44 protein-coding genes (1 of these 44 running past the window's edge) are annotated in these 57671 nt (G+C 53.1%); 6 read left to right on the forward strand and 38 right to left on the reverse strand.

The features are described from left to right. The 5 genes from TU92_RS19975 to chaB all read right to left on the reverse strand — a co-directional run. Positions 1-486 (reverse strand): ABC transporter permease (locus TU92_RS19975; RefSeq protein ID WP_136627595.1); only part of this gene is annotated, 486 nt, incomplete at its 3' end. Further along, the gene (locus TU92_RS19980) at positions 486-2054 is read right to left on the reverse strand and encodes an ABC transporter substrate-binding protein (protein WP_112168912.1); all 1569 of its coding nucleotides are present in this window, start codon (positions 2052-2054) and stop codon (positions 486-488) included. The genes TU92_RS19980 and TU92_RS19975, both read right to left, overlap by 1 nt. Before the next feature lie 285 nt (positions 2055-2339). Further along, on the reverse strand, positions 2340-4505 hold the full coding sequence (locus TU92_RS19985) for a TonB-dependent receptor (RefSeq protein ID WP_244207720.1): 2166 nt from the start codon (positions 4503-4505) through the stop codon (positions 2340-2342). Between the two features lie 339 nt (positions 4506-4844). Then, positions 4845-5534 carry a gamma-glutamylcyclotransferase gene (locus TU92_RS19990; protein ID WP_112168914.1) on the reverse strand — a complete coding sequence of 230 codons (690 nt, stop codon included), beginning with the start codon at positions 5532-5534 and terminating at the stop codon, positions 4845-4847. Between the two features lie 337 nt (positions 5535-5871). After that, positions 5872-6105 carry a putative cation transport regulator ChaB gene (gene chaB / locus TU92_RS19995; RefSeq protein ID WP_112168915.1) on the reverse strand — a complete coding sequence of 78 codons (234 nt, stop codon included), beginning with the start codon at positions 6103-6105 and terminating at the stop codon, positions 5872-5874. Between the two features lie 474 nt (positions 6106-6579). Between chaB and chaA the strand changes: the two genes are divergently transcribed. Further along, complete coding sequence (chaA, locus tag TU92_RS20000) at positions 6580-7680, forward strand: sodium-potassium/proton antiporter ChaA (protein ID WP_112168916.1); 1101 nt, start codon at positions 6580-6582, stop codon at positions 7678-7680. A gap of 85 nt (positions 7681-7765) precedes the next feature. Here the strand turns inward: chaA and phoH are convergent, their stop codons facing one another. Together phoH and TU92_RS20015 are read right to left on the reverse strand one after the other, a co-directional pair. Further along, positions 7766-8554 carry a phosphate starvation-inducible protein PhoH gene (phoH, locus tag TU92_RS20005; protein WP_112168917.1) on the reverse strand — a complete coding sequence of 263 codons (789 nt, stop codon included), beginning with the start codon at positions 8552-8554 and terminating at the stop codon, positions 7766-7768. A 683-nt stretch (positions 8555-9237) separates the two neighbouring features. Then, positions 9238-10509: a chloride channel protein gene (locus TU92_RS20015; RefSeq protein WP_112168919.1), complete on the reverse strand. Its 1272-nt coding sequence runs from the start codon at positions 10507-10509 to the stop codon at positions 9238-9240. Between the two features lie 373 nt (positions 10510-10882). Between TU92_RS20015 and TU92_RS20020 the strand changes: the two genes are divergently transcribed. Then, positions 10883-11197, forward strand: a complete 315-nt coding sequence (locus tag TU92_RS20020; RefSeq protein WP_112168920.1) for a type II toxin-antitoxin system RelE/ParE family toxin — start codon at positions 10883-10885, stop codon at positions 11195-11197. A gap of 53 nt (positions 11198-11250) precedes the next feature. Next, a complete protein-coding gene (locus tag TU92_RS20025; protein ID WP_112168921.1) occupies positions 11251-11580 on the forward strand; it encodes a HigA family addiction module antitoxin in 330 nt (109 codons plus the stop codon). A 34-nt stretch (positions 11581-11614) separates the two neighbouring features. On the opposite strand, the gene efeB is transcribed toward TU92_RS20025, so the two are convergent. The 4 genes from efeB to putP form a co-directional block, all read right to left on the reverse strand. Continuing rightward, on the reverse strand, positions 11615-12922 hold the full coding sequence (efeB, locus tag TU92_RS20030) for an iron uptake transporter deferrochelatase/peroxidase subunit (RefSeq protein ID WP_112168968.1): 1308 nt from the start codon (positions 12920-12922) through the stop codon (positions 11615-11617). A 131-nt stretch (positions 12923-13053) separates the two neighbouring features. Continuing rightward, positions 13054-14193, reverse strand: coding sequence for an iron uptake system protein EfeO (gene efeO / locus TU92_RS20035; RefSeq protein ID WP_112168922.1), 1140 nt, complete (start codon positions 14191-14193; stop codon positions 13054-13056). A gap of 45 nt (positions 14194-14238) precedes the next feature. Further along, the gene (efeU, locus tag TU92_RS20040; protein WP_112168923.1) at positions 14239-15090 is read right to left on the reverse strand and encodes an iron uptake transporter permease EfeU; all 852 of its coding nucleotides are present in this window, start codon (positions 15088-15090) and stop codon (positions 14239-14241) included. A 260-nt stretch (positions 15091-15350) separates the two neighbouring features. Then, positions 15351-16835 (reverse strand): sodium/proline symporter PutP, encoded by a 1485-nt coding sequence (gene putP, locus TU92_RS20045; protein ID WP_112168924.1) that lies wholly within the window; start codon positions 16833-16835, stop codon positions 15351-15353. Between the two features lie 536 nt (positions 16836-17371). Between putP and putA the strand changes: the two genes are divergently transcribed. Both putA and phoA read left to right on the forward strand, forming a co-directional pair. Then, a complete protein-coding gene (gene putA / locus TU92_RS20050) occupies positions 17372-21346 on the forward strand; it encodes a trifunctional transcriptional regulator/proline dehydrogenase/L-glutamate gamma-semialdehyde dehydrogenase (protein ID WP_112168925.1) in 3975 nt (1324 codons plus the stop codon). Between the two features lie 244 nt (positions 21347-21590). Then, positions 21591-23015: an alkaline phosphatase gene (phoA, locus tag TU92_RS20055; RefSeq protein WP_112168926.1), complete on the forward strand. Its 1425-nt coding sequence runs from the start codon at positions 21591-21593 to the stop codon at positions 23013-23015. A 263-nt stretch (positions 23016-23278) separates the two neighbouring features. Here phoA and TU92_RS20060 read toward each other — a convergent pair whose 3' ends face one another. The 18 genes from TU92_RS20060 to TU92_RS20145 all read right to left on the reverse strand — a co-directional run bounded on the left by TU92_RS20060 (position 23279) and on the right by TU92_RS20145 (position 44637). Beyond that, the gene (locus TU92_RS20060; protein WP_112168927.1) at positions 23279-24169 is read right to left on the reverse strand and encodes a LysR family transcriptional regulator; all 891 of its coding nucleotides are present in this window, start codon (positions 24167-24169) and stop codon (positions 23279-23281) included. An 8-nt stretch (positions 24170-24177) separates the two neighbouring features. Beyond that, complete coding sequence (locus TU92_RS20065) at positions 24178-24999, reverse strand: M55 family metallopeptidase (RefSeq protein WP_112168928.1); 822 nt, start codon at positions 24997-24999, stop codon at positions 24178-24180. Next, complete coding sequence (locus TU92_RS20070; RefSeq protein ID WP_112168929.1) at positions 24996-26081, reverse strand: P1 family peptidase; 1086 nt, start codon at positions 26079-26081, stop codon at positions 24996-24998. Before TU92_RS20070 ends, TU92_RS20065 begins: the two co-directional genes overlap by 4 nt. Positions 26082-26114: 33 nt before the next feature. After that, positions 26115-27026: an ABC transporter permease subunit gene (locus TU92_RS20075; RefSeq protein ID WP_112168930.1), complete on the reverse strand. Its 912-nt coding sequence runs from the start codon at positions 27024-27026 to the stop codon at positions 26115-26117. A 9-nt stretch (positions 27027-27035) separates the two neighbouring features. Beyond that, positions 27036-27956 (reverse strand): ABC transporter permease subunit, encoded by a 921-nt coding sequence (locus TU92_RS20080; protein ID WP_112168931.1) that lies wholly within the window; start codon positions 27954-27956, stop codon positions 27036-27038. A 159-nt stretch (positions 27957-28115) separates the two neighbouring features. Further along, entirely contained in the window at positions 28116-29660 is a 1545-nt protein-coding gene (locus TU92_RS20085; protein WP_112168932.1) for a glutathione ABC transporter substrate-binding protein, read from the reverse strand. Between the two features lie 45 nt (positions 29661-29705). Beyond that, positions 29706-31589 carry an ABC transporter ATP-binding protein gene (locus TU92_RS20090; protein ID WP_112168933.1) on the reverse strand — a complete coding sequence of 628 codons (1884 nt, stop codon included), beginning with the start codon at positions 31587-31589 and terminating at the stop codon, positions 29706-29708. Positions 31590-31636: 47 nt separating this feature from the next. Next, on the reverse strand, positions 31637-32602 hold the full coding sequence (gene dgcA / locus TU92_RS20095) for an N-acetyl-D-Glu racemase DgcA (RefSeq protein WP_112168934.1): 966 nt from the start codon (positions 32600-32602) through the stop codon (positions 31637-31639). After that, a complete protein-coding gene (gene dgcN / locus TU92_RS20100) occupies positions 32602-33612 on the reverse strand; it encodes an N-acetyltransferase DgcN (RefSeq protein WP_112168935.1) in 1011 nt (336 codons plus the stop codon). The genes dgcA and dgcN overlap by 1 nt, the downstream gene beginning before the upstream one ends. 283 nt (positions 33613-33895) lie before the next feature. After that, complete coding sequence (locus TU92_RS20105; protein ID WP_112168936.1) at positions 33896-34963, reverse strand: porin; 1068 nt, start codon at positions 34961-34963, stop codon at positions 33896-33898. Between the two features lie 776 nt (positions 34964-35739). Beyond that, entirely contained in the window at positions 35740-37452 is a 1713-nt protein-coding gene (locus TU92_RS20110) for an ABC transporter ATP-binding protein (RefSeq protein ID WP_112168937.1), read from the reverse strand. 116 nt (positions 37453-37568) lie between these two features. Further along, a complete protein-coding gene (locus TU92_RS20115; RefSeq protein ID WP_112168938.1) occupies positions 37569-37874 on the reverse strand; it encodes a hypothetical protein in 306 nt (101 codons plus the stop codon). Positions 37875-37879: 5 nt separating this feature from the next. Beyond that, positions 37880-38413 (reverse strand): hypothetical protein, encoded by a 534-nt coding sequence (locus TU92_RS20120; protein ID WP_112168939.1) that lies wholly within the window; start codon positions 38411-38413, stop codon positions 37880-37882. Positions 38414-38573: 160 nt separating this feature from the next. Continuing rightward, positions 38574-39311 carry a fimbria/pilus periplasmic chaperone gene (locus TU92_RS20125; RefSeq protein ID WP_112168940.1) on the reverse strand — a complete coding sequence of 246 codons (738 nt, stop codon included), beginning with the start codon at positions 39309-39311 and terminating at the stop codon, positions 38574-38576. Next, complete coding sequence (stbD, locus tag TU92_RS20130; protein WP_112168941.1) at positions 39277-40599, reverse strand: fimbrial usher protein StbD; 1323 nt, start codon at positions 40597-40599, stop codon at positions 39277-39279. The genes TU92_RS20125 and stbD overlap by 35 nt, the downstream gene beginning before the upstream one ends. Before the next feature lie 98 nt (positions 40600-40697). Next, entirely contained in the window at positions 40698-43259 is a 2562-nt protein-coding gene (locus TU92_RS20135; RefSeq protein ID WP_112168942.1) for a fimbrial outer membrane usher protein, read from the reverse strand. Further along, complete coding sequence (locus tag TU92_RS20140) at positions 43237-43992, reverse strand: fimbria/pilus periplasmic chaperone (RefSeq protein ID WP_112168943.1); 756 nt, start codon at positions 43990-43992, stop codon at positions 43237-43239. The genes TU92_RS20135 and TU92_RS20140 overlap by 23 nt, the downstream gene beginning before the upstream one ends. A 105-nt stretch (positions 43993-44097) precedes the next feature. Next, positions 44098-44637, reverse strand: a complete 540-nt coding sequence (locus TU92_RS20145; RefSeq protein ID WP_112168969.1) for a fimbrial protein — start codon at positions 44635-44637, stop codon at positions 44098-44100. A gap of 584 nt (positions 44638-45221) precedes the next feature. On the opposite strand from TU92_RS20145, the gene TU92_RS20150 reads away from it, so the two are divergent. After that, positions 45222-45926, forward strand: a complete 705-nt coding sequence (locus TU92_RS20150) for a DUF2461 domain-containing protein (protein ID WP_112168944.1) — start codon at positions 45222-45224, stop codon at positions 45924-45926. 36 nt (positions 45927-45962) lie between these two features. On the opposite strand, the gene TU92_RS20155 is transcribed toward TU92_RS20150, so the two are convergent. The 9 genes from TU92_RS20155 to TU92_RS20195 all read right to left on the reverse strand — a co-directional run. Then, a complete protein-coding gene (locus TU92_RS20155) occupies positions 45963-47498 on the reverse strand; it encodes an EAL domain-containing protein (RefSeq protein ID WP_112168945.1) in 1536 nt (511 codons plus the stop codon). A 35-nt stretch (positions 47499-47533) separates the two neighbouring features. Continuing rightward, on the reverse strand, positions 47534-48184 hold the full coding sequence (locus tag TU92_RS20160) for a helix-turn-helix domain-containing protein (protein ID WP_136627596.1): 651 nt from the start codon (positions 48182-48184) through the stop codon (positions 47534-47536). Positions 48185-48699: 515 nt separating this feature from the next. Then, on the reverse strand, positions 48700-49563 hold the full coding sequence (locus TU92_RS20165) for a D-amino-acid transaminase (RefSeq protein WP_112168947.1): 864 nt from the start codon (positions 49561-49563) through the stop codon (positions 48700-48702). 166 nt (positions 49564-49729) lie between these two features. Continuing rightward, entirely contained in the window at positions 49730-49969 is a 240-nt protein-coding gene (locus TU92_RS20170; protein WP_112168948.1) for a hypothetical protein, read from the reverse strand. Positions 49970-50064: 95 nt separating this feature from the next. Continuing rightward, positions 50065-50745, reverse strand: a complete 681-nt coding sequence (gene narI / locus TU92_RS20175) for a respiratory nitrate reductase subunit gamma (protein WP_112168949.1) — start codon at positions 50743-50745, stop codon at positions 50065-50067. Further along, positions 50742-51464 carry a nitrate reductase molybdenum cofactor assembly chaperone gene (gene narJ, locus TU92_RS20180; protein ID WP_112168950.1) on the reverse strand — a complete coding sequence of 241 codons (723 nt, stop codon included), beginning with the start codon at positions 51462-51464 and terminating at the stop codon, positions 50742-50744. The genes narI and narJ overlap by 4 nt, the downstream gene beginning before the upstream one ends. Next, entirely contained in the window at positions 51464-52999 is a 1536-nt protein-coding gene (narH, locus tag TU92_RS20185; RefSeq protein WP_112168951.1) for a nitrate reductase subunit beta, read from the reverse strand. Before narH ends, narJ begins: the two co-directional genes overlap by 1 nt. After that, the gene (locus TU92_RS20190; RefSeq protein ID WP_112168952.1) at positions 52996-56772 is read right to left on the reverse strand and encodes a nitrate reductase subunit alpha; all 3777 of its coding nucleotides are present in this window, start codon (positions 56770-56772) and stop codon (positions 52996-52998) included. The genes narH and TU92_RS20190 overlap by 4 nt, the downstream gene beginning before the upstream one ends. A gap of 330 nt (positions 56773-57102) precedes the next feature. Beyond that, positions 57103-57671: the 3' portion of a chloride channel protein gene (locus TU92_RS20195; RefSeq protein ID WP_248291971.1), read on the reverse strand. It continues 856 nt past the right edge of the window; 569 of the gene's 1425 nt are visible here — the last part of the coding sequence; the start codon falls outside the window, past its right edge; the stop codon is at positions 57103-57105.

Consider the following 57671-nt stretch of genomic DNA (forward strand, 5'->3'; position numbering starts at 1 on the left):
CCAGAAGATCGGCACAGAATATCCGAGCAGGGAAACCAGCCGCGCGATGTTATCCAGCCAGCTGCCCGGCTTCCATACCGCCAGCAAGGCCAGCAGGATGCCCATGCTACCGCCGAGCAAAATCGCACAGGTCGCCAGTTCCACCGTTGCCGGGAAGGTGCGCATCAGATCGCTGGCCACCGGCTGCGCGGTAATACGGGAAATACCCATATCGCCGTGCGCGAGGTGATCAAGATAACGGGCGAACTGCACCGGCACCGACTGGTCGAGCCCTAAATCGCGGCGCACCTGGGCATACGTGGCTTCGCTGGCGTGATCGCCTGCGACCTGCAACGTCGGGTCGATCGGCGCCAGATGAGAAAGAGTAAAGGTGAACGCCAGCAGGCCGAGTAACGTCAGCGCCAGCGAAATTACACCGGTCAGCAGACGGCCTGACCAGCGCCAACCCTGCCGGACGAATCCGGCGGGTGTTGAACTGTCTGTCATTACTTAGTGACCTTGCTGTAGAAAACCATGTCAGGGTTGATGCCCTGCACGTACCCTTTGACGTTGTCACGCACGGCGATCAGGCTCTTAGCCTGCAGACCGATGACGAACGGTGAATTCTTCTGCACTTCCAGCTGCAACTGACGATAATCCGCCACGCGTTTGGCCTGGTCCGGTTCCGCAATCGCGGCCAGCGTCAGTTTGTTCAGAGCAGGAATTGACCAGTTTGCACGCCACGCCAGCGTTTTACTGCCGTCTTCCGGGTTGAACGCAAATGCCGAGGCGTTAGTGTTCGGGTCAAAGTAATCCGGTCCCCATGAGGACATGTACGCATCGTAGTCGTGAGATTTGATTTTGGTGGAGATCTGCTGGCTTAAGCCCGGATCCAGTTTCACCGTCACGCCGCCCTGCGCGAAGCTGGCCTGCAAGGCCTGCGCAATGTCCAGATACGGCGGCTGATTAGACGTTGATAGCGTAAAGCTGACGTTAGTCAGACCGGCCTTCGCCAGAATCGCTTTGGCTTTCGCCGGGTCATAGGTATAAGGCGTGTCATTGAGCGCGCCGAGGTAACCTTCCGGCAGGAATGACTGGTGCACCTGGAACTGATTTTTCATCAGATCATGAGCAATGTGGTTGTAATCGAACAGGTAACGCGCGGCTTGCCAGAAGGCAGGATTTCCCAGTGCCGGAGAAGCTTTGGCGTTGAACTGCATGAAATACAGCGACGCATAAGGGATCGCCAGCGGTTTCACGCCTTTCTTGCCTTCGAGCGCGGCCATCTGGTCAGAACCCAGGTTACGCGCCATATCGGCATCACCCTGCTCGATCAGCAGACGGCGGGCAGCCGGGTCGGGCACGTTTTTAATCAGAATAGTTTTCAGCTTTGGCGCGCCTTCCGGCGACGTCGGGTTAGCGGCCAGAATCACCACTTCATGCGGAATGTAGTTGCGGATCTGGTACGGGCCGGAACCGGCTGAATGGTTGCTCAGCCACTGGTGGCCAAGGTCATCACCGGCGGCATTGGCTTTCACCAGTTTGCTGTCGACGATGGAAGAGACCGGTGCAGACAGCAGGCTCAGCACGAACGACGGGCTGACGTCTGCGGTCCAGCTGATTTTAACGTGCTGGTCATCGATTTTGGTCAGGAAAGTGTCGACGTTTTTGTCGTTCCAGCCCAGCTGCGTCAGGATAAATGACGGTTCGAGGTTCAGCTTCACCACGCGCGACAGTGAGAAGATCACGTCGTCGGCGGTCAGCGGGTTGCCGCTGGCAAAGGTCGCTTTCGGTGAGAGCGTAAACGTCAGGCTGCGGTTGTCTTTCGCCGCTTCCCATGAGGTCGCCAGCGTCGGTTTCAGATCGATCGGATTATTCGCATCAGACTGCACCAGACGCTGATAAAGATTGTTGAAAGCCTGAACCGTCGTCAGCTCAAAACCCTGAGCCGGGTCGAAGCTGGACGTATCATCAATAGACTGTGCGATAACCAGCGTGTCAGGCGGTGTGGCAGCCTGAACAGAGAAAGTAGCCGCAATAGCCGTAAACAGGACGGACGGTAATAAAGCTTTCATCAAGACAGACTCTCCAAGGTAGCGAAATTGCTAAAATTTTATCGAGTGTAAAGTTTCTTCAAGCTACCAGAAAGTCTGATAAATACTATCGTTATGCTAATTTTGCATAACGTTATCTGATTGGTTATTAAAGCGCCGGAATGCGGGCTGGCGGGGCATTGTTACTGTACAAAGTGGTGTTCCTCCCCTTGCTGAGAGGAAGGTCGGGAGGAGTATTACAGACCACTTTTCAGTTGCCATTGATACCCGCCCCAACCCTCCCCTTTGCAGGAGAGGGAGTTTCAATCAGAAGTCGTAGGTGGCGGAAAGCTTGAACTCACGCGGGTCGCCCTGCGTCAGATAGCCGCCGGTTGCCGATGCCCAATACTTCTCATTGGTGACGTTTTCCAGATTGGCGCGCCAGGTCAGCGTGCTCTGCCCGACTGGCATCGCGTAACGCATGCCGAGATCCAGACGCGTCCAGCCATCCACTTTCAGCTTATTGGCTTCGTCCGCGTACTGCGAACCGGAACGGATCACTTTGCCCGTTGCCGTCACACCGCTGCCGCCCGGAATATCCCACTCCCCACCGACCACCCACTGATAACGCGGAACGCCAACAGCGTCATTGCCGTCATAAGTACCGCTCTGGGTTTTCGTCATTTCAGGATCCATCCACGTCACACTGCTGTTGACGCGAACGCCCAGCACCGGCTCACCGAACACGTTCAGCTCGACGCCGCGGTTACGCACTTCGCCGTAGTTGCCGTAGGTGTAACCATCGCCGGTAGCGCGGTACATGCCGATCGGTTTTTTGATTTCGTACAGCGCCAGCGATCCTGCCACGCGCCCAAAGTCGGCTTTCACGCCCACTTCATTTTGCTTCGAGGTTTCGATGCCAGAGACCTGACCGCCATTGGAGACAATCGCGCCGTTGTAGGTCGTTCCGGAGGTTTCACCGGCCTGCAACGCTTCGATGTGGTTGGCGTAGAAGGAATAATGTTCCCACGGCTTCACCACCAGGCCGAACGCCGGGGTGACTTTCATTTCGTCGAACGAGGTATTTTCAGAACCGTCATAGTTATAGTTTTTCACTTCAACATTCTGACGGCGCAGACCGGCGATAAATTGCAGACGGTCGTCGAGCACGGAGAGGGTGTCTGACAGCGAAACGCCGTAAGAACGGGTGCGGTTGCGCACCAGCGGATCGCTCATATCGCCGCCGCTGTAGAGATTGGTCAGCGGCTCGCTGTAATCCACCGGATTGTAAATGTTGGTTTTGATCGACGCCGCGGTCATGGTGTACGCGGTTTTGTATTTGCGGTACAGCGAGGACATACCGAGGTTCACGTTGTGGCTGACAACGCCAGTGTCGAATTTGCCACGAACGCCCGCCTGCGACGAGAAGCTGTCGGCAAAATACGGCACCGACATGCGGCTCATCGTGGCGTTACCGTCGTTATCCTGCAACGTCGGCGAACTGTATTTGCCGAATTCATGCGTATGGTTGGCACCGGCGGCGGCGTAAACGGTCCAGTTATCCGCCACGTCATACTCGCCCTTCAGCATGCCGAATTCGTTTTCCATATCGGTCGAGGCGTACTGCTGACCGTAGTTGCCGGTCGCCGACGGCGCATCAGGGATTTTGGTGGCTTTCCCCAGATACACCACCGGGCGTCCGCCGTGCACGCTGGTTTTGCTCATGCCAAAATCAAGGGATGAACGCAAGCGTTCGCCGCGATAATCCAGCCCGACAGAGCCGAGCGTCAGGCGACGTTTTTCATCATCAATGGCGCTTTCCCCTTCACGGTGAACGGCATTGACGCGCACGCCCCATTGATTGTTATCACCAAAACGACGGCCAACGTCTACGGCACCGCCAACCTGAGAAGCCGACGTGTAATCCACCGACACGCGGTTAATCGCTGTGTCAGTCGCACGTTTCGGTTCGATATTAACGTTACCGCCAACGCCGGTTCCGCCCGGCGGCACGCCGTTAAGGAAGGCGCTGGAACCTTTAAGCAACTCCACGCGATCGGCAAATTCCGTTGGCAACAGCTGACGCGGCAGCACGCCGTACAATCCGCCGTAAGAGATATCATCGCCTGACAATTCGAAACCGCGAATAACAAACGTCTCAGAATAGTTGCCATAGCCGTAACCGGTTTGCACGGCGGCGTCGTTGTTAAGCACATCACCCAGTGTACGGGTTTGCTGATCCTGCATCAGTTTGTCGGTGAAGCTGACCACGTTGAACGGAACGTTCATCGCGTCCTGCTCGCCCAGGATCCCTAAACGTGCGCCGTTGGCGATTTGGCCGTCGAGATACGCGGGCACTGCGTCATTGCCACCGGGCGTGAAGGTTTGCGGTGTTGCGCTGACAGTAATGGTATCGCCGTCTTTTGCCGGAGTGGTCTGAGGCGTGGCGGCGAGCGCGGGGAGCGCCAACATTCCCAGTGCGGCCGAAATCACTGCCGGTAGCCTCTTTCTTTTGAAAACCGGCGGACGCGTTGAAACGGGAGAGTGAAAAACTTCACTTTCAGTGTGCATGAGAGTTCCCTGAAAAAGTTCAAATGGTAATAGTAATAATTATCAAAACGATTTGAATTATGCGGATCAGGACACCAATTGCAACAGACTTTTCTGCAATAAAAGCAAGGTAAACAGGATGTTAATGGGGGTAATCGTTCGGAAGTATAAATCGTCGCAAAACGCTGTCGGGTAACAGGCTGAATTCAGGGGAATAAATGTGGCAGAACGGGAGACTGGCCGCTAAGCAGAACGCGCAGCCAGTTAACAGAGAGGATAATTTTAGCTCAGGCCGGGAACATCGAAACCGGGAGAAACAGAAAGCAGCATCCGCACCTGCTTAACCAGCTCGCTCATGCAGTCATCGCGCATCCCGTAACTTTCCAGCTCTTTTTCGAGAGCAAACAGGTACTGCGCGTTAGTGCCGAGCGGTCCGCTGGCCTGTGCGATCAGCGGCGCGATAATCTGATAATCAGTATCGGCTTCGTACTGTGAATGCGAAGGATCCATAATGAACACCAGCGCGGTGACTTTACGCCCGTCGTCGAGATCCAGTTCGCACCACGTCGGGCGATAGCAGCCGGTCAGCATTTCGCGCTTCCACAGCAGCTCAAGCTCTTCGTGCAACTTATCTTCCGGCAGGCGGAAAGCCAGACCGGTGGTTTGTCCACCGTCGCGCAGCGCCAGCATACGACCAGGCTGCGCATGTGTACCGCGTCCTGAGGTCAGACGAAGACAGAAAGCACGGTGGTAACCGCGCAGAGTCGCAGGCCGGGCCTCTTCAGAGTCGAAGACCGGGTTCCACATCAGCGAACCGTAACCAAAAATCCACACGGGACTGTTGTCAGGGCGTCGCGCCAGCGTGCAATCGAGTGAGGCGGCGCGTTGTTCGGAGGTTAATAACATCGATTCGTCGATGCTGCCGAATGCTGTTTTACAATCTGCGTTTCGCAGAAAATCTCGAGTTAACATTCATTCCCTCCTTTAATACGGCGTACTTTTGAACATGCCATGCTGTTGACGCTGTGTTCTCCGTTATCGCGATGAGTGATTAGGTGTGCAGGCGTATCGTTGGATAGGGTCTGGGAATTTTCGTATACCCCTGCTCTTTGAAACCTTATTCGTTTCTCTCGTTGCAATCAAGGTTGAGAGCGATCACAAAACGAAAATAAAGTGATTATTTTATGAACATTGCATGAATGTTGAATTTTAAGGGAGATAATTGAGATAAATGGGGGAAAACGGTGTGTCATTCGGGTTAACCACGCAATGGTCGTGACGGGCGTCAGTTCACGCCCGTCCCGATTGCTTAAGATTTCTTAGGATGCCACTTGTCGTCATCCCCTTTGCTATAACTGTGTTTTACCGCCGCCCAGGCCACTTTATGCGCGGTTTCCTCGCGGGTGTCGTCGCCCTGCCGGTCTTTTGCTTTGGCATATTCATCCCACGCGCTGTTGAAAGCTTCTTTATAGATATCCTGTGCATGGACAGGCAGCACGTTGCGGACAGATTCAGGCAACGCAGAACGATTTTCGTAAGGCATCCCCGGCTCCTTTTACAAGATGTTATGGGTGAACAGTAAGTCTGGCTGCTACCCTCAAAGGATCAAGTCAGAATCGTCCCGTTCTTACGCTTAATCGAAACAAAAACAGCGTAATTTGCCTTCACTGTTATGTGGGCATGAGGTTAATTTACATAAATTGACGCATAAGCACCATAAGACAAATAGTTATAATTAAGACATTGAAATACAGTGACTTTAATTTTTAACAATCAACATTAACTGCAAGTGAAAACCCTAATAAATCGCATTGGCTGCTGACAAATGGTGAACATAGCGTGTTTTTATCGTTAAGCCTGATAAATTTCTGTTAATAGATTAATTTATCTACTATACTTAACAGGTTACACCATTACGCACCCGTGCGTTTTTACTGATAACCGGCGGACAGGCGGTTGTTTTTTTCGCGGATCTGGCTTTGCTGGTTCGTGCATGCTTATAAGGAGAAAAATCATCATGGTGTCGTCTCAGGAACATCCAAAAATCAAAACCCGCCATCAGGAATATTCCCTGATTTTTCCCATTGCCGCACTGATCGTCCTCGTCATGTGGGGCAACAGCAGTAATTTCGCTTCCGTCGTCGGTATCAATTTAATCGCGCTGGTGGGTATCCTCGCCAGTGCCTTCAGCGTTGTCCGTCATGCGGACGTGCTGGCACACCGTCTCGGCGAACCTTACGGCTCGCTCATCCTCAGCCTTTCAGTGGTCATCCTCGAAGTCAGTCTAATTTCGGCCCTGATGGCGACGGGCGATGCCGCACCCGCGCTGATGCGTGACACTCTCTTCTCGATCATTATGATCGTCACTGCCGGTCTGGTAGGCGTTGCCCTGCTGCTCGGTGGCCGTAAATTTGCGACACAGTATGTGAATCTTGGTGGTATCAAGCAGTACCTGATGGCGATTTTCCCGCTGGCTGTCATTGTACTTGTCCTGCCTGCGGCGCTGCCCGGCGGTAACTTTACCACCACGCAGGCGCTGTTTGTGGCCGTGATTTCCGCTGCAATGTACGGCGTCTTCCTGCTGATCCAGACCAAGACGCACCAGAGCCTGTTTATCTACGAGCATGAAGACGAAGACGAAGAAAGTGGCCACGGAAAGCCCTCTTCGAAAAGTAATCTGACGCACACCCTGTGGCTTATCGTGCATCTGGTGCTGGTTATTGCGGTAACCAAGTTCAACGCTAACCCGCTGGAAAGCCTGCTGACCGAGCTGAATGCGCCCGCACAGTTCACCGGTTTCCTGGTTGCATTGCTGATTTTGTCTCCTGAAGGTTTAGGTGCGCTGAGAGCCGTACTGAAGAATCAGGTACAGCGTGCCATGAATTTATTCTTCGGCTCAGTGCTGGCGACGATTTCACTGACCGTTCCGGCGGTAACCGTGATTGCCACCCTGACCGGACAGGACCTGATTTTCGGCCTCGATCCGGCCAACATTGTGGTGATGCTGTCGGTGCTGATTCTGTGCCAAATCTCATTCTCGACTGGCCGTACTAATGTCCTGAACGGTACCGCCCATTTGGCCTTATTCTGTGCGTATATGATGATTATTATGCTTTAAATAAAGCGCATCACATTTATAAAAGCCCTAACAAGAAAGGCCGCTCATCACGAGCGGCCTTTTTATTGCAATCAGTTTGAGTTAATTACGAGTAGGCATTCAGCGTTTTCTGACACAGCTCAGAGCGCACGCAGTCCTGTTTATCAAACTTAATGATGCCGACCATCTCGTCTTCTTCGAAGCGGGATAATGCATCGCTGAGACCCGATACTACGCCACGCGGTAAATCGCACTGGGTAATATCACCGTTAACAATAACCGTCACATTTTCACCGAGACGGGTCAGGAACATTTTCATCTGACTGGCGGTGACATTCTGGGCTTCATCCAGAATAACCACGGCATTTTCGAAAGTACGTCCACGCATGTAGGCGAAAGGCGCAATTTCCACTTTCCCAATTTCCGGCCGCAAACAATATTGCAGGAATGAAGAACCCAGGCGACGTAATAAAATGTCGTAGACCGGACGGAAATAAGGCGCAAACTTCTCAGATATATCGCCTGGCAGGAAACCGAGATCTTCATCGGCCTGCAATACCGGACGTGTCACAATAATCCTGTCGATTTCTTTGTGAATTAATGCCTCTGCCGCTTTCGCAGCGCTGATAAATGTTTTGCCGCAACCCGCTTCACCGGTGGCAAAAATTAACTGCTTATTCTCTATGGCTGATAAGTAATGACCCTGAGCTTCGGTACGTGCTTCGATGACAGAGTGGTCGCGGGTATCCCGTGCCATTCCAATCGATTCCAAACCGCCCATCTGTACTAATGATGTCACAGATTCTTCCTCGCGCTGGCGGTGACTGCGTGAGTCGCTACGAATGACTCGTTTTGCTTCACGGCGAGCTTTGATCACTGCTTTCTGTCTTCCCATAGTGGCACCTTACAGTTTGATTCACTTAACGCTAAGGCGGTTGCCCGCACGGTTATGTTTCACTCACAAATGAGGTTTTGGTCTCCTTTTAGACCAATTGAAGCCAATGAATAACGTGAAGAGGAAAATCGACCGGAGTGATAATAAAATAATCGCCCGGCTGTTTTCTTTTCACGTGGAGGCATTGTCACGCGTTTCGATATTAACGTCGAAAATGACAAACCGCTGACCCGAACAATCACGTTGCCAGAATTAAAGCCAGTGCATTTCGCCGAAGTGTTTAAGAGCCTCCCGGATTTAGGAGAAGAAGAGTCAGTTAAAGAACAGGGTTGTTGTGTGGATGGGAACGTCTTTGTAAAAAGATAAGAATAAACTGAAAATGAGGTGGTAAATAATAAAGTGTCGGAAGCTTTGCCCTCGTTTGCATTTATGCGACAACAACGAGTGAATGTGTGAAGCCTGTTATTTTCGTTCACCAGCCCAAACAAGGACTTTACCATTCGCGCTCCCCGCAGTATTAGTTCTTCAAATATTCATTACGGCGCCTGCCGTTCACGTTGAAAAACTACCTGTCTATGATTTCAGTATAATGACAGCTGAAATAATTGCGTTACCAAAATGTAAAAAAATTTGTAGCCGCCGTCAACAGGATCTTGAGGATCTTTTCAGGATCCTCTTTAGGATTATTTTTTAACCGCCAACTTATCGCATAGCGTGAAGCAGGCTACCGAGCCGCTGACGGCGAAAAGTATTGGAATTAAGAAGTCGTGATCGACCCGCGTAAATTCCATGATCAGCACTACCGCTGTAAGCGGCATTTTCATCGATGACGCCAGAAACGCTGCGGCACCGATAATCGCAAATGCTCCCAGCGACGTGCCCGGCCAAAAGAGGTTCCATAACGCGCCCAGGATACAGGCCAGCAGCGCACCGTTCGACAGCCCCGGCGTCAGCAACCCGCCCTGTGCGCCTGCCCGCAGCGTGCTCCAGGTGATCACCAGCTTGCCGAGCAGCACTGTCGCCGCGAGCGCCACGGTGATCTGATTATCAAAACTCAGCTGTGCAGGCCCCTTTCCGTTGCCCAGCAGCTGCGGTAACCAGCCAGCCAGAATGCCGATAAAGGCAAAATTCAGCAGATTATAGATAATCAACCGGGCATCGCGCGGTGCATCTGCTTTCGCTTTGTTGGTCATGCGCGTAAACCAATATGCCGCGATGCCAAACACCGGCCCCATCACCACCGACCAGACCAGCAGCGACGGCGTGGTAGTAAGCTGGATCAGGTGGTACTGCGATTCGTTACCCAACCCGATCCACGCCACCAGCGCGGCAATTGAGGACGTCGCAATCGCTGGCAACAGCAGCTGCCAGCTGAACGCCCCGAGTAGCACTTCGAGCACAAACACCGCGCCCCCGAGCGGAACGTTATACACAGCGGCCAGCCCTGCGCCCGCCCCGCAGGCAATCATTATCTGCGTTTCGCGCACCGTCAGGCTGAACCGTCGCGTCAGCCAGCTGGCAGACACCGCGCCAATTTCGCGTGGCGCAACTTCCCGCCCGAGCGGTGACCCGAGCGCCACCGTAATGATTTGCAGCAAAGCATGAATAGTGGTGCTGAAAATGGGCATACGCGGTTTATCAGATTTCACCGCCGCCGCGATGCTGACCAGCGGTTTTCCAAACCGGTACAGCGCCCACCAGCCCGCCCCCGCGATAGCGCCGCAAATCACCAGCACTGCCAGCCGCCGCGACCTCGTGGAATCACTGACGCCCTGCAAAAAGCTTTCACTGCTGATGATGAAATCCGGGCTATAGCCGAACGCGAGGTGCTGGATAAAATGCAGGAGCAGCGCCAGCATCATGCCACCCAGCCCGGCCAGAATGCCGGTGCACAATGTCACGACCGTCAGCCGCCATAACGGGCTGGATAGTCCGGGATCCTTCAATTCTGTCATGTCACGATTTCACTGATTCTGTTGTTGATGAGTAAACAGATTACACAAAGAGAGTTAAACCGTGGTTCATCGGGAGGGATTTTTATCTCAAGAGCGAAGATTTTTCTGTTCGTACTTTGCGTGGCGCTACCCCTTTCTTGCGTAGCATTGCGCATTTATTACGTCACTCAATGTAGGTTGCCGACAAACTATGGAAAACGTAGCGCGATATCGTCAATTCGCGCTGTGCGTTTACGGGATGAAGCGTAATGTCATCTTCGCTTTTAACGGAACAATCCCTATACAGCGCAGAACAACTCTGTTAATTTATGCACCGAAGCACAGTGCAGTAGTGCTTCGGTGCCCAACCTTGAAACCAGGATGGGTTCATCAGATGAACGATATGCTCAGGATCAGCAGCTTTCGCGATCAGTGGCTGGAAGACTTTTTTCATTTCGCCACACCACATCGGAAAATCCCGTGGGTGCTTGCGGGTGTTCTGGAAAGAAAGCTGGATATGATTAATGCTGCGATGGATTACCGGGATTTACTCTGGCCTCCCGGCAACCGTTATGAAGAATTAGCGCCGCCGCTCAAGGGCTTTTCGTCAATACGGGTGAATGACCAGTATCGCCTCATTTTTTACTGGCGTGAAGGTAAGGCACATGGCTTATTTCTGGATCCTCACGGTTACAGAAACCATCGATAACGACAGGCATTATCGTTGCAATGTTAATGAAGGCAGACCAGAAGGAAAGTCGTATGGATGTGACAACACGTAAGCCCGCAACCGTCGGGGATATTTTGCAGTATGAATACCTTGAACCAACCGGTCTGAGGATTAATGACCTGGCCGTCATGCTGAATGTACACCGCAATACCATCAGCGCACTGGTCAACAATAACCGCAAGCTGACCATTGATATCGCTTTCCGGCTGGCAAAAGCCTTTGAGACGTCCGTTGAATTTTGGCTGAACCTGCAAAAAAATGTCGATATCTGGGAAGTGCAAAATAATTCGCGTTTAATGGCTGATATCAGCCATGTTGTCACCCTGAAAACCTTTCTTGAGCAGCCTGAAAGCCATCCCTAGCTAACAGTATCGTCATAGCGGGCGGGGCCGGGCCTTACGCCTCAATCAACCCCTGCCCCAGATAATGATTTTGATCTTTCACCCCCGGCAGCGTGAAGAAGAAACCGCCGCCGACCGGGCGGATATACTCTTCCAGCGGTTCGCCGTTCAGGCGTTTTTGCACGGTCAGAAAACCTTTTTCCAGATCGTGCTGGAAGCAGACAAACAGCAGCCCCATTTCCAGTTGACCGGAATTGGTGACGCCCAGCGAATAGCTGTAGCCGCGACGGAGCATCAGGTTGTCGTCGGTTTCTTTGGTGCGCGGGTTCGCTAAGCGAATATGCGCATCCAGTGGGATCACCTTGCCTTCAGGGTCTTTGGTGTAATCGGGCACGTCGTGCTCTTTTTCCATACCAAGCGGCGCGCCGGTGGCTTTGTGACGGCCAAAGATGGTCTGCTGCTCCTGCAACGGCGTGCGGTCCCAGAACTCGACGTGGAAAGGAATAATGCGCGTGGCCTGATAGCTGCCGCCGACCGTCCACGCGGGTTCGCCCTGATCGGCAGTCACCCAGATGGCTTTATCCATCAGTTGCTTGTCTTTGCTGTCGGGGTTCGCTGTACCGTCTTTGAAGCCCAACAGGTTGATCGGCGTTTCTTTGCCCTGACTGCGCGCGGCGTGGGACGAAATGAAGCCGTCGCGACGCCAGCGCACGCTGAGCAAATCCGGCGTGTACTTGATGATGTCGCGCAATGCGTGAACCACGGTATCGCTGTTATTGGCGCAGATCTGCAACAGCAGATCGCCGTGGCAAAGCTTCGCATCAAGGGAGTCGTTGGGGAAACGCGCCATGCGCTGTAACTTCAGCGGCTTATGCGGCGCGAGACCGAAACGTTCGTCAAACAACGAATCACCGGCGGAGAGCGTCATGGTCAGATTGTCAGGATAAATCTCAGCGCCCATGACACCGGAATCCATCGGCGGAAATTTCGGATCCACAGAAGGCGCAGTGCCACCGGTGGTCAGGAAGCTGAAACGGGTATCGAGCAGACGGAACAGACGCTCCAGATCGGCTTTGGTCGTCGCCAGCACGTCAAAAGCCACCAGCATCATCGCGGCCTGTTGTGGCGTCAGAATACCGGCCTGATGTTCACCGTAATAGGGTTGCTTGCCCCAGCGTTCATCGGGGGAAACGGTTCCGGGGGTATATTCTTCTTTAGCACCAGGTGTTTTCTCGGCCTGCGCACCGGCTGCGCCGCCCAGGGCAAATGCCCCGCCTAACAATCCCACGCCTTTTAACAAACGGCGGCGGGAAGAAGAAGCCACGTCTTGCGCAGCCGACTTATTATCGTTTTTATTGCTCATTGCTGAAATCCCAAAATCAAAAGCCAAAGCTTGCGCGGTTGGCTCCTTCCCCTCTCAGGAGGGGAAGGCTGGGATGGGGCGTGGATAAAAACCCCTCCCAACCTCCCGCTTCACTGAGGAGGGCGTTAAGATTAATCCAGACCCAATACACCACGCAGTTTGGCTAAATCTTCTGCCAACGTTGTGATCGGCCCTTTCATTGCATTGCGGTCTGCATCGGACAGTTTTTCGTAGTTCTCGTAACCGTCTTTGGTTTTGTATTTGTCGAGCAACGTATCAACGGTTTTGAAGTTCGCGTCGATTTTATCCAGCAGCGGCTTGTCAGCTTTTTCCAACAGCGGACGCAGCAGGTTCACGATTTTCTGTGCGCCGTCGAGATTGGCACGAAAATCCCACAGATCAGTGCGGCTGTAACGGTCTTCTTCACCGCTGATTTTGCTGGAGGCCACTTCTTCGATGAGCCCGGCAGCGCCGCCGACCACTTTGCTTGGCGGGAAGGTCAGATCGGTGATGCGTTTTTGCAGATCCACGGTGTCGGCATACAGTTTGTCAGCAAACTGCTCAGTGCCTTTGGTGGTTTTGTCGGCGAAGAGGATTTTCTCCAGACGGTGGAAACCGGTGAAATTCGGGTCTTCTGCTTTCTTCTCGAAATCGTCTTCACGGGCGTCGATGCTGCCGTCCAAATCGGAGAACAGTTCAGCAATCGGCTCAATGCGCTCGTAGTAAACGCGGGTTGAAGCGTACAGGGATTGGGCTTTTTTCAGGTCACCCTTTTTGATCGCATCAGTAAAGGCTTTGGTATGCGAAACCAGTTCGCCAACCTGTTGCGTCACATAGACTTTATATTCGGCAATCGGGCCGACCAGCGCCATTGCGTCAGGCTTGGTTGCTGTCGCTGCGCCTTCTGCGGTCACGGTCAGTTTCCCTTTTGGATTGCTCAGCAAGCCGCAGGTCATGTCGTATTCGCCAGGTTCCAGATTGGCAGTCATTTTCTGGGTGAAGCCCGGCGCGATATTTTCGCGCTCTTCCACCACCATCACGCCTTTCAGAATTTCCCACTCCAGCCCTTTCTGACTGGCGTTGTGTACCACAAACTGCGTTTTACCGGCCGGCACAGTCAGCGCCATCGGGTCACACTGTTTATCGTTGACGGTAATTTTAACCTGACGAACATCAGCAGCCAGCACGTTGGCGCTCAGCGCAAACGCTGGCAGGGACAACAGTGCAATCTGTAAAGCTTTACGGCGAAACAGCGGGGATGAATATGACATGTACAACTCCATGACAAACTGTGTGAAGAGAAAATTAACGTAAAATCAGCGTTGTGGTTTTTGCCCGGCAGAAGCCGGCGCGGCCACGGGCGATTTGCCGTGTGGCATAAAGAACAGGAACAGCGCCGGGATCAGATACAGGAAATACACCGAGACTTCACTGACGGTCGGGGCCTCCTGATAGCCGAACATACCTTCCAGCAGGGTGCCAAATAATGAATGGGTGGAGAGCGTGCCGCTCAGATCAAAAGCGATATCCTGCATGCCGTTCCACAGACCCGCTTCGTGGAAGGCGCGGATCGCGCCTGCTGCCAGACCGGCGGCGACGAACAAAATAAACAGGCTGGTCCATTTGAAGAACTTCGCCAGATGCAGTTTCACGCCGCCGTAATAGATAAGGAAACCGAGCACGATTGCCGCGCCTAAGCCCAGCAGCGCACCGATTGGCGCTTCAATTCCGACATCCTGCTGAAACGCGGCCAGCAGGAAAAACACCGATTCCAGCCCTTCGCGCGCCACGGCAAAGAACACCATTGCCACCAGCGCCCAGCCCTGCCCGCGACCTGAGTTCAGCGCATTATCGATAGCGCCTTCCAGATGCACTTTGATTGAACGCGACACTTTGCGCATCCAGAACACCATGTAAGTCAGAATGCAGACCGCGATCACGGCTACGATGCCCTCGAACAGCTCCTGCTGCTTCTGCGGAAATTCACCGGTGGTTTCATTGATAAAAACACCCAGCGCCAGACACAAGGCCGCCGCGACGATAACGCCAATCCAGACCACGCCAAGCCACTGCCCGCGCTGCGTACGTTTCAGATAACTGGCGATCAGGCTGACGATCAGCGCGGCTTCAAGCCCTTCGCGGAACATGATAAGAAACGGAACGAACATAGCGGAACTCCCGTAAAACAATGAACCTACAGATTGTGCAAGCATTCTGTAAAGATAAGTAAAATCGAAACGATAGTGATTATCATTCTTGGCCAAAGAATTACAAGAGGCGGCACGCTGTTTTTTGAGCACTAAAGGGGAAATGAGCACGAAAAAATATTGCCGGTTGTTTCAGAGAAAAAGACAGGCAGGAAAGGAATTGATAACGGAGCCCTGAGGCTCCGTTAAAACTACAGTGATTTCAACGTGTCACGTTGAAATCAGATCGTGTTGTATTCTGCTTCAGCCGCATTGAAGCGTTCTTCTACCGCCTTTGACGGTTTGCTTCCCATCAGGCTGACAATCCAGATAGCCAGGGAGGCGAAGAGGAATCCAGGAATGATTTCATACAGTTCGGCCCAGCCGTACTGTTTCCACAAAATCACCGTCGCCGCGCCAACGATCATTCCGGCCAGCGCGCCGTTACGGGTCATGCGTTTCCACATCACCGAGATCAGGATAACCGGTCCGAACGCCGCACCAAAGCCCGCCCACGCATAGCTTACTAAGCCCAAAACGCGGTTTTCAGGGTTTGCCGCCAGCGCAATCGCCACCAGCGCCACGACCAACACCATCGCGCGACCAATCCACACCAGCTCACGCTGGCTGGCGCCTTTGCGCAGGAACGCTTTGTACAAGTCTTCGGTGATCGCGCTGGAACACACCAGCAGCTGGCAGCTCAGAGTACTCATCACCGCCGCCAGAATCGCCGACAGCAGAATACCGGCGATCCACGGGTTGAACAGCAACTTCGCCAGCTCGATAAACACGCGCTCGCCGTTCTGAGTCACATTACCCGCTTCGCCCGGATTATTGCTGAAGTACGCAATACCGAAGAAGCCCACTGCGATGGTGCCCGCCAGACACAGGATCATCCACGTCATGCTAATGCGACGTGCGCTGCGAATGGTGCGATGTGAATCCGCCGCCATAAAGCGCGCCAGAATGTGCGGCTGGCCAAAATAGCCCAGACCCCAGCCCAGCAGCGACAGGATCGCCACCAGATTCATGTTCTTGAACATGTCGGTGTATTCAGGGTTTTTAGCGTTAATCACCATCATTGAGGTATCAATACCGCCGACCGCGAGGATGACGATCACCGGCGTGAGGATCAGCGCAAAAATCATCAGGCTGGCCTGTACGGTATCGGTCCAGCTCACCGCGAGGAAACCACCGATAAAGGTATAAATGATGGTTGCCGCCGCACCCGCCCAAAGAGCCGTCTGGTAGGTCATGCCGAAGGTGCTTTCAAACAGGCGGGCACCGGCCACGATGCCTGAGGCGCAGTAAATGGTGAAGAACACCAGGATGACGATCGCTGAGATAATTCGCAGCAGTTTGCTCGAATCTTCAAAACGGTGGGTGAAATAATCCGGCAGGGTCAGCGCATTGTTGTTGGCTTCGGTGTGAACGCGTAAGCGCCCTGCCACCAGCTTCCAGTTCAGATACGCGCCGATGGTCAGGCCGATGGCGATCCAGCTTTCGGAAATACCGGAAATGAATATGGCTCCTGGTAAGCCCATCAGCAGCCAGCCGCTCATGTCAGAAGCACCGGCGGAAAGCGCAGTCACTACGCTGCCTAAACTGCGACCCCCGAGAATATAATCATCAAAGTTTTTGGTCCGTAAATACGCGATGAGGCCGATCAAAATCATCCCGAAAATATAAACACAAAACGTCACCAGCATTGGTGTGTTCATTGTCATGTCCGTCTCCACTTCTTGTTATTGGTCTTATTTATCTGCGATGCATATTCAATGCAGGCCGGCACCTGTCTGTCCTGACGCCCTTCTGTTGAAAGGCGTTCAAAATCATGCCGGGGCGAGATGATGGCTGAAACCCGCGAAGGATGCAGCATGACTCTCCATATTTTTTCTTTATACAGGCGGTTAATAGGGTTTTTATTCAAATTTCTTGTCGGGCGGATACTGGTTTAGCAAAAGGGTGAATTCAAGAGTTTTAACAATCCAGATACACAAAGTTTACTCCGCATCACACTTATCTTGTCGAAGGGTTGCACGTTGCAAACCTAAAGGTTGTACCCGACACGCCCTCAGCGAATCTGCCGTTCACCTCGGCTACCACGGCGAAATACGGTTCTTCAAATGTTAAAAATGCCAGCCAAATCACATCGGGCACACTTCCTGCATTAACAGGGTTGCACAAGGTTGCAACATAGAAGATATTGCTTGCCATAAACATAATGAAATCACCTGAACCTTTTTATATGGAGTGTTTGCGCATGGGTATGACGACGATGGGCGTGAAGCTGGACGAAGGCACACGCGACCGGCTAAAAGTGGCGGCACAGCAGATTGACCGAACACCGCACTGGCTGATTAAGCAGGCGATATTTTCCTATCTGGAACGTCTGGAAAGTGGTGATGTGCTGCCGGAAATCCCGGCGCTGAACGGCACTGTGCCTGAAAGCGCTGACGAAAACACCGCACCGCTGCTACAGGAATCACATCAGCCCTTCCTGGATTTCGCCGAGCAAATTCAGCCGCAGTCCGTCAGCCGTTCTGCCATCACTGCCGCCTATCGCCGTCCGGAACCGGAAGCGGTTTCCATGCTGCTCGAACAGGCTCGTTTACCCGCGCCGTTGAATGACGCCGCGCAAAAGCTCGCCGCCGACATTGCGACTAAGCTGCGTAACCAGAAGAGTGCAAATGGCCGCGCCGGGATGGTGCAAAGCCTGTTGCAGGAGTTCTCACTTTCCTCGCAGGAAGGCGTGGCGCTGATGTGTCTGGCCGAAGCGCTGCTGCGTATTCCCGACAAACCCACGCGCGATGCGTTAATCCGCGACAAAATCAGCAACGGCAACTGGCATTCGCACCTGGGTCGCAGCCCGTCGCTGTTCGTCAACGCCGCGACCTGGGGTTTGCTGTTTACCGGCAAACTGGTGGCGACGCACAACGAAGCCAGCCTGTCGAAATCGCTGAGCCGCATTATCGGTAAAGGCGGCGAACCGCTGATCCGCAAAGGCGTGGACATGGCGATGCGCCTGATGGGCGAGCAGTTTGTTACCGGCGAAACCATTGCCGAAGCGCTGGCTAACGCCCGCAAGCACGAAGAAAAAGGGTTCCGCTACTCCTACGACATGCTGGGTGAAGCGGCACTGACCGAGAAAGACGCGCAGGCGTATTTGCAGTCTTATCAGCAGGCTATCAACGCCATCGGTAAAGCCTCGAACGGTCGCGGCATCTATGAAGGACCGGGGATTTCCATCAAACTTTCCGCCCTACATCCGCGTTACAGCCGGGCGCAGTATGAGCGCGTAATGGAAGAACTTTATCCGCGCCTGCTGTCACTCACTTTGCTGGCGCGCAGCTATGACATCGGCATTAATATTGATGCTGAAGAGGCCGATCGTCTGGAAATTTCCCTCGATCTGCTGGAAAAACTTTGCTTTGAGCCGGAACTGGCAGGCTGGAACGGTATCGGCTTCGTCATTCAGGCGTATCAGAAACGCTGCCCGATGGTGATCGATTACCTGACCAATCTGGCACAGCGCAGCCGTCGTCGTTTGATGATCCGTCTGGTGAAAGGCGCGTACTGGGACAGCGAAATCAAACGCGCGCAGGTCGAAGGGCTGGAAGATTATCCGGTCTACACCCGCAAGGTTTACACCGACGTTTCCTATCTGGCCTGTGCCCGCAAACTACTGGCGGTGCCGAACCTGATCTATCCGCAATTCGCTACCCACAACGCCCACACCGTGGCAGCGATTTATCAGCTGGCGGGCAACAACTATTATCCGGGTCAGTATGAATTCCAGTGCCTGCACGGCATGGGTGAACCGCTGTACGAGCAGGTTGTCGGGAAAATTGCCGAAGGCAAACTGAACCGCCCTTGCCGCATCTATGCCCCGGTCGGAACGCACGAAACGCTGCTGGCGTATCTGGTGCGACGTCTGCTTGAAAACGGCGCGAACACCTCCTTCGTGAACCGCATCGCCGACGCTACACTGCCAATTGCAGAGCTGGTCGCCGATCCGGTGCTGGCAGTTGAAGCGCTGGCCGCCAGCGAAGGACAGGTTGGATTGCCGCACCCGCGCATCGCCTTGCCACGTAATCTGTACGGCAGCAAACGCGTGAACTCCGCCGGTCTGGACATGTCCAGCGAACATCGCCTGGCTTCCCTTTCCAGCGCCCTGTTGCAAAGCGCCAGCCATCCAATCACCGCGCAACCGATGATTGATGCGCCCACGGACGACGGCGAATTCCTGCCGGTCATCAATCCGTCTGAAAATACCGACATCGTCGGCCACGTGCGTGAAGCGACAGAAGCGGAAATCAGCCGCGCGCTGGACGCGTCCGCCGCTGCCGGCGCCATCTGGTTTGCGACGCCTCCCGAAGAGCGCGCCGCAATCTTGCAACGCGCAGCAGAATTGATGGAAGCGCAGTTGCAAAGTCTGCTTGGCGTGCTGGTGCGCGAAGCCGGAAAAACCTTTAATAACGCCATCGCCGAAGTGCGCGAAGCGGTCGATTTCCTGCATTATTATGCCGGGCAGATCCGCGAAGATTTTACCAATGACACCCACCGTCCACTCGGGCCGGTGGTGTGCATCAGCCCGTGGAACTTCCCGTTGGCGATCTTCACCGGTCAGATTGCTGCTGCACTGGCTGCCGGTAACAGCGTGCTGGCCAAACCTGCCGAACAGACGCCGCTTATCGCCGCGCTGGCCGTCGGTATTTTGCATGAAGCGGGTGTTCCGGCGGGCGTTCTGCAACTTCTGCCGGGCAAAGGCGAAACCGTCGGTTCGCAGCTGGTGAATGACGAACGCGTTCGCGGCGTACTGTTCACCGGTTCCACTGACGTAGCGGGTATTTTGCAACGTAACATTGCAGGAAGGCTGGATCCGCAGGGGCGTCCTACGCCGCTCATCGCTGAAACCGGCGGTCTGAACGCGATGATCGTGGATTCTTCTGCGCTGACCGAACAGGTGGTGATGGACGTGGTGGCTTCGGCGTTCGACAGCGCCGGTCAGCGTTGTTCCGCCCTGCGCGTGCTGTGTATTCAGGATGACGTCGCCGACCACACCTTGCAGATGTTGCGCGGTGCCATGGCCGAATGCCGGATGGGCAACCCGGAACGTCTCTCTACGGACATCGGGCCGGTTATTGACAGTGAGGCCAAAGAAGGTATTGAGAAACACATCGACGCCATGCGCGCCAAAGGCCGCACGGTATATCAGGCAACACAAACTTTCGCAGCCGACCAGAGCGAATGGGCACGCGGGACGTTCGTTAAACCTACGCTGATTGAACTCGACAGCTTCGACGAAATGAAGAAAGAGATTTTCGGCCCGGTGCTGCACGTGGTGCGTTACGCCCGTCAGGATCTGGATAAGCTGATCGGTCAGATTAATGCCGCCGGCTACGGCCTGACGCTGGGGATCCACACCCGTATCGACGAAACCATTCACCGCGTCACGCAGCAGGCGCACGTTGGCAACATGTACGTGAACCGCAATATGGTCGGCGCGGTGGTCGGCGTCCAACCGTTCGGCGGCGAAGGCCTGTCCGGCACGGGCCCGAAAGCAGGCGGTCCGCTGTACTTATACCGCCTGCTGAGCAGCCGTCCGCAATTCGCCGTTCAGCAGACCCTGTTGCGTCAGGATCGCGAACTGCCGCTGGATGCCTCGGTGCGCGAAGCACTGCTGGCACCGCACCGCGCCCTGCAACAATGGGCCACCGGGCAGAAGCAAAGTGCAGCCTTCATTGAGGTCTGCAAACGATTCGCAGAAAGCAGCCAGGGTGGCACCTTGCGCACTTTGCCGGGGCCGACCGGCGAGCGCAACACATACGCCCTGCTGCCGCGCGAACGCGTCCTGGCATTGGCCGACAATCAGGACGATGCGCTGACTCAGCTCGCCGCCGTCACCGCGACCGGTTGCCGCATTCTGTGGCCGGAAACACCGTTGCAGCGCGAGTTGTTCAATCAGCTGCCGAAAGCCGTGCAGGATCGCGTGGACTTCGCCAAAGACTGGCACAACGATGCGCCGGTTTTCGATGCGGTGATTTATCACGGTGACGCCGATCAGTTGCGTGAACTCTGCCAGCTTATCGCCAACCGCCCTGGCCCAATTGTCTCCGTACAAGGGTTCGCCCGCGGCGAAGACAATATCCTGCTCGAACGCCTGCTTCACGAGCGCTCTTTGAGCGTGAATACCGCGGCGGCAGGGGGAAATGCGAGTTTGATGACCATCGGCTGAGTTTCTTACGTCCGGAGGCTGCCGCAATGGCAGCTTTGCCCCTCCCCTTTGTAGGGGAGGAGCAAACCGAGTATTGCTTTACATAGCATTGATCGCGTTCAAAAATGTTGAAAAACGTCACTACGCCCCGTGCACTCCATTCTTTGTCATAAATCCGTCATCCTCCTGATCTACCCTCCCAGTAACAAAATAACTCAAACTGTGTGTTTTTATTTCTGACGCTTCATCAAAAGGAGTTTTGACAATGCAACAACCTGTATCTCTGATCGCTCGCGCCATCGCCGCCTCTTTACTGCTTTCCGCCTCTGCCGGAGCATTTGCTGCTGAAGATAACGCCTTGTCCGATCGCGCCGCTAAAGGTGTGATAACTGAACAAGGTGGCGCTCGCCGTCTGAGCGGTGACCAGACAGCCGCGCTGAAAGCATCGCTCTCTGACAAAACGGTTAAGAACGTGATCCTGCTGATCGGCGATGGTATGGGTGATTCCGAAATTACCTCCGCGCGAAATTATGCAGAAGGCGCGGGCGGCTATTTCAAAGGCATCGACGCCCTGCCGCTGACCGGCCAATACACGCATTATTCTCTTGATAAAAAAACGCAAAAACCTAACTACGTTACCGATTCCGCTGCGTCCGCTACCGCCTGGACCACCGGCGTGAAAAGCTATAACGGCGCAATCGGCGTGGATGTGAACGGTAAAGATCACCAGACAATCCTCGAAATCGCCAAAGCGGCGGGGAAAGCCACCGGCAACGTTTCTACCGCAGAGTTACAGGATGCAACGCCCGCTGCACAAATCGCGCACGTGACGTCGCGTAAATGCTACGGCCCGGAAGAAACCTCAGAGAAATGTGCCACCAATGCGCTGGAAAATGGCGGACGCGGCTCAATCACCGAACAGTTGCTGCACGCCCGCGCCGATGTCACGCTCGGCGGCGGCAGAAAATCATTCAGCCAGCTGGCGAAAAGCGGCGAGTTCACGGGCAAATCTCTGAAAGATCAGGCGCTGGCGCAGGGTTATGAGTGGATCGAAAACGCCGACCAGCTCGCTGCTATTACCCAGGCCGGTCAGCAAAAACCGCTGCTGGGTCTGTTCTCCGAAGGCAACATGCCGGTGCGCTGGCAGGGTCCGAAAGCCTCTTATCACGGCAACATTGATAAACCCGCCGTCACCTGTGAAGCCAACCCACAGCGCACCGCGGATATCCCGACGCTGGCCGTAATGACAGAAAAAGCCATCGACCTGCTGAAGACCAATGAAAAAGGCTTCTTCCTGCAGGTGGAAGGCGCGTCAATTGATAAGCAGGATCACGCTGCTAATCCATGCGGACAGTTCGGTGAAACGGTCGACCTGGATGAAGCGGTTCAGAAAGCGCTGGAGTTCGCCCGCAAAGACGGCAACACGCTGGTGATTGTCACCGCCGACCATGCACATTCCAGCCAAATCATCGAAGCCGACGCCAAAGCTCCCGGCCTGACGCAGACGCTGACCACCAAAGATGGCGCACCAATGACCATCAGTTATGGTAACTCAGAGGATGACTCCCAGGGCCACACCGGAACCCAGTTGCGGATCGCGGCGTTTGGGCCACACGCGGCGAATGTGGTGGGTCTGACAGATCAGACTGATCTTTTCTTTACGATGAAAGGGGCAATGGGGATCGAATAGTTTTTAGTGCAGGGGGCAGCTGTAAGGCGGCTGTTTGTCTCTGACCGAGAATATTTACGGGTTTGCTTTGCTCCTCCCCCTGTGAAGCGGGAGGCCGGGAGGGGGTATAACACGCCATGAATTTGTCGGAGAAAACGTCAACTTATTGATTTGGCATCATACCCCACCCCAACCCTCTCCTTCGCAGGGGAGGGATCTGTCTGTGTACTGTTTTACGTAGCCCGTGGGTAGCAACACTCGACCTTGAATTTGATTTTGATTTTTTAACCGCCCCCCTCCCCCAATGCCCATAATTTGCGCCTTATCAGCTGCTTAAGCTTCAGCGCCGCCTGAGATACCGGCTGGTCGCGCCTGTTCAGCAAAATAACCTCAAAGGGTAACGGCTCTATGACCTCACAAATTTTCAGCTGATCGACATACCGCTGGGCGGTAAACGTATCGACCACCCCGACGCCGCCGCCGGCCAGCACCATGTCGGCGATGACAGAGTAGGTTTTGATGTGTAATGAAGATTGCGGTGTCAGGCCGTTTTCGCGCAAGACGCGGTTAAGTACCAGACCCAGCGGATCCTGCTGCTGTAGCATCATCAGATCATTTTCACATAGCCACGCCAGCGATACCGGCCCTTCAACCTCGGAATCCTTCGGCAACAGCGCGACCATGTTGCCCTGATAGATGGACTCCGAAACCAGCTCCTGCGTGGCAGGCTCGCCGAAGGCCAGTGCGAAATCCATTTTGTATTGCAGCAAATCCTGACTCAGCGTGTTGAAGTGCCCGGTCACCAGTTCGACGCTGCCGCCGGGGGTCTGACGGCGGAAATCTACCAGCACCGGCGCCATCACGCTGTGACCCAGGGCGTGAGCAGAACCGATGCGCACATGCTGACCTTCGCCCTGACGCAGCTGCTCCGCCAGCGCACCGATCGCCTGAATATGGCTGAACAACGCCTCGACTTCCGGCATCAACCTGCGCCCTTCCGGCGTCACGATCAACCCCTGCGGCGTACGGTCAAACAGCGTAAAACCCAGCTGCTGCTCGGCGTGATTCAAAACGCGGCTGACGTTCGGTTGCGACACATTCAGCAAGCGCGCCGCGCCGCTGACGCTGCCCGCCTGCAAAACCGCCTGAAACACTTCAATGTGACGTAAGCGCATGTGTTGCCTTATTTCTGAGTCGTTGCCAGATAGGAAAATGCACTCAGCAGGCTGATGATATTGGCCACGTTCGGGCTGTGATAGCCGACGGTGACAGCATCCAGTCGCTCGACGCCAGGGATCAGGCAGAACAAATCGGCCAGCACCGGCCTGGCGGTCATCAGTTCGAGATGATACGGCGGGCTGAATCTTCCGGCGGTGAGCGGCGCGGGTTTGCTGACCGCCAGCGTGGCGTGTTTGCGGATTTTCGCGCGGGCGATTGCCGGGCTGTCGGATTCGGCAGCGTTGGCGGAAATCGCGCGTTTGACGCAGACGTACTGAGATTCAGGATAATGGCGACGGATCCAGGTTTCGAGGTGATCATCGCCGGTCACCAGCCATAGCGGGACGTTCAGCTCGGCACCGGCGGCCGCGTACAAATCGCTTTCGCCCACTACGTTACCGTTGAGTTTGACGCGGTAGAAAGCGCGGCCATTTATGGTATGCGCCAGCACGCCATTTTCACCCGCGGCAGTGTGGAAACCGACGAACATCAGGCCGTCGTACTGCTGTTGCTGCAAACCTTCAACCATCGAGAGGCCGCGCGGTTTGCCCTGCACCAGACGGGCGCGCGGATCGATTTTGTCGGCGCGCAGGTTTTGCATCATCGCATGGCTGTCGGCTACGGTGACTTCCGTCGCGCCACCGGCGAACGCGCCGTCAATCGCCGCGTTCACTTCCTGTTCCATCAGTGCCCGCGCGGCATCGTAATCGGCATTGCCGGGGCTGCATTGTTCAGGACGCATCACGCCCGCAATACCTTCGATGTCAGCAGAGATAAAAATTTTCATGATTCGTTCCCTTTTAAATTGGCAAGGCTGTCAAGGACTTCACTCAGCCCCAGCCGGAAATGTCCGTCGAAGCCGCAGACGGTTTCGGCGCTGAGCATGGCGTCAATGACCGCGTGCTCGGTGGCGTCCGCGGCCAGCGCCAGTAAAGGCTCGAGCTTGTCATCGGTCAACGTGACACCGTCACGCTGCGTGGAGAATGCCAGCGCGATATCGCCTGAACCATGCCCCCAGTAGCTGCCCAGACGCCCGAGCCCGGCACCGGCGCGTTTGGCGATGCGGCCTAGCTGGCGACTGTCGAGATAACGATCGCAGGCCAAAATGATGATGACTGAACCGGCATCGACCTGCGGCGGGATCTTTGGCAACACCTGGGAGATAGCATCACCGGCGCGCACGCCGTCGAGCGTAAGTTCAGAGAGTTTACCGAAGTTCGCCAGCACCAGTATGCCGAGCGTGGCATTGAGTTCTTCGCACCAGCGCGACGCCGTGCCGATACCGCCTTTCAGACCGAAGCTGCTCATGCCGCGCCCTGCTCCCACGCTGCCACGGGTGAAAGTGTTTGTCGCGCCGTCGAGTGCGGTGAGCGCATCATCTTCGCTCACCGCCATGGCCTGAATATCGTTGAGCCAGAAGTCGTTACATTCGAGGATCAACGGGTTGATAGTGGCATCGGGGCGACCCATCTGCGGGAACTGCTGACAGCTGCGTTTTATCATCGCGTTGAACAACACACCGGTGGCGAAGGTGTTACTGAGCAGAATCGGGGTTTGCAGCTCGCCCAACTCCATCACCTGAATCAGTCCCATCGGTTTGGCAAAGCCGTTGAGCACCGCTACGCCGCACGGTAAAGGCTGCTGATAGAGATTATCGCCGGGTGGCACGACGGCAGTAACGCCGGTCTGGACGTCCCCCGCCGCCAGCGTGCTGTGGCCGACGGTGACACCGGTGACGTCCGTTATTGCGTTAGTCGCCCCGCACGGAAAGCGCGGGCGAAAGATCTGACGCGTTGTGCGCCAGCGTTGCAGCAGCGCGGCCAGTGCCTGCTGCGTAAATTCATCGGGTTCAGGGTATTGCGGATGCATCTCTCTTCCATTTCAGCGAGTTAAGTCATCAGGCTATTTCTTCAGTTTAGGATCCAACGTGTCGCGCAGCGCGTCGCCAAGTAAATTAAATGCCAAAACCGTGAGGAATATCGCCAGCCCCGGAAAAACACTGACGTTCCATTTGCCCGCCATCATCATATTACGGCTCATTGCCAGAATGTTGCCCCACTCAGGGACGTCCGGTTCCGGGCCGAGACCGATAAAACTCAGGCTGGCGGCGGTCAGAATACTGGTGCCGATGCGCATGGTGAAATAGACGATCACGTTCGATAACGTGCCCGGCAGGATGTGGCGCAATATCACCACGCGATCCGGCGCGCCGACACAACGCACGGCCTCCACGTAGGCACTTTGTTTGATGGAAAGCGTTGCGGCGCGCACGATGCGGGCGAAGACTGGCACGCTAAATACGGCGACGGCGATAATCACGTTGTTCAGACCGGGGCCGAGGATCGCCACCACCGCAATCGCCAGCAACATGCCGGGAAATGCGAACAATACGTCGGAACCGCGCATGATCAACATATCCAGCCATTTGCCGTAATAGCCCGCCAGCAGACCAAGCAGCACACCGGCAATCATACCGAGCGTGACCGAAAAAATACCGACGTACAAAGAAATCCGTGCGCCAAAGATGATGCGGCTGAGCACGTCACGGCCTAAGTCATCGGTGCCAAACCAGTGTTCTGCCGTCGGGCCGACGCCGAGCGCCATCCAGTCAGGCGTCATTGGGTCATAAGGCGCCAGCCAGGGTGCGAACACCGCCACCAGAACCAGCAGCAGAATAAAACCGCCGGAAACCAGCGCCATCGGGTGGCGCAAAAACGTGTGGAAAAAGTCATACCACGGCGAACGGATATCGTCGTTGTGCGCGGCAACCGCAGACGGTTGGGTTTCTCCCAGTGGAGAGACGGGGTCGGTCATGTGCAGCTCCTAGCGCAGGCGGATAGCCGGATTGACGACGGCGTAAAGCATGTCAACCAGCAGATTAATCAGAATAAATTCGAACACGAACAGCATCACAAGTGCCTGAATCACCGGCTGATCCTGCGTCTTGATCGACTCGATCAACAACCAGCCCAGCCCCGGCCAGCTGAACACGCTTTCGACAATAATCGAACCGCCAAGCAGGAAGCCAAACTGCAGGCCCAGCATGGTGATGATGGGGATCAGCGCGTTGCGCATGATGTGTTTCCAGGTCACCAGCCGGGCGCGTAATCCTTTGGCTTTGGCGGTGCGCACATAGTCTTCCTGCGCGACGTCGAGAAACGCCGAGCGGGTAAAGCGCGCCATTACGGCCGCTACCGAGGAACCGAGGGTGATCGCTGGCAAAATGATGTCGGTCGGCTGATTGAATCCACTGACCGCAAACAGCCCGAACGGCATGGCGACAAACTGAATCAACAGCAGTCCGAGCCAGAACGGCGGCATGGAAATTCCGCCGACCGCCATGCTCATCAGCGTCCAGTCCTGCCATTTTCCGCGTTTGAGCGCCGACACGACGCCAATCACCAGCCCCAGCACCACCGACCAGGCGAAACCGGCCAGCGCCAGCAAAAGCGTCGGCATAAATCCACTTTCGATCACGCCTGATACCGGCTGACGCGTGCGATAAGTCGTCCCCAGATCGCCATGCACCATGCCATTGAGCCAGTGCCAGTACTGCGCGGGCAGCGGATCGTTAAGGCCAAGCAGTTCCCGCGCTGACTCAACCGCCTCAATCGGCGCATCCTGTCCGGCGTAAATACGCGCAGGGTCACCCGGCAGCAGCTTGATAAAGCCAAAGACCAGCAAAGAGACCACCAGTAAAACCGGGATCATCTCCAGTATCCGGCGGATAAAATAGGTCAGCATAGATGTGTTTCCCTGAACCTGAATATTAATGACGGTGTGCTCCTCCCCCTAAGCTGAAGGAGGAAGCAGACCGGAACACGCGTTGGTTTTGCCCTTTGCTCCTCCCCCTTCGCAGGGGGGGAGCCGACCAAAATCTGCTTAACCTCCGGGAGCAAAAAATTATTTAAACTGTGCCTGATTAAAAATCAGCGATCCGTCCGCCAGCATGTAGACACCGGTCAGGTCTTTGCTCTTACCGACCAGGTTATCCGGCACACCCAGGAAGGCGACCGGGGCATCGGCCCACAGCAGTTTCTGTGCATCGGCATAAGCGGCTTTACGTTTTTCGATATCAGCCGTTTGCAGACCGGCGGTAATGGCCGCATCGACCTGTTTGTTGCTGTAGTAGGAAACGTTGTAAGCCGACGGGATCCAGGATTCGGTCGCAAACAGCGGACGCAGCGCCCAGTCGGCGTCGCCGGTGGAGGCTGACCATGCGCCATAGTACATTTCGACTTTGGCATCAGCCGGTTTCGGCGTGCTCCACAGACGCTGGTTGAGCGTACCGGAATCCATCGGCACCAGTTTGACGCGCACGCCGATCAACGACAGCTGCTGTTTCAGGAATTGCGCGCTGCGGATGCGGTCGGTTTTGTTCGAGCTCCACATTTCCACGTCGAAGCCCTTCTCGTATCCGGCTTCTTTCATCAGCTCTTTCGCTTTGGCAATGTTGTAGCTGTAATCCGGCGTGGATTGCTTCTGGTAGAACTGAACGTTTTTCGGCAGTGGCGACGTGGAAGGTGAACCCATCCCGGCGAAACCGACTTTCAGCCACAGATTGCGATCCACGGCGTAGTTGATCGCCTGTCGGACACGCACGTCTGAGAACTCTTTTTTCTGGGTGTTAAAGGCGATGTAATACAGATAGATGCCCGGATTTTGCGAAATATCCAGCTTAGGATCGCTCTTCACGGTATCAACCAGATCAGACGGCAGCGGATAAACCGCCTCTACGCCGCCGGATTTCAGTTTCGCGACCTGTGTGGAATCTTCCGGCGTCGGGTACAGCGTCACAGAATCGACTTTCGGCCAGCCTTTCTGCCAGTAGTTGTCGAACTTCACCAGCCTGACGTCTTTGCCCTGCTGCCATTCGACAAACTTGAACGGACCGGTACCGACCGGATGTACGCTCAGATCCTGCTCGTTCGGATACTGTTTTAACGAGGCCGGGCTGTGCATGACCGCAGAAGGGTGCGCCAGCGTGTTGATCATCGCGCCGAACGGTTTGTTCAGAGTGATTTTGACCTGATACGGCGTCAGCACGTCCACGGATTTGATCATGCTGAACAGCGAATTGCGCTTGAGTTTATTGGCCGGATTGGCCAGACGGTCGAGGTTGATTTTTACCGCCGCGGCGTTGAACGGCGTGCCGTCCTGGAAAGTCACATCGTGGCGCAGATTGATGGTGAATTCAGTCGCGTCGGCATTGCTGGTGTAATCGGTCGCCAGCACCGGTATCACCGCCATTTTGCTGTCGAACTGGAATAAGCGTTCAAAGATGCCGCTCTGAATGGAATAACTCAGGGTATCGGTGGTGTCGTGCGGGTCGAAACCGGTCACATCGGCATACATGGAAATGCGCAGGTCTTTGGCCTGTGCCGAAGCGGCGAAACAGAGCGCCAGACCGGCCGCGATAAGGCTTTTACGTAGTAACGTCGAGTGCATAGTATTCCCCTGTGTATTCAAATAATTAACGTAGTGATAAATGACCTAGACAGACACCCAGTGGTGCGGAGCGACCTGACTGTATTTGATTTTTTCTATCTGTACCCCGACCGGATGCACCGGCGATTTCACTTCCGCATCGTCGAAATTACGTAACACACGGCGGGCAGGATCCGCGACCGGCACGGAGCTGAGCAGGCGTCGGGTATAAGGATGCTGCGGGTTGCTGAACACCGAATCTCGCGGGCCAATTTCCACGATCTGCCCGCTGTACATCACCGCCACGCGGTTGGCGATACGTTCCACCACCGCCATGTCGTGCGAGATAAACAGCCACGCGACGCCGGTATCGCGCTGTAAATCCATCATCAGATTCACCACCTGCGCCTGAACCGATACATCCAGCGCGGAAACTGCTTCGTCGGCGATAATGACCTGCGGCTGCAATGCCATCGCACGCGCAATCGCAATGCGCTGGCGTTGACCGCCGGAGAATTCGTGGGGATAACGGCGGGCAAAGGACGGATCCAATCCGACACTTTTCAGCAGCTGGTTAACGGTCGGTGTGGCGTCGGCCAGCGACTTTTTCAGGCCGTGAAGTAATAACGGTTCGGCAATGGAAAAACCGACGGTCAGTCGCGGATTCAGCGAAGCATAGGGATCCTGAAACACCATCTGGATCTGACGGCGCACTCCCTGAAAAGGCGTATCGCGCATCAGCGTAATTTCTTTGCCTTTAAGGTGAATGCTTTCGGATTCGCTGCCGACCAGCCGCAAAATCGCCCGGCCAGTGGTGGATTTTCCACAACCGCTTTCGCCTACCAGCGCCAGCGTTTCTCCCGGCCAGATGGAAAAATCGATCTGCTCGACGGCATGAACTTCTTTGGTGATGCGGGAAAGCACGCCGGAGCGGATCGGGTAACAAACCCGCAGCCCGCGTACGTCGAGCAGCGGAGGTGCATCGTAATTCGCGGTCTTTTGATCGTCATCAGGCAACAAAATGTGAGCTTTATCACCTGCAACCGATTGCTTTTCCGCGCCATTTTTTGGCGTCATGGCGGCACCGGCCTGAGTGCTCAGCAGCGGGAAACGGCGCGGCCACTTCAGCCCCTGCATATCGCCCAGTTTCGGTACTGCCGCCAGCAATGCGCGGGTATAAGGATGCTGCGCGTGGGCAAAAATATCGGTCACGCTGCCCTGTTCCACCACCTTGCCCTGATACATCACCACCACGCGGTCGGCGATTTCCGCTACTACACCCATATCGTGCGTGATAAACAGCACTGACATGTCGGTGCCCTTTTGCAGATCACGCAGGATTTGCAGAATGCGCGCCTGCACCGTGACGTCCAGCGCAGTGGTCGGCTCGTCGGCGATTAACAGCGCCGGGTCGCAGGCCAGCGCCTGCGCTATCATCACACGCTGACGCATCCCGCCGGAAAGCTCGTGCGGATAACATTTAAGAATGCGTTCGACGTCCGGAATGCGCACCTGTATCAGCAGTTCGCGGGCTTTGATCAACGCATTGGCTTTGGTCGCCATGCCGTGATCGAGCAGCCCTTCGGTGAGCTGATCGCCTACGCGCAGCACCGGATTGAGGGAGGTCATCGGCTCCTGAAAAATCATCGACATTTCCTGGCCGCGCAGTTTTCGACGCGCCTCTGCCGACAGCGAATTCAGCGTATGCCGTGCGCCGTTGCGACCGAAGAAATCAATACTGCCCGCATCGATGTGTGCGGAATCGGGCAGCAATCCCATCACGCTCAGTGACGTAACGGACTTGCCGGAGCCGCTTTCCCCGACCACCGCCACCACTTCACCTTTATTAATAGAGAAGGAAACGCCTTTCAGCGCCTGAGTTTTGCCCTGCCGCCCGGAGAACGTCACCGATAAATCGTTAATCTGTAAGATGGGTACGGGCTCATTCATCAAAAAGCGTCTCCTTTATTGAGGTCAGTAATGTGTGATTTGGGCGATTACACCCAGACTTCGCCGTGCTCATAGCGCAACGCGGGTTCAGCGTCCTGCGCCAGCCAGATCGGGCCATCGAGGTCGACACGTTCCGCCTGCACTGCCACCGGCAATGCCGCTTCCATCGCAATCGACGAACCGAGCATGCAGCCGACCATAATGCGCAGACCGAGCCGTCTCGCTTCGGCGGTCATCGCCAGCGCTTCGGTCAGTCCGCCGCACTTATCGAGCTTGATGTTGATCATCTCGTAGCGGTCAGTCAGCCCGGCGATATCGGCGCGTTCATGACAGCTTTCATCAGCGCAGACAGGAACAGGATGCAAACAACGCACCAGGTCTTTGTCATTCCCGGCGGGAAGCGGTTGTTCGATCATCGCCACGTTGAATTCGTGCAGCGCATGAAACAGGCTTTCGAGATCCAGTCCGAGCCAGGATTCGTTGGCGTCGACCACCAGCGTGGTATGCGGCGCAGCGGCGCGGATAGCCGCCACCTTCTCAATAATCTGGTCACGGTTAAGTTTGATTTTCAGCAGTTTTGCCCCGCCCGCTACCGCCACTTCTGCTGCCTTCGCCATGTTTTCCAGCGAATCAAGACTGAGCGTTTCTGCGGTAATGACGGAGACCGGCGCTGACATATCAAGCAGTTGCCACACCGTCTTGCCCTGTTTTGCCGCATCGAGATGCCACATTGCACAATCAAGGGCATTGCGCGCAGATCCGATCGGTAAGGCCTGTTGCAGCGCGTCGCGGTGCATACCGGCTTCCACCTGCGGGCGGATCAGTTCGAGCTGCTCGCACACACTTTCCGGCGATTCCTGATAATGCGCGGTCGGCGTACATTCGCCGGTCGCCGTAAACCCGCCGTCGGTCAGGGTCACACGCACCACCGTCACGGCGGTGCGCGTGCCACGTGAAATCGCAAAAGGCCTCGCCAGCGGCAGTTCGACGGCGCCGAAACTCATCTGCATCATCAGCCGTTGTCCTTGATCCATTGCGCGATGTTTTTAATGCCAAAACGCACCGGGTCGGTGGCGGGCACGCCGAACTCTTCGCTGATTTGTGCCAGCGCCGCTTTGGCTTCTTCTTCACTCACGCCAGAGGTATTGAGGGAGAAACCGGCGATTTTAACGTCGGGACTGGTCAGGCTGGCCGCAGCCAGATTGGTATCGAGGCACTGGCGCAGCGTCGGCATAAACTGATGCGGCAGATGGCGCATATGCGGGCGGCCAAGCTCATGACACATCACCAGTAAATGCGCCTGCGCGCCGTGGATCAGGCCCATGCTGACACCGGCGAAAGACGGATGGTAAAGCGAGCCCTGACCTTCGATGATGTCCCAGTGGTCGTCGTCGTTGGCAGGCGCGAGCAGCTCCACCGCGCCGGAGATAAAGTCGGCAATCACCGCATCAATCGCAATACCCGCACCGGCGACCAGCACGCCGGTCTGGCCGGTAGCGCGAAAATCAGCTTTGAGATCCAGATCCGTCATGGCCGCTTCCAGCGCCAGCGAGGTATACATTTTGCCGACCGAGCAGTCGGTGCCGACGGTCAGAATGCGTTTGCCACTGCGCTTAATGCCGGTGCCGGTATCGAGCTCCGGGCGCATATGACGCACGTCGAACAGTTGCACGTTGTGTTCGGCGGCCAGTTCAACCAGCTCAGGGATATCATTCAGCCCCTGATGCAACCCGTTGGCCACATTCAGCCCGGCGCGGATGGCGGTTTTGATGGAATCGATCCAGTGCTTTGGCAGTTTGCCGCCTGAATTGGCGGTGCCCAGCACCATGGTTTTTGCGCCCTGCGCTTTCGCCGTTGGAATATCCAGATCTGGTAAGCCGAGTGAGACAGAGTCCGTCGCCAGACGAATCTGCCCGACGCAAGATTCAGGGCGCCAGACGTAAATCCCGCGCGCCGTTTTGGCTGCCAGCGGATCCATTACATCGCCGAGGAATAACAGGTACGGCATCGGTATTTGCTGCATGTCAGTTTCTCCGTAAAGGTTTTTTAGAATGCGTTGTTGTAATGCGTACGCAGACTATTCCATGCGAAGTTCCGGCTGACGAATACTTGTTTAATGAGGGGGTATAACCTGAGGCTATAGGTTTAGTTTATTGAATTTATTGTGGTTATTTGAGGAGTGTAGACAGTAGGCACGGACGGCAGAGGGCTGAATAACAGGCATAAAAAAAGGCAGAGCCAATGAACTCTGCCTTTGCGATTACCTTTTTCAGACACAGAATGGGGTAATAATTTCGTACACTAACTTAGAAGCGGTAAGTCAGCGCTACAGCAACAATGTCGTCAGAGCTTACGCCCAGTTTGTTGTTGTCGTCGATCTGGTTGATCATGTAGTCAACATAGGTGTACATGTTTTTGTTGAAGTAGTAAGTCGCGCCGATTTCGAAGTATTTAACCAGGTCAGCATCGCCCACGCCTTCAACATCTTTCGCTTTGGACTGCACGTAACCGATTGACGGACGCAGACCATTTTCGAACTGGTACTGTGCAACTAACTCATAACCCTGAGTTTTGTTAGCGAAGCCGCCCGGGATTGACGCCAGGTTGCGGGTTTCGTTATACATTGCAGAGAGATAAATCTGGTTTGCATCATATTTCAGAGCTGTTGCCCATGCTGACGCTTTGTCGCCGCCGCCGATAGCGGAGTTGGCTTGTGCGTTAGTACGGTCAGAAGAAGAACCTGCGATAACCGCACCGATGCCGGAACCTGCGATATCTTCATAATCGATGGATGCGCCGTAACCGTCGCCGTTCGCTTTGTTTGAAGCGCGGCCATCGTTTTCGTTTTTACCCTGATACTGCAAGGCAACGTTCAGACCAGTGACCAGACCGAAGAAGTCCTGGTTACGGTAAGTGGCCAGACCGTTAGAACGGCCAACCATGAAGTTATCGGAGTTAGCGGTATCACCACCAAACTCTGGCAGCATATCGGTGAAGCCCAGTGCGTCATACACAACACCGTAGTTGCGGCCGTAATCGATAGAACCGAAATCTTTCACTTTCAGACCCGCAAAGCCCAGACGGGTTTTATTGCCCAGGTCGCCCTGAGATTCAGCGTGGTTAGCCTGAATGTTGTATTCCCACTGGCCATAACCGGTCAGTGTGTCGTTAATTTGAGTTTCGCCTTTGAAGCCCAGACGTGCATAGGTGTAATCGCCGTCAGAACCGGTGTCATCGGAGAAATAATGCTTGGCAGTCACGCGACCGTAGAGGTCCAGTTTATTACCGTCTTTATTATAAATCTCGGCTGCATTTGCGGTAGAACCCACTGCAATTAAAGAGACCGCTAAGGCCAGCACACTGCGCTTCATCATTATTTAAATTTCCTTGATTTTTTTATAAAGGATTTCTCATGTCCGCTTTCTTTTATATGACGGGAATATAGGACTATGAGTATTTGTACATGTTTTTAAATGCGTCTGTCTGTAAAACGACTTGAACCTTAACACTGCGCACAAAAAGTTAAAATGGAAAAGTTCGGCGTTCTGAGTCTTTTTTGCGTAAAGAGATGTAACATAATGTTTCAACCATAAGCCGCTAAACCACTGATTATATGCGGTTTTCGCATAACGTTTTGCACCAATATGATGCAACGCTTTAATTTGGTGCAAAATGCGTTGCGATTTGTAAAGTAGTTGCAAGCCAGATCACCATTCTCCAACGATTATTTCCGTTAACAATCGTTAAGGAATTATCTGAAAAATGCCCCTCTGTTGCCTTTTAATAGTGCATAGCAGGGTAATTATTTTCATGTTAACTTCCTTATCTAATAAATAGAAAAAGCGGTCATAAGATTTTTGTACTACGCAATTTCATTGCTCTTAGGATTTTTAATAAAGCTACTGATTAAAATAAAGGCAGATTAAAGATAAATATAATTACGCAGGTGATTAAATTGAACGAAATTGGACTTTTCCTTTCGCCCGAGTTGCGCTTTTTTTATTCAAAACGGGCTTTGGTTAAACAGGAAGAATTAAAAGAGAGATAACTTTTGCAGGGAGACTGACAGATTTAGGGCGTGTTTTTAACTTCTGAATGACTGCTGATACTCAAATTCACTCCTCCCCTTTGAAGGGGGGGAGTGAAAGCATTAGCGGAACTGCGCGGCGTGAAGCTGAGCGTATCGGCCCTGAAGGGAGAGCAAAGTGTCATGCGTACCCTGCTCGACAATTCCTTCTTTATCGACCACAACAATGCGGTCGGCATTCTGGATGGTGGCCAGGCGGTGGGCGATCACCAGCGTGGTTCTTCCTTCCGAGAGCTCCGCCAGCGATTGCTGGATAGCCTGCTCGGTGGCGGTATCGAGCGCGGACGTCGCTTCATCGAGGATAAGGATCGGCGGATTCTTCAGGAAGATGCGCGCGATAGACAGCCGTTGCTTCTGACCACCTGAAAGTTTCACGCCGCGTTCGCCAATCACCGTGTCCATGCCCAGCGGTAAACCGTCGATCACATCATCTAATCGTGCGCGGCTGGCGGCGAGGCGGATTTCCTCTTCGCTGGCACCCAGTTTGCCATAAGCAATGTTTTCACGAATGGTGCCACCAAACAGGAACACGTCCTGCTGCACGATCCCGATGTTATGGCGCAGCGAGGTTTGCGTCATATCCCGGATATCAATCCCGTCAATGGTGATACTGCCGCTGTCTAACTCGTAAAAGCGCGGCAGCAGCGAGCACAGCGTGGTTTTCCCCGCACCCGATGGGCCGACAAACGCCAGCGTTTCGCCTGCATTAATAGAAAGTGTGATCCCGTTGAGGATTTTGCCGGCAGGCGTGTAGCCAAACACCACGTTGTCGTAGTGAATGTCGCCATGCAGATGGCTGACGATCTGTGCGCCGGGACGATCCACGATATCCGGCGCGGTGTCGATAAGTTGTGTAAAGCGTTTAAAACCGGCAATCCCTTTCGGATAGCTTTCCAGCACCGAGCTGATTTTCGCCACCGGGCGGAAGAACACTTCTACCAGCAGCAGGAATCCGACAAATCCGCCGTAGGTCAGCTGGTCGTTTATCACATACCAGGTCCCGGCGATCATCACGATAATCTGCACCAGTCGGGTACTGAGATAACTCAGCGTCAGGCTGGCGGTCATGATTTTATAGGCCTTCAGCTTCGTGATGCGGTAGTTGTCGTTATCCGACGCAAACAGCTTTTGTTCATGTTCCTCGTTGGCAAACGCCTTGACCACGCGAATACCGCCGATGCTTTCTTCTATACGTGCGTTGAAATTACCGACCATCCCGAACAAACGCCGCCAGGTGTCAGTCATTTGCGCGCCATAACGGCTAACCATCCAGGTCATTGCCGGAACAATAATGATGGTCATCAGCGCCAGCTGCACATGCACGGTTGCCATCAGAATAAAGGCACCGATGAAGGTCATCACCGCGATAAACACATCTTCCGGGCCGTGATGCGCTATCTCTCCCACTTCCTCCAGATCTTTGGTGACGTGAGTGATGATATGGCCGGTTTTGGTGTTGTCGTAATAGCGGAAAGACAGTTTCTGTAAATGGCTGAACGCCTGACGCCGCATGTCAGTTTCAATCCCGACGCCCAGCGCGTGACCCCAGTAGTTCACGATCGCCATCAGCAAGGTGTTGATCACGTAAATCAGCAGCAAGCCGACGGTTGCACCGATGATCAGCACCCAGTCGTGGGCAGGAAGCAGCTTATCAATGAAGGTTTTGATCGCCATCGGAAAGCCCAGTTCCAGCAGACCGGCAAGAATGGCGCAGCCGAAATCGAGGAAGAACAGCTTTTTATAGGGAGCGTAATAAGAGAAGAAACGGCGGAGCATCAGGCATCCTCATAGAAACGGCCCGGAGGCGGGCAAGTCCGTCAGTCTAAATGAAAATAGTTATCGATAAAGATAATTTTAGACCTGCCCGCCGGATACCATTTCTATTGCGGTTTTCACAGAAGCTTGCGTACTCCGTTAAAAATGACACCAAATGCCGCATTTAGCGCCTGCCATGCGATCTCTTCAGTGATCGCCTCGTAGGTGGTCAGCACAGCCACGAAGGTCGATTTTTGCGATGCCAGCAAAGACTCGTATTCCCCCGAGCGAAAGCTGCCTTTACCCTTTTCAATCTCCCATGTCAGTTGCAGCAACGCCTCAATTTGCGGCACTGCGCCGTTGGCGACCGTATTCCAGTTCGCGCCCAGTGAATTTTTCGCTGCATTAATGGCGCTGTCACGTAAATCAAAAATATCACTCATCACATTTACCCCTGATTAGTTTGCGTAATGCCTGAACCGTTTTTTAATACCAGCTGATAAGTCAGCATTGCCTGTAAAATAACTGAGACCTGTTTTCGCTGAATACTGATATACGCCGGTGAGTCCTGCACGGAACAATGCTGCCGTTTGTATTTAATCTGATAGAAGATATTTCGCAGGCCAAACATCTGCTGGTCTATCGCCGGATTGTTATTTAGCAATTTGGTGCGGGATTCAATCAGCGATAAATCCGTTTCTACAGAATTAAAAAACTGACTGTCCGTTTCTGAAGATGGGGAAATGAGCGAAAGCGACTGCCCCGCCATCACAGGCGCAGCGTTGCAGGCTGCGACCGGCGAGACAGTTTTGACGTCTTCCGCCATAGCCTTCGCATACCATGTCACAAACTGCTGATCGGCTTTTATCTGAAAGGCTGTGATTTGATTATCGAGCGTCTGATCATACTTATGCGTTGAGCATCCGCTTAATATGACCACGACGATAAATATCGTGAGGTTAAGCTTAAACAGTGATTTCAAAATGCCTCTCCTGTGACCAATTCCGGTGGCGGGAATTATTCTAATGCCCGTGCCATCAAAAACTAGCCACAAGAGATGACCGGCGCAACCGGCCGGTTAATCATTTTTTTCTCACAGGCGTGGTCATTTTTATTATTGAGAGTAAAAGTTGAAATGATATTTAATTTATCTGCTGGCTATTCTGCCAGCGTGTACCGTTATCATTAATAACCTCATATTCCATCACTCCTGACAGATTTTTATCCGCCGGGATGTCCACCCGCAAACTGGAAAGCGGTTCCACCATGACCCCCGCTAACTCCGTCGCCCCTGACTTCAACGATGAAATCGTCATATGCCACGGCGTCGGGTTTTGGATCAACAGCTTATTGCCGGTTGCCTCCTTCCCGATACTGAACCGCAATTTCTGTGCATCACTTTCCTTCAGTTCACCGATGTTTTCCGGCCTGACAAACACTTTCATGCGGATTTTTAACGGCAGCACGACCTTTTTCTCGCCTTTATTCCGCGTTTCGGTATTTGGCGGAATTTGGTAGATATTCAGCCAAAATACGCTTTCGCGATCCTTCGGCAGGTTTCCGGCTGAAACCAATAACAGGCGAATGTTGCGGATCTCCGCCGGTTTCATTTTGAACACCGGCGGGTTGATCACAATCGGCGTGTGGACCTTATCCGGGCTCACCGTCGGGTCACCGTTGTCAGTCCAGACCTGTACCACTACCGGTTCTTTCTCGGAATTCACTAATGACAGTGATTCCGCGATGCTGCCCGAGTTGAACACCACGCGGGTCTTTTCCGCATTAACCACCGCGCTGGCGTGAAACGATGTGCAACAGAGCATAATGCCCGCCGCAACGGTGATTTTATTGAAAACTGACCACCACTTGTAACTGTGCATTGACGCTCCCCGCCGTAACTGTTTCGCCGCTGATTGCCTCCAGAGAGGCTGTAAAATTTCCAGTGTAGGTTGTGATACCGTCCGTTGAATCGCCCTGACTGGTGGTCAGATCTTTATAGGCGTACCAACCGCCGGTATTGCCTGTTGTCGCAGTTTTACTGGAAAGAAGGTTCAAAGCATTCCCACTTTCATCATAAATTCGAATTCCCACGCCTGAAGCGACACCTGAACTGCCATAATTGGTGTCCAGTAAATGCGTTAAACCACTGGTTGAGGTCAGACCCAGAGTTGTCGCGGCGGTGACCGCTGTTGACTGATTAACTAAGAAACCCATCGCAACATTTGCTGATGAACTGGTTGATTTACTTACGCTGGATACAGCAGAGTCTTCGCAGCTTAGGCTGATGTCAAAATTACTTTGACTCACTTCGCCGTTGTTTAACGATGAAGTACTTATTGTGGGTAATAGAACAACCGAAGGGTAATCTTTTACCAGGCACATTGCGCCTCGGACAAAAGTAACATTGTTGTACAAACCATAGGCCGCTGGCCAGGCGCTATGCCAACCATCATGATTAGAGTATGAGTCTGCACCATCAGTAACATTCGTTGATAAACCCGGCCCTTTAAAAACTATATAACCATAAGGCTGAGAATAATTCATAAGCCAAGTTGTGCTACTATTAGTATAATAAGTCGCGGAATCTATTTTAAAAAGTTCTATAGTGACGCCGCTGAATATACTAGCAGGTATATAAATATAGTTTTCATCCTGAATCCAGTTATCTGCAACTAACTTTCGTGCTTTCCAATATCGTGAATAATATTCTCCAGTACTGGTGTTGGTTAATCTGTAAGCAACATTTCTTACAGGGCTGTAATAGGCATTATCAACTTCATCAGTTGTATACATACCAGTATATGCATTATCACCATTCGTACCATACATCTCATAGATAGAATCAGCATCGGCTAGCGCACATCTGAAAAGTATCTGATTCTGACCGTAAGTCGTAGAAGATGAAGCCTGGAAAAAGTCAGCTGTTGAACTGGCAAGTAATGTTCCTGATGGCATCAAACTTGAATTGGTACTTATAGAGACAACTGAAGGAAGCCCTATATTACCATTGCAAGTATCACAAGCCCCACTCCAACTTTTTGCAGTATAACCAGCTTCAATTAATGCAGTAGTCAAATAGCTGGTTCCTGTCACTATCGAACACGTCGCCTGTGAAATGCCAGGAAGTACCAACCCGAGAAAACTTATTAAATAAAATAATTTTTTCATCACTCAAAATCCCCTCTATCATCATTCACGTAATATAGATTACCTAATAGCCTCACAAAAATATTTTTGATTTTTTGCTATGCGTTATTTCTGGGAATTTATTTACAAGGTAGCGTCAGCTGTAAAAAATAACTATCATCACTCGCAGGTAACTGATAATTAATTCGGCACTGCTCTGCATTCGTTTTACCCCATGAAACAAACAGCACGCCTGAACGCGCGTTGATACGTGCGTAAATTTGCCCCGCCTGGCCAACCATACCAATATTCTTGCCGTCTTTATCGGTGACATCAGCACCCATAGGGATCATTTGATCAACTTTGAGTGTGGTATTGATCAATACCTGCTGGCCTTTTATTGTGTCGAATTCAACTTGCACAATTGCACCGGAATACGGCACCACCTGCTTGCTGCCTCCCTGAATATCCACTCTAGAGTTCAATCCCTTAGGATCTAAACTCACGGTGTTATAACGGTACGGAGATAATGACGGCAAAATTGCGTAACCAAAGCTGTCGATTTTCGCCCCCATGCCATTTTTAATTTCCGCACCTTTTGCGCCCTTGGCCTTAATTAATGCAAAGGTGTCGCTGACATACGGGCCATAGGTCACGCCGCCGGGATGGATCAGCAAGGTGCCGGATGTACCGAGTCCGAATTGTTTATAATCCGTGCCTTGCGAATAGGAACCCCGGAATGCGCCTTTTGACGTGGTCTGTTGCAGTGACCCCCCCCAGGTCATTTCATTCCCGCTGTCCTGGTAATTCTCTACGCCGCTGTATAAGGAATACGATACGTTGCTTTTTTCACCAACGGAGCCAGAAAGGCTGGTGGTTGCAGACTCTGACGTTTTATTTTTCGCCAGATTAAATGCAACGTTAGACCGTGAATCCGTCCAGTCCAGCGGCATGGAGAACCCGATGGAGACCGTGTTCTCGGTATATTTCTGACGGTTATCGCTATCATCCACGTCGCTGTAGTAATTGCTGCGGGTGCTATAGCTGGTCCGTTGTCTGCCCACGTTGATGTTGTAGCTGATCTTTTTGAAGCTATTGCTGTAACCCAACTGCATCTGAGTAATTCGGGAATTATTGCTGTAGTAGTCCGACGTACTTGCGTTAAGCGATAATGAACCGAAAGTATCGAAGCTTTGCGCGATTGTCGCACTGAACTGATTTTTCTGGTTTAGCGTGTCCGAATAATAGGTTGTCGTATTATCAGCCGCACGCCTTACACCCAGTACATCCTGCAGATCACGAAAGCCTTTGGTCGAATACCGATACGCGGCCAGTGTCAGGTTGGTACCCGTGGTAAAGGTTTTACTGTAGCTCGCTTCCGCCCGCCAGCCGGACTGCGTTTTGTTTTTTTCTGCAACGGCGTGAGAATAGGTGGTGTTGAGCCCGACAGCGCCGAACTGCGTCGCCATTACGCCACCAAGCAGATAGGCCTCGTAGTCTTTTGCCAGACGTACGCCTGCGTTACCGGTAAACCGGTTGCTGAGACCGCGCTGAACCACCCCCTCTAAAAATTCATTATCGACGTTGTAATAGTTACGCACCCGGCCCAACGCCAATTCGTAATTCCACATACCCGGACGAATGGAGTCCGGCACGGCTGAGTAAGGAACGGTAAACGTCGATGTTTGTCCATTGGCCTCAATAACAGACACCTGTAAATCACCCTGTCCGCGAGTATTGTTCAAATCGTCAATAACGAAAGGGCCCGGAGACACGACGGTTTCATAAATGGTTTTACCGAGCTGGCTGACGACCACACGCGCAGTAGTCGTGGCGACACCGCGAACCTCTGGCGCATAACCCCGTTTCCCCTGCGGCATCATTCTCGTGTCGCTGGCAAGTTTCACACCATTAAAAGAGAGGCTGCCAAACAGGCTGCTATTGGTGTAACTGTCACCCACGGTGACCAATGAATTAATAAAAGGCAGCGGACGCTGCGCGTTAGTGCGCACGCTTGTCCATTTTTGTTTAGTCCGCCCGTCAGTATCGTTGTAAGTGAAGTTGGACTGATTTCTTAATTGCCAGAGGCCAATATTGGTGCCGCTGTTCAAGCCGCTCCACAAGTTTTTAGTGGTATAGCCTCCCGTGTTCCTGGTTTCATAATAGTTAGTGTTGTGCTTAAAAAATAAGCCCAACCCACCACTGTCCCATTGCGAAACGGGAATATAGCCGCGCGGTTGACGGTAAAGCGAAGCTTGAGGAATTAACAATTTTAATTTCAGCGTGGATTGTTCAAATTCCCAAGAAGACTCTTTTGAAAGCGCTGAAAAACTCACACACCGATCACCCACTGGCAGCAGGGAAACAGCATCAGCTTTTAACTGAATACGTTTAATATCATCAGCATTCAGGCAAGGCTGTGCTGAATCATCTTCCGTTATTCGGGTGAACGAAATCTTCGTATTTTCTTTAATTAACTTATTATTGACATAGAGATCGACCTGGTAATTCCCGGCTTCGACGCTGACGACTTTTTCGTTCAATTTTTCAAAGTTAATTGCCACACCCGAACCTTCAAGAAGGCTGGGGTCGAAATAGAACTCCTCTGCGGCAGATACCGTATTAAAGCTAGATAAAATGCATGACGTCAGAAGTGAGAGTGAGGCAATATGCGTATTCTTATGGGTTGATTTGATACTCATGATTAACTCTCGCTCCTTGGTCATTAATATATTCAATTACTGCGATGGCATTTTGTTTTAACTTAAGGTTCTTAAAATCCACATGACCTTGAGAAAAAGGTACAAGCATATCCGCAGGCTGTGAATAAACGTGGTCTTCCTGCTTAATCTTGACGCTGGCAATGGACACGTAAAAAGGCGAGCCATTTTTCATCAATAATTTTGTCCCCCCAGAATACATGGAAGAGGTGATCTTTATATCCTCCCCCAGATGATTAATTCTGTTTGCGATGGAAACAGGCCGGTAAAATAACTTCACCCGGTTTTTCAGCATTACGAGCATTTTGTTTTTATTTTGACTCTCTGCTCCGCCCGCGTTAATGGGTGGAATTTGCAGAAAGTTAAAATAAAAAATGGATTCTCTGTCCTGAGGTAAATTCTTACCCCCTGTGAAAGTAATTCTTAAAACCTGCCCACTGTCTGGCGCAATTTTAAACAGCGCCGGCGACGCGATAAACGGTGCTTTCGCGGTGACCGGTGTGGAGTTTGCATCCGCCTCTGCAATCCAGGTTTGGACAGCGTAAGGGAATATATCTTTATTCGTAAATTCAACATTGACTGATGAGCTGTCAGCAGGATATATAATCCGATTCCCCATCATGGTCACGCTTGAGAAAGCGACGGCGGGCAATCCCAGTAATATCGTCAGTGCGATACCCAGTAAATAAATAATGGTGTTTTTTCCAGAATGCATTGTTTGTTCTCTTATCACTTATTCTGCAATGTCATTTAGGCAGACATTATTATTCAAATAAAAAGATGGCAGACAACCTGCCATCTTTTATATCAGAGGGATGGCTTATAGGTAACTCACCGCATACTCAACGGAACCTGCGACGGTGCCCGCCGTTGCTGCATCGGTAGCATAATACTGAACAAAGAAGGTTGCGCTGGACGCTGTATCAGTCTCTGCAAGGGAAAGTTCGCCTTTGGTGCTGGTCCAGGTTGAACTTAAATCAATGGCAGAACCATCAGTGTCAAGCAATTGCAAGTTAACATTGGTCGCAGTGCCTGTATTTGTAAGGGTTCCTTGATTGGCGGTATCCACCAGATTACCCGAGAACACAGTATTAATAGTGGTCGCAGTAGTCGCAGCAGTACAGCCCGATAATGCGATGTCAAAAGAGGTCTTTCCTGCAACACTGCCTGCTGTTGTTAACGCGCTTGCAGCTGCCGTCGGCATTAAGACAACCGGAGCAGAATCGCTGTTTACGGTCACTTCACAGGTTTGATCAGAGACTTCACCTTGGAAAGAAATGGTGTTATCAGATACAGCTGATGCCGTCATTGAATAACCCGCTACCAGCAAACCTAAAGCCACCAAACTTTTCTTATTCATGCGTTGTTTCTCCATTAGATTAATTTCCTTCTGACGCAACCCACCTTGAACTGCTTGCCAGAGGTGATAATCATAAAGTCACGACAAGATTCAGCAAACAAATCTACCTAAAACGCATATATTAGTGTTTTATTCCAAAAAAGATGTAATAGACATCTATTTCATAAAGGAATTGATGTAAAACCGCTTTTATCACAGGGAAATAATCTGCAATTCTCATTAACATCCTGAAAACATATTTCAAACTTACACTTTCTTAACTAGGAATATTCTCAGGTTAATTAAACATGCAAAGACAAATTCTGACTTTTATATCTATAACCGGTTAGCCAATAAACATTCTGCGGATTATTTATTCAAAGCATTTTAATAGTTAAACGATAAAACGTTTCAAGGCTAATATTAGCGTCATGACTCTGTAAATATTGATATAGAACAATAATCTGCTCTCATCGTAATCTACCGTTTTTGCATACTTTTACTTTCCAGCCCCAAAAGCTAAATCCCCCTTTGATCTCCTTTCCGCCTTCAGCGATACTGTTTAAATACACAGCTCATTGGCTTTGTGACAGATAAAAGGGAACATCATGGGAGCATTTACAGGTTTTACGCAGGCAGGTCTCACCTTTTTGCAGGAGCTGCGGCAGAACAACGACAAAGAGTGGTTTGAAGAGCATAGAGATATCTATCAGCAGCATCTGCTGGAGCCGATGCGCAAGCTGGTGGAGGATCTCAGCCAGGATATGGTGGTGATTGATGACCTGTTTGAAGTGCGCCCGGCGATAGGTAAGACGATATCCAGAATGCACCGGGATACGCGCTTTTCTAACGACAAGTTGATTTACCGCTGTAACCTCTGGCTGACGTTCAAGCGTTCGCGTAAGAACTGGACCGACGCACCGACCTACTTCTTTGAGTTCGGGCAGGACTGGTGGCGTTACGGGCTGGGTTATTACAGCGCGTCAAAGACCACGATGGACCTGTTCCGCCAGCAGCTGCTGCATAAGCCGGAGGAATTTTTGCAGATGGCGAAATGTATCGAACCGAATTTCACCATTGAAGGTGACAGCTATAAACGCCCGCTGGTGAAAGAGCAGGATCCGGCGCTGGCGGCCTGGTACAACAAGAAGTCTTTTGCGCTGATCAGTTCTCATATGGATATGGAACCACTGTTCTCGAAGGCGCTGGTGGGGATTTTAAGCAAAGATTTTCATCGCATCGCGCCGCTGTATCACATGCTGATGAAGATTGAAGGAATGAAGAAAAATCAGCTGGCGCTGGGCGAGTAAGCATAAAAGGGGCGAATTCGCCCCTGTTTGTTTATCTCAGGAGCGGATTTTACCGATATCTACCGGCTTACCGTATAGCCAGCCTTGCGCGATAATCTTAGGGTAATGCGCCAGTAAGAAATCTGCCTGATGCTGTTCTTCTATGCCCTCAACGATGATCTTTGAACCAGTCTGCGCGAGCATCTCCAGCATCATTTTGAGCATACGGAAACTCACCGATTCGATACCAATCGCATCGGTGAATATCTTGTCGATCTTGATAATGTCGAAAGAGATTTTGCTCAGGTAATCCAGATTGGAATAACCGGTACCAAAATCATCCAGCGCAATGCGGTAACCGTATTCTCTGAGTCGCACCAGCGCATCTTTAAGAAGCCGATGATCCGCCGTTGAACGCTCGGTTATCTCTAATACAATCTGCCTGCGGTCAAATCCGCCTTTGTCGATCTCCTCTTCCAGAAAGACTTTGAATTCTGGATCCGTTACATCCGCCGTGGTGATATTAATGCTCACGAACAGCGCTTTATTTTCGCGCAGCAGCGGTGACATTTCTCGCAAGGTACGAGCGACGACGGAACGGGTCAATGCTTTGATCTGATTAGTGGATTCGGCAAGTCTGATGAACACGTCTGGTGGAATATTATCGCCATTAATATCTTTCCAGCGGGCTAAGGCTTCGTAACCGATTACCTTACCCGTTTTTATTTCCACAAACGGCTGATAGTTAACACAAATATCATCACAGCTGATGGCCGTTTTAAGTTTATTCTGTAAGGAACGGTTATTTCTGAGATATTGCAGAACGGCAAAGGTGAAAATAGCGCCGGCCAGTAACCCGGCCAGCGTGATGAATACGACGGCAGTGGCAGTCAGCGAGAAAAGTCCGATCTGCGTATTCCTGGCCATCACGCAGATATCATACTTTTTGCTGCACTCTGAAAACTGCGCCTGATGCCACCAGGAAAGTCGTCCCGGCTCGCTCACATCTTTCACCAGCCCGGATGTTTCCCCGAACAACCTGAATATGTGGTCCCGCTGGTGGTTTATCATCACCGCGCCGAACCCGTCATACGGCACATAGATGTCACGAAACGCCGCAGGGGTAGGAAAGAGTAAAACGTTTTTAGATTCCATCATGTCAGCGGTGATGCGCGGATCAACAATACCGCTGAACGATGTCCAGATCCGCTGCCCGTAACGGGTCACCGCATCGGGAATTGACATGGTCACCGGTTCCGGTAAACGTCCGCGCATGGCGGTGCATTTTAGCTGACGGTCTTTGGTGTAGCCGATATCGGAAATAAACACCGAGGTAAACGAAAGGTAACGGATCTCATCGAGAAACCTGTCACTGCAGGCTTCAAACCGTATAGCATTGACATTACTGACAATGTTATGGGATTCGTTAGCGACTTCCAGACCGCGCGCCATAATGTGCCGGGCATAAGAAGCCAGATCGTCGCGATCATAAGCAGCCACCACCAGATGCGTAACGCCGAGCGTCACCGCCATCATCAGCAAGGTACTGAGCAGAAATAATAAAGGTCGGCCAAAAGGGTTTGCGGGCTTCATGGTGCACCTGAAAGAAATATGTTGATGCCGTATTTTTATAAAGAGACCGGCGGATATTCGCCAAATTTGCACCCTGCCAGCGCCATTAACTGACTGAACGCCACATTATTATTGATTTTCAGCTTATTCATAATAGCGTGTTTCATCCGGCTGATGCGGCGATAATCGGTTTTCTTTTTATCCGCAATATTAGTGATGCTCATCTGCTGGCTAAACATGATCAGCACTTCCCACTCGTAATCGCTCAGCATTTCAAAATCGTAATGACGTTTTCTGTCCTCATAAAAGAGTACGCTGACCATACTTTCCGCATTCAGTATCTGGGCAGCAGAAGCACGGCAGCCCTCGACACCCAATTGTTTCATATAGATAGCATCGGCATTGCTTTGAATGAGTAAGGCAGGAATTTCGATTTCAGTGTGAAGAATAATATCGATAGCAGGAAATTGCGCTTTGAGTTTTCTTAATAAATCCAGACCTTCAATAATAGAAGTACTGGCGTCATAGACTTCACTGAAAACCACATCGAGCTTTCTTAATTCAAGCAATGATTTAAGGGAAACAAAATTATAAAGCGCACCCTCAATAATAATATCGCCCTCCTCTCTCAGGATCTGGGTCATTGTTTCGTTGACCATCGAAAGGGGTTCCATAATTGCCACTTTCTCTCTTCTCTTCCACGCCATTCTTTATTCCTTACTTTGATGAAATCCTCGGTTTATTTTATCAACTTAATTTGGGATTTTTGATTTAGGAATATATTTTAAGATTAGGTCAAACATTATGAAAAAACCAGCGGAAGGGATGAATACTTCAAGTAATGTCAGGTATTTGTATTATTTCAGAATAAAAAACCACCAGGATCCTGACAAAACAAAACTTAAACAATGTTTTAATAGCGTAGTAACTAGGAATAATCTCATCTAAATTAAACCGGAGTGGTTTTTTTCAATTGCCAATGGATCATTTAAGAGAGGCTGAGAAGCCATCATATTTGCTAAAGCACACTTCAACTTTTTATTTGACCTTAATACCTCACCCCTTCGCAGGGGAGGGAGCGGTCCGAGTCGTGTTTAACATAGCCCGTCTGCATGGCACGTATTTTAAGAGCCTGGGATTCTTAAGGGGGGCGGCGATAAGCCCCCTTTAAGGCCAGTTTGGGTGGCAACCCAAGGTTTTGATCTTGAAGTTGTAGCTGAAACTACCCCGCCGTCGCCCGCATCGCCTCCGCCACATAGATCTCCCGTAATTTCCCCGTCACTGGCCCCGGCACCCCGCCTCCAATGACTTTTCCATTCAGGGAAATGACCGGCCATATAAACGTCGTCGCCGAGCTGATAAACACTTCCCGCGCATTCATCGCCTCCTCCAGCGTGAACGGACGTTCCTCAAGCCGGATGTCGTGCTGCTTCGCCAGCGCCAGTAGCGCCTGACGAGTGATCCCGTGCAGGATGTGCGTGCTCAGCGGACGGGTTACCAGCGTGCCTTCCGCATCAACAATCCAGGCATTGCTCGAACTGGCTTCGGTAATAAGTCCGTTTTCGACCAGCAAGGCATCATCGGCGTCGTGACGGTGTGCGTACTCTTTGGCCAGACAAGGTGCCAGCAGGCCAACGGTTTTGATATCGCGGCGCTGCCAGCGGATATCTTCCACGGAAACCATGCGGATACCGGTTTTCGATTTCGGGTGATCAATCAGCGGCCTTGCCTGCGTAAACATCAGAAACGTCGGTTCAACACTCTCACCCGGAAAATCAAAATCGCGATCGCCGCTGTTTCCCCGGCTGATTTGCAGGTAAATCGCGCCTTCCTGAAGGCTGTTCTCGGCGATGAGCCGGTTTTGCAGCGCTTCGATGTCTTCTGGCTGGCAAGGCAGTCGCAGGTTCAGCGCCTGACAGGAACGTGATAAACGCGCCAGATGCGCGGCGTTATCCAGCAGACGGCCATTGAGTACGGCGCTGACTTCATACACCGCATCCGCAAATAAGAAACCGCGATCAAATACCGACACCTTCGCATCCTGCTCGGCAATAAACTCCCCGTTGAGGTATACCGTTCTGGTCATGTCATTTTCCTGGCAAAAGTGGAATAGGATTTTATTAGCAGATATCTTTATAACAGAGGATAAATTGCGTGAATACTGAACAACGGACGTTGACCCAACGCAGGTTTCCCGCACGGCGGGCATAAAAAAACGCTCCGGAGAGCGTTTTCATTGTGCGTTGTCAGGCTCAGAGCAGGCCTTTCTTCTTTTTGTTGCGGATGACCAGCCAGCTGATCAGCCCCATTACCGCACCCATAAATATAAACCAGATGCCCAGCAACAGCTGCGGCGCCATTTCGCCCGCCGGCGTATCAGGGCTGCCGACGATCAGGCCGTGGAGTGTGGCAACGACGCCGATTACCAGCAAAATCATGCTGTTGCGTAATAAACGACGGGCTACGGTCATTGGTTGTCTTGGAGTGGCCATCAGTGCGTCCTTGAGCAATAAAATAAAGATAAGGGCGCATCATAGCGCCCTTCTTTTTTATGTCAAAACAGACAGATCACAATCCGCGATGTCAATCAGCGACGATTACGCACCAGCTGATAGCGGCGGGTGAGATATTCCACCGGTGCGCTCCAGATATGCACTAAGCGGCAGAACGGGAACAGCAGGAATAATGTCATGCCGAGCACCAGATGGACGCGGAAAATAAACGCCACACCGTCCAGATGTTCGGCTGCACCGCCGTGGAAGGTAACAACGGACTGCGCCCAGCCAACCAGTTTCATCATTTCGCTGCCGTCCATGTGCTGCGCGGAGAACGGAATGGTGCCGAGCCCCAGCGCACACTGGATGACCAGCAGCGCGATAATCATGATGTCACCGAAGCTTGAGGTGGAACGCACACGTTCGTTGCTCAGACGACGCCACAGCAGCATTGCGCCACCAATCAGCGTCATCACGCCGCACGCGCCGCCCGCCCACATTGCCATTTGCTGTTTCACCGGTACCGGCAGGAAGGATTCGTACATCCAGTGCGGGGTCAGCATCCCGAAGGCGTGACCGGCAATAATGCCGAGAATACCGACGTGGAACAGCGGTGATGCGATGCGCAGGATCTTTTTCTCCAGAATCTGGCTGGAACCGGCGCGCCAGCTGTACTGGCCGTAGTCATATCGCAACCAGCTGCCGACCAGAAAGACCGTGCCACACAGGTACGGATAAATGTTGAAGAAAAAGTTGTTGAGGAAGTCAGTCATTTGCGTGGTTCCCCCGCAGGTGTGTCGTCAAGGTTCAGATACTGTGGCGCAACCGCACCGGCGAAGTGTTTCTGGCGCGCAGCTTCTTCACCACTCGCACAACTTTGTTCGCCGAGGAACTTGATTTGCTCCTCTTCCCACACCGCATCCAGCGCGGCGGGAGTGTCATCGCGCGCTTCCTGTTTGATTCCTTCACGCACTGACTCAGTGACAATGTCACTTCCAGACAGCGCCAGCAGCAAATCAAACAGTTCGGCGTAATGGCTGTCGCGTTCCTGTAAACGGGCGCTGAGCAACGCAAGGATCGGCGCAATATCGCGCAGGCCGTCGCGCGCCAGCTGTTCGTCACGGGTGGTCAGATACTCCAGATAAAGCGGCAGGTAATCCGGCAGCTCGCGGCTGTCGATTTCCAGACCGGCTTCACGGTACTGCTCCATCAAATCCACCATCGCCTGCCCGCGGTCGCGGGATTCGCCGTGAACATGTTCGAACAGCAGCAGCGAGGTGGCGCGGCCGCGATCGAACATCGCGGTGTACGCCGACTGGGCATCCAGCAAATCTTTCTGGCAGAAAGTCGTGATGTACAGCGCCAGACTCAGGCGCTGTGCGGCATTCAGTTCCGAAGATTCGGTCACCGCTTCGAGCAACTCGATCTGATGTTCCCAAAGGTCTTCAGACGGGTAATCCAGCAGTAATCCGATGAGTCGTAAGCTGTTCATTAGCTTTTCCTTTCGGTTTTCGCGCCGATGTCGATGGCATCAATGCGCTTGCTGTTAAACAGGTTGAATTTAGTGTCGCTGCCATGGCAACCGTCGCCGAAGCTGAAACCACAGCCTTTGGCTTCCGGGAAGGCTTCGCGTGCCTGTTCACGGTGGCTGGAAGGCACCACGAAACGGTCTTCGTAGTTAGCAATCGCCAGATAACGATACATTTCCTGCGCCTGTGCCTGAGATAAGCCGACCTGCTCGAGCGCGCTGGTATCCAGCACGCCATCCACCGTTTCGGCACGTTTGAAGTGACGCATGGCCAGCATACGTTTCAGCGCGCGCAGCACCGGTGCGGTGTCGCCTGCGGTCAGCAGGTTCGCCAGGTATTCCACCGGAATACGCAGGCTTTCGACGTCCGGCAGCACGCCGCTGTGCGGCAATGCGCCTGCGTCGGCGGCAGACTGAATCGGAGACAGCGGCGGTACGTACCAGACCATCGGCAGCGTGCGGTATTCCGGGTGCAGCGGCAGCGCCAGTTTCCATTCGATCGCCATTTTATAGACCGGCGACTGACGGGCGGCGTCCATCACTGACAGCGGAATGCCGTCAATTTCGGCCTGTGCGATAACGTCCGGATCGTTCGGATCAAGGAAGATACTCATCTGGCTTTCATACAGATCTTTGTCGTTTTCGACAGAAGCTGCTTCGGCGATACGGTCGGCGTCATACAGCACCACGCCGAGGTAGCGGATGCGACCGACGCAGGTTTCGGAACAGACCGTTGGCTGGCCAGCTTCGATGCGCGGATAGCAGAAAATACATTTTTCTGATTTGCCGCTCTTCCAGTTGAAGTAGATTTTTTTGTACGGACAACCGGTCAGGCACATGCGCCATCCGCGGCATTTATCCTGATCGATCAGCACGATGCCGTCTTCGCCGCGTTTGTAGATAGCGCCGCTCGGACAGGTCGCCACGCATGCCGGATTCAGGCAGTGTTCGCACAAACGCGGCAGGTACGCCATGAAGGTGTTTTCGAACTCGCCGTACATCTCTTTTTGCATGTTGGCGAAGTTCTGATCGGCAGAGCGCTTACTGAACTCAGTACCCAAATCGTCTTCCCAGTTCGGACCGCCGACAATTTTCTTCATGCGTTTGCCGGTCAGCAACGAGCGCGGACGTGCGACAGGCTGATGTTTACCGTCTTTGGCGGTATGCAGATGCTGATAGTCAAAATCAAACGGCTCGTAGTAATCATCGATTTCCGGCATATGCGGGTTGGCGAAGATTTTGTGCAGCAGATTAGCTTTGTTACCCATACGCGGCTGCAACTTGCCGTTGATTTTACGGATCCAGCCGCCTTTCCATTTTTCCTGATTTTCCCAGTCGTGCGGATAACCCAGACCCGGTTTTGTTTCGACGTTGTTGAACCACGCGTACTCCATCCCTTCGCGGCTGGTCCAGACGTTTTTACAGGTCACTGAACAGGTGTGGCAGCCAATGCATTTGTCGAGATTCAGCACCATGCCGACTTGTGAGCGAATTTTCATTTGGCTTTCTCCTGTGCTTTTTTAGGGAGGACTGCGGCCTGCACGAAGTCGTTGCCTTCATCATCTAACCAGTCGATGCGATTCATTTTGCGCACAATCACGAACTCGTCGCGGTTTGAGCCGACGGTGCCGTAGTAGTTGAAACCGTAAGACAGCTGCGCGTAGCCGCCGATCATATGGGTCGGTTTCGGGCATACGCGGGTGACGGAGTTGTGGATCCCGCCGCGCTGTTGGGTGATTTCAGAACCCGGAATGTTCACAATGCGTTCCTGCGCGTGGTACATCATGGTCATCCCCGCCGGTACGCGCTGGCTGACGACCGCACGGGCACTCAGCGAACCGTTGGCGTTGAAGGCTTCGATCCAGTCGTTGTCTTCGATGCCCAGTTTTGTCGCATCGTCTTCACTCAGCCAGACAATCGGACCGCCGCGACCTAAGGTCAGCATCAGCAGATTGTCGCTGTAAGTGGAGTGAATGCCCCATTTCTGGTGCGGCGTCAGGAAGTTCAGCGCCATCTCCGGGTTACCGTTTGGTTTGGCGTTCAGCAGCGGCTGCGCGGCACGGGTGTCGATTGGCGGACGGTAAACCAGCAGGCTTTCACCGAAGGCACGCATCCACGCATGATCCTGATACAGCTGCTGACGGCCAGACAGTGTGCGCCACGGGATCAGCTCATGAACGTTGGTGTAACAGGCGTTGTAGGACACGTGCTCATCTTCCAGACCTGACCATGTCGGGCTGGAGATGATTTTGCGCGGCTGAGCCTGAATATCGCGGAAGCGAATTTTCTCGTCTTCTTTATTCAGTGCCAGATGCGTGTGGTCTCGGCCCGTGTTGGCGCTCAGCGCCGCCCAGGCTTTGACGGCCACCTGACCGTTGGTTTCCGGTGCCAGCGTCAGAATGACTTCGGCAGCGTCAATCGCCGTTTCAATGCAAGGACGCCCGATGGCCGCGCCGTCCAGCTTGGTGTAGTTCAGCTTTTTGAGCAGATCGACTTCGCTGTCGGTGTTCCAGTTGATCCCTTTACCGCCATTACCCAGTTTTTCGAGCAACGGTCCTACGGAAGTGAAGCGCTCATAGGTGTTCGGATAATCACGCTCGACAACCATCAGGTGCGGAGCAGTGCGGCCCGGAATCAGGTCACACTCGCCTTTTTTCCAGTCTTCCACACCGAACGGCTGCGCCAGTTCTGCGGCGGAATCGTGCTGGATTGGCAGCGTGACGAGGTCAGTTTCCACGCCGAGATGGCCGACGCAGACGCGGGAGAACTCTTTGGCGATGCCTTTGTAGATTTCCCAGTCGCTTTTGGAATCCCACGCCGGATCAACGGCGGCGGACAGCGGATGAATAAACGGATGCATATCCGACGTATTCATGTCGTCTTTTTCATACCAGGTTGCGGTCGGCAGAACGATGTCGGAATAGAGACAGGTGCTGGACATACGGAAATCAAGCGTTACCACCAGATCCAGTTTGCCTTCGCCGCCCTGCGCCTGCCATTCGACTTCCTCCGGCATCACGCCGCCCTGCACGCCTAAATCTTCTCCCTGAATACCGTGTTCGGTACCCAGCAGATATTTGAGCATGTACTCGTGGCCTTTACCGGACGAGCCCAGCAGGTTAGAACGCCATACGAACAGGTTGCGCGGGAAGTTCTGCGGATTGTCCGGTTGCTCGGCGGCGAAACGCACGCTGCCGTCTTTCAGTGCCGCGACGGTGAAATCAGCCGGAGACTGCCCGGCGGCTTTCGCCTGCTCTGCGATATGCAGCGGGTTGACGTTTAGCTGTGGCGCAGACGGCAGCCAGCCCATGCGCTCGGCGCGGACGTTGTAATCGATCATACTGCCGGTAAATTTGGATTTATCCGCTAACGGCGACAGCAGTTCCTGCGGCGCAACGGTTTCGTAACGCCACTGGCTGGAGTGGTTGTAGAAGAACGAGGTGCTGTTCATCTGACGCGGCGGACGCTGCCAGTCGAGACCGAAGGCCAGAGGTTGCCAGCCGGTTTGCGGACGCAGTTTTTCCTGACCGACGTAGTGGGCCCAGCCGCCGCCGCTCTGACCGACGCAGCCGCAGAAGACCAGCATGTTGATAAGGCCACGGTAGTTCATGTCGAGGTGATACCAGTGGTTCATCCCGGCACCCACGATGATCATTGAACGACCGTGAGTTTTGTTAGCGTTATCGGCAAATTCGTGAGCAATGCGCTCGATGTTTTGCTGTGATACGCCGGTGATTTTTTCGGCCCAGGCTGGCGTATAGGCTTTGATTTCGTCAAAGCCTTGCGCGCAGTTTTCATCGTTCAGACCACGTTCAATCCCGTAGTTCGCCAGCGTCAGATCATAGACGCTCGCCACCAGACCGGTGCTGCCGTCGGCCAGCTGCAGGCGTTTCACCGGCAGTTTGTGCATCAGAATTTCTTCCAGCGCTACGCTGTTGAAATGCTCACTGACCGCGCCGCCAAAGTACGGATAACCGACGTTCACGACATCATCGTGGTTACCCAGCAGGCTCAGCTGCAGGCTGACCTCTTTGTGTTCTTTACCCTCGCGGGATTCGAGATTCCACTGACCTTTCTCACCCCAGCGGTAACCGATCGAGCCCAGCGGTGACACCAGCTCACCGGTATTTTCGTCAAAGGCGATGGTTTTCCACTGCGGATTATTTTCCTGACCGAGGTTATCCACCAGATCGGACGCGCGCAGCATGCGGCCTGCGGCGAAGGAGCCATCTTCGCGCGGTTCGAGCATGACCAGCATCGGCATGTCGGTGTAGCGGCGCACGTAGTCAGTGAAGTACTGGCTTGGATTGTCGATATGGAAATTTTTAAGGATCACATGACCCATGGCCAGCGCCAGCGCGCTGTCGGTGCCCTGTTTCGGGGCCAGCCACTGATCGCAAATCTTGGCGATTTCTGCGTAATCGGGGGTGATCGCTACCGTTTTGGTGCCTTTGTAACGGACTTCGGTGAAGAAGTGGGCGTCTGGCGTACGGGTCTGCGGAACGTTGGAACCCCAGGCGATAATATAAGAGGAGTTGTACCAGTCAGCGGATTCAGGCACGTCCGTCTGCTCGCCCCAGGTTTGCGGAGAGGCCGGTGGCAAATCGCAATACCAGTCGTAGAAGCTCAGACATACGCCGCCGATAAGCGACAGATAGCGCGCGCCGGATGCATAAGACACCATCGACATCGCCGGGATTGGCGAGAAGCCGATAATACGGTCCGGGCCGAAGGTTTTGGCGGTATACACGTTAGATGCCGCGATCAGTTCATTCACTTCCTGCCAGCTGGAACGCACGAAACCGCCGCGTCCGCGAGCGGCTTTATATTCTTTGGCTTTTTCAGGCTGGCTGACGATTGAACCCCAGGCATCCACCGGATCACTGTAGGTCAGTTTGGCTTCGCGCCACAGCTGGATGAGCTTTTTGCGCATCAGCGGATATTTCAGACGGTTGGCGCTGTAGAGATACCAGGAGTAGCTGGCACCGCGCGGGCAGCCGCGTGGCTCATGGTTTGGCAGATCCGGACGGGTGCGCGGGTAGTCAGTCTGCTGGGTTTCCCAGGTGACCAGACCGTTTTTGACGTAAATCTTCCAGCTGCATGAACCGGTGCAGTTCACACCGTGCGTGGAACGGACCACTTTATCGTGCTGCCAGCGGCTACGGTAGCCGTCTTCCCAGTCACGGTTGGTATTCAGCGTCTGGCCGTGGCCATCAGCGAAGGGTTCAGCTAGCTGTTTGAAATAGCGAAACCGGTCAAGAAACTTGCTCATCCGGGAATCTCCTGTGCAAAGGCCTGTGGCGCTTTGTCGTTATGTGAATGGCGGGGAATTCAATTACATTGCTCACGTTGGCCTCAGAGTATTCACGCGCGTGATGAGCCCCTTTGATTGCGATCAAGTGAGCGCCGTCGTATAAAAACTCACATAACGGTAATTACCCCCAAAGAGGTATTTGAAAAGACACGCGTAACCGGTTGATTTATTTAATTAAAATATCTTTATCTAGGATTTTTATCGCCGGAGAGGCAGAGAGTGGAAAATGAGGGGTATTACAAACGCCAGCCGGTCTGCGTCACAGAAACCGGCAGGCATTATGGGTCATCAAATGAAGTCTTTGGCTTTACTGAGCAATGCGGCTTTGGTGATAACACCCAGCAGACGCCGGGATTGTGCGTTTTCCAGCACCGGCAAACGTTCCAGCGGCGAGTTGCTGAACATTGCCCACGCCTGCTCGTAGCTGGCCTGCTGGAACAGCGTGGTGAACTCCTGTTCGATAAACGCATCAATCGGATCATCAGATTTCAGGCTGCCGTCGATAATACCGCTCGCCAGCACGTTGGTCGGTACCACGCCGAGGAACCGCTCTTCCCGGTCCACCACATAGACGTAGCGCGTGCGCTGCTTCAGCCCTTCGCTGACCACTTCAGATAATGAGGCGTCGACGTACATTTTCGAGCAAGGGGTCACCAGCGAAGCAACGGTGCTGTATTCGAATTCATTCTTGGCGAGGAAGCGGGCGTTGTGGCGCGTCAGCACCGGGTAAGTGCCGCCCTCTTTCAGGCGCGAAGCAACAACGTAAGAAATCGCGGTTGCCAGCATCAGCGGGAACAGCAGAGAGCTGTTGAGCGTCATTTCGAACGCCATCATGATCGACATCAGCGGTGCGTGGC

The sequence above is a fragment of the Rahnella inusitata genome, assembly GCF_003263515.1.
Classification (GTDB): Bacteria; Pseudomonadota; Gammaproteobacteria; order Enterobacterales; family Enterobacteriaceae; genus Rahnella; species Rahnella inusitata.

Coding starts and splice junctions, on each gene's coding strand:
- TU92_RS19980 (WP_112168912.1), bottom strand. CDS start 2,054: ATGAAAGCTTTATTACCGTCCGTCCTGTTTACGGCTATTGCGGCTACT.
- TU92_RS19990 (WP_112168914.1), bottom strand. CDS start 5,534: ATGTTAACTCGAGATTTTCTGCGAAACGCAGATTGTAAAACAGCATTC.
- chaB (WP_112168915.1), bottom strand. CDS start 6,105: ATGCCTTACGAAAATCGTTCTGCGTTGCCTGAATCTGTCCGCAACGTG.
- chaA (WP_112168916.1), top strand. CDS start 6,580: ATGGTGTCGTCTCAGGAACATCCAAAAATCAAAACCCGCCATCAGGAA.
- phoH (WP_112168917.1), bottom strand. CDS start 8,554: ATGGGAAGACAGAAAGCAGTGATCAAAGCTCGCCGTGAAGCAAAACGA.
- TU92_RS20015 (WP_112168919.1), bottom strand. CDS start 10,509: ATGACAGAATTGAAGGATCCCGGACTATCCAGCCCGTTATGGCGGCTG.
- TU92_RS20020 (WP_112168920.1), top strand. CDS start 10,883: ATGAACGATATGCTCAGGATCAGCAGCTTTCGCGATCAGTGGCTGGAA.
- TU92_RS20025 (WP_112168921.1), top strand. CDS start 11,251: ATGGATGTGACAACACGTAAGCCCGCAACCGTCGGGGATATTTTGCAG.
- efeB (WP_112168968.1), bottom strand. CDS start 12,922: ATGAGCAATAAAAACGATAATAAGTCGGCTGCGCAAGACGTGGCTTCT.
- efeO (WP_112168922.1), bottom strand. CDS start 14,193: ATGTCATATTCATCCCCGCTGTTTCGCCGTAAAGCTTTACAGATTGCA.
- efeU (WP_112168923.1), bottom strand. CDS start 15,090: ATGTTCGTTCCGTTTCTTATCATGTTCCGCGAAGGGCTTGAAGCCGCG.
- putP (WP_112168924.1), bottom strand. CDS start 16,835: ATGACAATGAACACACCAATGCTGGTGACGTTTTGTGTTTATATTTTC.
- putA (WP_112168925.1), top strand. CDS start 17,372: ATGGGTATGACGACGATGGGCGTGAAGCTGGACGAAGGCACACGCGAC.
- phoA (WP_112168926.1), top strand. CDS start 21,591: ATGCAACAACCTGTATCTCTGATCGCTCGCGCCATCGCCGCCTCTTTA.
- TU92_RS20060 (WP_112168927.1), bottom strand. CDS start 24,169: ATGCGCTTACGTCACATTGAAGTGTTTCAGGCGGTTTTGCAGGCGGGC.
- TU92_RS20065 (WP_112168928.1), bottom strand. CDS start 24,999: ATGAAAATTTTTATCTCTGCTGACATCGAAGGTATTGCGGGCGTGATG.
- TU92_RS20070 (WP_112168929.1), bottom strand. CDS start 26,081: ATGCATCCGCAATACCCTGAACCCGATGAATTTACGCAGCAGGCACTG.
- TU92_RS20075 (WP_112168930.1), bottom strand. CDS start 27,026: ATGACCGACCCCGTCTCTCCACTGGGAGAAACCCAACCGTCTGCGGTT.
- TU92_RS20080 (WP_112168931.1), bottom strand. CDS start 27,956: ATGCTGACCTATTTTATCCGCCGGATACTGGAGATGATCCCGGTTTTA.
- TU92_RS20085 (WP_112168932.1), bottom strand. CDS start 29,660: ATGCACTCGACGTTACTACGTAAAAGCCTTATCGCGGCCGGTCTGGCG.
- TU92_RS20090 (WP_112168933.1), bottom strand. CDS start 31,589: ATGAATGAGCCCGTACCCATCTTACAGATTAACGATTTATCGGTGACG.
- dgcA (WP_112168934.1), bottom strand. CDS start 32,602: ATGATGCAGATGAGTTTCGGCGCCGTCGAACTGCCGCTGGCGAGGCCT.
- dgcN (WP_112168935.1), bottom strand. CDS start 33,612: ATGCAGCAAATACCGATGCCGTACCTGTTATTCCTCGGCGATGTAATG.
- TU92_RS20105 (WP_112168936.1), bottom strand. CDS start 34,963: ATGATGAAGCGCAGTGTGCTGGCCTTAGCGGTCTCTTTAATTGCAGTG.
- TU92_RS20110 (WP_112168937.1), bottom strand. CDS start 37,452: ATGCTCCGCCGTTTCTTCTCTTATTACGCTCCCTATAAAAAGCTGTTC.
- TU92_RS20115 (WP_112168938.1), bottom strand. CDS start 37,874: ATGAGTGATATTTTTGATTTACGTGACAGCGCCATTAATGCAGCGAAA.
- TU92_RS20125 (WP_112168940.1), bottom strand. CDS start 39,311: ATGCACAGTTACAAGTGGTGGTCAGTTTTCAATAAAATCACCGTTGCG.
- stbD (WP_112168941.1), bottom strand. CDS start 40,599: ATGAAAAAATTATTTTATTTAATAAGTTTTCTCGGGTTGGTACTTCCT.
- TU92_RS20135 (WP_112168942.1), bottom strand. CDS start 43,259: ATGAGTATCAAATCAACCCATAAGAATACGCATATTGCCTCACTCTCA.
- TU92_RS20140 (WP_112168943.1), bottom strand. CDS start 43,992: ATGCATTCTGGAAAAAACACCATTATTTATTTACTGGGTATCGCACTG.
- TU92_RS20145 (WP_112168969.1), bottom strand. CDS start 44,637: ATGAATAAGAAAAGTTTGGTGGCTTTAGGTTTGCTGGTAGCGGGTTAT.
- TU92_RS20155 (WP_112168945.1), bottom strand. CDS start 47,498: ATGAAGCCCGCAAACCCTTTTGGCCGACCTTTATTATTTCTGCTCAGT.
- TU92_RS20160 (WP_136627596.1), bottom strand. CDS start 48,184: ATGGCGTGGAAGAGAAGAGAGAAAGTGGCAATTATGGAACCCCTTTCG.
- TU92_RS20165 (WP_112168947.1), bottom strand. CDS start 49,563: ATGACCAGAACGGTATACCTCAACGGGGAGTTTATTGCCGAGCAGGAT.
- TU92_RS20170 (WP_112168948.1), bottom strand. CDS start 49,969: ATGGCCACTCCAAGACAACCAATGACCGTAGCCCGTCGTTTATTACGC.
- narI (WP_112168949.1), bottom strand. CDS start 50,745: ATGACTGACTTCCTCAACAACTTTTTCTTCAACATTTATCCGTACCTG.
- narJ (WP_112168950.1), bottom strand. CDS start 51,464: ATGAACAGCTTACGACTCATCGGATTACTGCTGGATTACCCGTCTGAA.
- narH (WP_112168951.1), bottom strand. CDS start 52,999: ATGAAAATTCGCTCACAAGTCGGCATGGTGCTGAATCTCGACAAATGC.
- TU92_RS20190 (WP_112168952.1), bottom strand. CDS start 56,772: ATGAGCAAGTTTCTTGACCGGTTTCGCTATTTCAAACAGCTAGCTGAA.